Source organism: Nitrosomonas oligotropha (assembly GCF_009833085.1).
In the GTDB taxonomy this organism is placed as follows: Bacteria; Pseudomonadota; Gammaproteobacteria; order Burkholderiales; family Nitrosomonadaceae; genus Nitrosomonas; species Nitrosomonas oligotropha.
Genome location: NZ_QRBZ01000045.1, coordinates 1 through 44,232, shown reverse-complemented (window position 1 = coordinate 44,232; position 44,232 = coordinate 1). Strand labels below are relative to the sequence as shown.

Annotated in this window: 47 protein-coding genes and 1 pseudogene; 28 read left to right on the top strand and 20 right to left on the bottom strand. The window is 52.2% G+C overall.

The features are described 5' to 3' along the window. Nucleotides 1-70: 70 nt before the first annotated feature. From ABD07_RS13570 to ABD07_RS13555, 4 genes are all read right to left on the bottom strand, one after another. Nucleotides 71-943, bottom strand: coding sequence for a hypothetical protein (locus ABD07_RS13570; RefSeq protein ID WP_160818731.1), 873 nt, complete (start codon nucleotides 941-943; stop codon nucleotides 71-73). 297 nt (nucleotides 944-1,240) lie between these two features. Then, on the bottom strand, nucleotides 1,241-2,506 hold the full coding sequence (locus ABD07_RS13565; RefSeq protein ID WP_160818730.1) for a hypothetical protein: 1,266 nt from the start codon (nucleotides 2,504-2,506) through the stop codon (nucleotides 1,241-1,243). A gap of 31 nt (nucleotides 2,507-2,537) precedes the next feature. Beyond that, complete coding sequence (locus tag ABD07_RS13560) at nucleotides 2,538-2,813, bottom strand: RnfH family protein (protein WP_108698273.1); 276 nt, start codon at nucleotides 2,811-2,813, stop codon at nucleotides 2,538-2,540. 8 nt (nucleotides 2,814-2,821) lie between these two features. Then, nucleotides 2,822-3,259, bottom strand: a complete 438-nt coding sequence (locus tag ABD07_RS13555; RefSeq protein WP_108698190.1) for a type II toxin-antitoxin system RatA family toxin — start codon at nucleotides 3,257-3,259, stop codon at nucleotides 2,822-2,824. Between the two features lie 89 nt (nucleotides 3,260-3,348). Here ABD07_RS13555 and smpB point away from each other — a divergent pair, with 89 nt between their 5' ends. Further along, complete coding sequence (smpB, locus tag ABD07_RS13550; RefSeq protein ID WP_108698191.1) at nucleotides 3,349-3,792, top strand: SsrA-binding protein SmpB; 444 nt, start codon at nucleotides 3,349-3,351, stop codon at nucleotides 3,790-3,792. Nucleotides 3,793-3,849: 57 nt separating this feature from the next. Continuing rightward, nucleotides 3,850-4,863: a COX15/CtaA family protein gene (locus tag ABD07_RS13545; protein WP_160818729.1), complete on the top strand. Its 1,014-nt coding sequence runs from the start codon at nucleotides 3,850-3,852 to the stop codon at nucleotides 4,861-4,863. Here ABD07_RS13545 and ABD07_RS15090 read toward each other — a convergent pair. Then, entirely contained in the window at nucleotides 4,860-5,174 is a 315-nt protein-coding gene (locus tag ABD07_RS15090) for a hypothetical protein (protein WP_240142568.1), read from the bottom strand. The genes ABD07_RS13545 and ABD07_RS15090 overlap by 4 nt on opposite strands. Nucleotides 5,175-5,193: 19 nt before the next feature. On the opposite strand from ABD07_RS15090, the gene ABD07_RS13540 reads away from it, so the two are divergent. Beyond that, entirely contained in the window at nucleotides 5,194-6,090 is an 897-nt protein-coding gene (locus ABD07_RS13540; RefSeq protein WP_240142567.1) for a lytic transglycosylase domain-containing protein, read from the top strand. 7 nt (nucleotides 6,091-6,097) lie between these two features. On the opposite strand, the gene ABD07_RS13535 is transcribed toward ABD07_RS13540, so the two are convergent. Both ABD07_RS13535 and ABD07_RS13530 read right to left on the bottom strand, forming a co-directional pair. Continuing rightward, nucleotides 6,098-7,525, bottom strand: a complete 1,428-nt coding sequence (locus ABD07_RS13535) for an NAD-dependent succinate-semialdehyde dehydrogenase (RefSeq protein WP_240142566.1) — start codon at nucleotides 7,523-7,525, stop codon at nucleotides 6,098-6,100. After that, entirely contained in the window at nucleotides 7,510-8,790 is a 1,281-nt protein-coding gene (locus tag ABD07_RS13530; RefSeq protein WP_160818727.1) for a Y-family DNA polymerase, read from the bottom strand. Before ABD07_RS13530 ends, ABD07_RS13535 begins: the two co-directional genes overlap by 16 nt. A gap of 297 nt (nucleotides 8,791-9,087) precedes the next feature. On the opposite strand from ABD07_RS13530, the gene ABD07_RS13525 reads away from it, so the two are divergent. Next, complete coding sequence (locus ABD07_RS13525; RefSeq protein WP_160818726.1) at nucleotides 9,088-9,756, top strand: DUF1614 domain-containing protein; 669 nt, start codon at nucleotides 9,088-9,090, stop codon at nucleotides 9,754-9,756. 79 nt (nucleotides 9,757-9,835) lie between these two features. On the opposite strand, the gene ABD07_RS15085 is transcribed toward ABD07_RS13525, so the two are convergent. Beyond that, the gene (locus ABD07_RS15085) at nucleotides 9,836-10,516 is read right to left on the bottom strand and encodes an FxDxF family PEP-CTERM protein (RefSeq protein ID WP_240142565.1); all 681 of its coding nucleotides are present in this window, start codon (nucleotides 10,514-10,516) and stop codon (nucleotides 9,836-9,838) included. Nucleotides 10,517-10,754: 238 nt separating this feature from the next. Here ABD07_RS15085 and ABD07_RS13515 point away from each other — a divergent pair, with 238 nt between their 5' ends. The 4 genes from ABD07_RS13515 to ABD07_RS13500 all read left to right on the top strand — a co-directional run bounded on the left by ABD07_RS13515 (nucleotide 10,755) and on the right by ABD07_RS13500 (nucleotide 15,444). Continuing rightward, nucleotides 10,755-12,521 (top strand): NAD(P)H-dependent oxidoreductase subunit E, encoded by a 1,767-nt coding sequence (locus tag ABD07_RS13515; protein WP_160818725.1) that lies wholly within the window; start codon nucleotides 10,755-10,757, stop codon nucleotides 12,519-12,521. Further along, nucleotides 12,521-13,252 carry a 2Fe-2S iron-sulfur cluster-binding protein gene (locus ABD07_RS13510; RefSeq protein ID WP_160818724.1) on the top strand — a complete coding sequence of 244 codons (732 nt, stop codon included), beginning with the start codon at nucleotides 12,521-12,523 and terminating at the stop codon, nucleotides 13,250-13,252. The genes ABD07_RS13515 and ABD07_RS13510 overlap by 1 nt, the downstream gene beginning before the upstream one ends. A 108-nt stretch (nucleotides 13,253-13,360) precedes the next feature. Next, nucleotides 13,361-14,638: an O-acetylhomoserine aminocarboxypropyltransferase/cysteine synthase family protein gene (locus ABD07_RS13505; protein WP_160818723.1), complete on the top strand. Its 1,278-nt coding sequence runs from the start codon at nucleotides 13,361-13,363 to the stop codon at nucleotides 14,636-14,638. 50 nt (nucleotides 14,639-14,688) lie between these two features. Further along, nucleotides 14,689-15,444, top strand: coding sequence for a fused MFS/spermidine synthase (locus ABD07_RS13500; RefSeq protein ID WP_160818722.1), 756 nt, complete (start codon nucleotides 14,689-14,691; stop codon nucleotides 15,442-15,444). 76 nt (nucleotides 15,445-15,520) lie between these two features. On the opposite strand, the gene ABD07_RS13495 is transcribed toward ABD07_RS13500, so the two are convergent. After that, nucleotides 15,521-16,426 (bottom strand): hypothetical protein, encoded by a 906-nt coding sequence (locus ABD07_RS13495; RefSeq protein ID WP_160818721.1) that lies wholly within the window; start codon nucleotides 16,424-16,426, stop codon nucleotides 15,521-15,523. A gap of 213 nt (nucleotides 16,427-16,639) precedes the next feature. On the opposite strand from ABD07_RS13495, the gene ABD07_RS13490 reads away from it, so the two are divergent. Further along, nucleotides 16,640-17,227 carry a PEP-CTERM sorting domain-containing protein gene (locus tag ABD07_RS13490; RefSeq protein WP_108698202.1) on the top strand — a complete coding sequence of 196 codons (588 nt, stop codon included), beginning with the start codon at nucleotides 16,640-16,642 and terminating at the stop codon, nucleotides 17,225-17,227. Nucleotides 17,228-17,272: 45 nt separating this feature from the next. Here the strand turns inward: ABD07_RS13490 and ABD07_RS13485 are convergent, their stop codons facing one another. The 4 genes from ABD07_RS13485 to ABD07_RS13470 are packed head-to-tail and all read right to left on the bottom strand — an operon-like array spanning nucleotide 17,273 to nucleotide 19,599. Continuing rightward, nucleotides 17,273-17,773 carry a phage tail protein gene (locus tag ABD07_RS13485; protein ID WP_108698203.1) on the bottom strand — a complete coding sequence of 167 codons (501 nt, stop codon included), beginning with the start codon at nucleotides 17,771-17,773 and terminating at the stop codon, nucleotides 17,273-17,275. A gap of 48 nt (nucleotides 17,774-17,821) precedes the next feature. Further along, nucleotides 17,822-18,340 (bottom strand): phage tail protein, encoded by a 519-nt coding sequence (locus tag ABD07_RS13480; protein ID WP_160818720.1) that lies wholly within the window; start codon nucleotides 18,338-18,340, stop codon nucleotides 17,822-17,824. 47 nt (nucleotides 18,341-18,387) lie between these two features. Next, a complete protein-coding gene (locus ABD07_RS13475; RefSeq protein WP_160818719.1) occupies nucleotides 18,388-18,909 on the bottom strand; it encodes a phage tail protein in 522 nt (173 codons plus the stop codon). A 48-nt stretch (nucleotides 18,910-18,957) separates the two neighbouring features. Then, the gene (locus ABD07_RS13470; protein ID WP_160818718.1) at nucleotides 18,958-19,599 is read right to left on the bottom strand and encodes a hypothetical protein; all 642 of its coding nucleotides are present in this window, start codon (nucleotides 19,597-19,599) and stop codon (nucleotides 18,958-18,960) included. Between the two features lie 278 nt (nucleotides 19,600-19,877). On the opposite strand from ABD07_RS13470, the gene ABD07_RS13465 reads away from it, so the two are divergent. From ABD07_RS13465 to ABD07_RS13455, 4 genes and pseudogenes are all read left to right on the top strand, one after another. Next, the gene (locus ABD07_RS13465; protein WP_164502851.1) at nucleotides 19,878-20,435 is read left to right on the top strand and encodes an NADH-quinone oxidoreductase subunit B family protein; all 558 of its coding nucleotides are present in this window, start codon (nucleotides 19,878-19,880) and stop codon (nucleotides 20,433-20,435) included. Nucleotides 20,436-20,440: 5 nt separating this feature from the next. Beyond that, on the top strand, nucleotides 20,441-21,913 hold the full coding sequence (locus tag ABD07_RS13460; protein WP_160818717.1) for a Ni/Fe hydrogenase subunit alpha: 1,473 nt from the start codon (nucleotides 20,441-20,443) through the stop codon (nucleotides 21,911-21,913). 163 nt (nucleotides 21,914-22,076) lie between these two features. Continuing rightward, nucleotides 22,077-22,247: pseudogene (locus ABD07_RS15365) on the top strand (HNH endonuclease); the annotation flags it as partial. A 42-nt stretch (nucleotides 22,248-22,289) separates the two neighbouring features. Next, nucleotides 22,290-22,997 (top strand): hypothetical protein, encoded by a 708-nt coding sequence (locus ABD07_RS13455; RefSeq protein ID WP_240142564.1) that lies wholly within the window; start codon nucleotides 22,290-22,292, stop codon nucleotides 22,995-22,997. Nucleotides 22,998-23,031: 34 nt separating this feature from the next. Here the strand turns inward: ABD07_RS13455 and ABD07_RS13450 are convergent, their stop codons facing one another. From ABD07_RS13450 to ABD07_RS13440, 3 genes are read right to left on the bottom strand one after another with little or no spacing between them, the layout of a single operon-like run. Then, a complete protein-coding gene (locus ABD07_RS13450) occupies nucleotides 23,032-23,232 on the bottom strand; it encodes a DUF2905 domain-containing protein (RefSeq protein ID WP_160818716.1) in 201 nt (66 codons plus the stop codon). A gap of 10 nt (nucleotides 23,233-23,242) precedes the next feature. Continuing rightward, on the bottom strand, nucleotides 23,243-23,758 hold the full coding sequence (locus tag ABD07_RS13445; RefSeq protein ID WP_160818715.1) for a lipocalin family protein: 516 nt from the start codon (nucleotides 23,756-23,758) through the stop codon (nucleotides 23,243-23,245). 9 nt (nucleotides 23,759-23,767) lie between these two features. Beyond that, the gene (locus tag ABD07_RS13440) at nucleotides 23,768-24,838 is read right to left on the bottom strand and encodes an alkene reductase (protein ID WP_160818714.1); all 1,071 of its coding nucleotides are present in this window, start codon (nucleotides 24,836-24,838) and stop codon (nucleotides 23,768-23,770) included. Between the two features lie 235 nt (nucleotides 24,839-25,073). Here ABD07_RS13440 and ABD07_RS13435 point away from each other — a divergent pair, with 235 nt between their 5' ends. Beyond that, complete coding sequence (locus ABD07_RS13435; RefSeq protein WP_160818713.1) at nucleotides 25,074-25,292, top strand: C4-dicarboxylate ABC transporter; 219 nt, start codon at nucleotides 25,074-25,076, stop codon at nucleotides 25,290-25,292. An 80-nt stretch (nucleotides 25,293-25,372) separates the two neighbouring features. Here ABD07_RS13435 and ABD07_RS13430 read toward each other — a convergent pair whose 3' ends face one another. Together ABD07_RS13430 and acs are read right to left on the bottom strand one after the other, a co-directional pair. Continuing rightward, the gene (locus tag ABD07_RS13430; protein ID WP_160818712.1) at nucleotides 25,373-26,338 is read right to left on the bottom strand and encodes an MBL fold metallo-hydrolase; all 966 of its coding nucleotides are present in this window, start codon (nucleotides 26,336-26,338) and stop codon (nucleotides 25,373-25,375) included. 44 nt (nucleotides 26,339-26,382) lie between these two features. After that, complete coding sequence (gene acs, locus ABD07_RS13425; RefSeq protein ID WP_160818711.1) at nucleotides 26,383-28,353, bottom strand: acetate--CoA ligase; 1,971 nt, start codon at nucleotides 28,351-28,353, stop codon at nucleotides 26,383-26,385. A 275-nt stretch (nucleotides 28,354-28,628) separates the two neighbouring features. Between acs and rimP the strand changes: the two genes are divergently transcribed. The 6 genes from rimP (at nucleotide 28,629) to ABD07_RS13395 (ending at nucleotide 35,624) form a co-directional block, all read left to right on the top strand. Then, entirely contained in the window at nucleotides 28,629-29,057 is a 429-nt protein-coding gene (gene rimP / locus ABD07_RS13420) for a ribosome maturation factor RimP (RefSeq protein WP_108698215.1), read from the top strand. A 24-nt stretch (nucleotides 29,058-29,081) separates the two neighbouring features. After that, nucleotides 29,082-30,554, top strand: coding sequence for a transcription termination factor NusA (gene nusA / locus ABD07_RS13415; protein ID WP_160818710.1), 1,473 nt, complete (start codon nucleotides 29,082-29,084; stop codon nucleotides 30,552-30,554). Nucleotides 30,555-30,641: 87 nt separating this feature from the next. Beyond that, on the top strand, nucleotides 30,642-33,305 hold the full coding sequence (gene infB / locus ABD07_RS13410; protein ID WP_160818709.1) for a translation initiation factor IF-2: 2,664 nt from the start codon (nucleotides 30,642-30,644) through the stop codon (nucleotides 33,303-33,305). 27 nt (nucleotides 33,306-33,332) lie between these two features. Then, nucleotides 33,333-33,728 carry a 30S ribosome-binding factor RbfA gene (rbfA, locus tag ABD07_RS13405; protein WP_108698218.1) on the top strand — a complete coding sequence of 132 codons (396 nt, stop codon included), beginning with the start codon at nucleotides 33,333-33,335 and terminating at the stop codon, nucleotides 33,726-33,728. Nucleotides 33,729-33,758: 30 nt separating this feature from the next. Next, a complete protein-coding gene (gene truB, locus ABD07_RS13400) occupies nucleotides 33,759-34,697 on the top strand; it encodes a tRNA pseudouridine(55) synthase TruB (protein ID WP_160818708.1) in 939 nt (312 codons plus the stop codon). A 342-nt stretch (nucleotides 34,698-35,039) separates the two neighbouring features. Next, nucleotides 35,040-35,624 (top strand): PEP-CTERM sorting domain-containing protein, encoded by a 585-nt coding sequence (locus ABD07_RS13395; protein ID WP_108698275.1) that lies wholly within the window; start codon nucleotides 35,040-35,042, stop codon nucleotides 35,622-35,624. Between the two features lie 69 nt (nucleotides 35,625-35,693). Here ABD07_RS13395 and ABD07_RS13390 read toward each other — a convergent pair whose 3' ends face one another. Next, nucleotides 35,694-36,146 carry a hypothetical protein gene (locus tag ABD07_RS13390; protein ID WP_108698220.1) on the bottom strand — a complete coding sequence of 151 codons (453 nt, stop codon included), beginning with the start codon at nucleotides 36,144-36,146 and terminating at the stop codon, nucleotides 35,694-35,696. Between the two features lie 212 nt (nucleotides 36,147-36,358). Continuing rightward, a complete protein-coding gene (locus ABD07_RS13385) occupies nucleotides 36,359-37,003 on the bottom strand; it encodes a phosphoribosyltransferase (RefSeq protein WP_160818707.1) in 645 nt (214 codons plus the stop codon). Between the two features lie 127 nt (nucleotides 37,004-37,130). Between ABD07_RS13385 and ABD07_RS13380 the strand changes: the two genes are divergently transcribed. The 8 genes from ABD07_RS13380 to ABD07_RS14815 all read left to right on the top strand — a co-directional run bounded on the left by ABD07_RS13380 (nucleotide 37,131) and on the right by ABD07_RS14815 (nucleotide 44,153). Then, a complete protein-coding gene (locus ABD07_RS13380; RefSeq protein ID WP_160818706.1) occupies nucleotides 37,131-37,538 on the top strand; it encodes an archease in 408 nt (135 codons plus the stop codon). Continuing rightward, on the top strand, nucleotides 37,535-38,962 hold the full coding sequence (locus tag ABD07_RS13375) for an RtcB family protein (protein ID WP_160818705.1): 1,428 nt from the start codon (nucleotides 37,535-37,537) through the stop codon (nucleotides 38,960-38,962). Before ABD07_RS13380 ends, ABD07_RS13375 begins: the two co-directional genes overlap by 4 nt. A 45-nt stretch (nucleotides 38,963-39,007) precedes the next feature. After that, nucleotides 39,008-39,310 (top strand): ribosome hibernation-promoting factor, HPF/YfiA family, encoded by a 303-nt coding sequence (gene hpf / locus ABD07_RS13370; RefSeq protein WP_108698224.1) that lies wholly within the window; start codon nucleotides 39,008-39,010, stop codon nucleotides 39,308-39,310. 238 nt (nucleotides 39,311-39,548) lie between these two features. Then, entirely contained in the window at nucleotides 39,549-40,052 is a 504-nt protein-coding gene (locus ABD07_RS13365; RefSeq protein ID WP_108698225.1) for a BCAM0308 family protein, read from the top strand. 48 nt (nucleotides 40,053-40,100) lie between these two features. Further along, complete coding sequence (locus ABD07_RS13360; protein WP_108698226.1) at nucleotides 40,101-40,550, top strand: CBS domain-containing protein; 450 nt, start codon at nucleotides 40,101-40,103, stop codon at nucleotides 40,548-40,550. Between the two features lie 142 nt (nucleotides 40,551-40,692). Then, entirely contained in the window at nucleotides 40,693-43,068 is a 2,376-nt protein-coding gene (gene lon / locus ABD07_RS13355; RefSeq protein ID WP_160818704.1) for an endopeptidase La, read from the top strand. Between the two features lie 306 nt (nucleotides 43,069-43,374). Next, nucleotides 43,375-43,731 (top strand): hypothetical protein, encoded by a 357-nt coding sequence (locus ABD07_RS13350; RefSeq protein WP_160818703.1) that lies wholly within the window; start codon nucleotides 43,375-43,377, stop codon nucleotides 43,729-43,731. A gap of 68 nt (nucleotides 43,732-43,799) precedes the next feature. Then, nucleotides 43,800-44,153: a DUF2934 domain-containing protein gene (locus ABD07_RS14815; RefSeq protein ID WP_205010698.1), complete on the top strand. Its 354-nt coding sequence runs from the start codon at nucleotides 43,800-43,802 to the stop codon at nucleotides 44,151-44,153. The last annotated feature ends 79 nt before the right edge of the window (nucleotides 44,154-44,232 follow it).

Sequence of the window (44,232 nt, the reverse complement as noted above, 5' to 3'; positions counted from 1 at the left end):
AAGCTAATCTACTACAGCCCCTAAATTAATATTGCAGTGATCGCTACTGCGATCAGTTTCTTGTAAACAGCTACCGCTTTGAACCTGAGTTTACAAAACGGCCACCAACATTTTTCCAGGACTCATTGGTAACTGCGTTGTAGATCGAATTAGCATCGGTGGCAAAGCAATTCGGTACGACTTGGTTGGTGGTCGTGCTATTTAGCGCCAATGTTACCGGAGGCGTGATGGTTACTCCGGGCACATCCGTAATTCCGATCAGTGCCGATGTGATGTCGAAACATACATTGGTATTGATTATCAAATTGACATCATCGGCCGGAACATGGATTGTACAATGTTTGCTATTTGCAAACCCCTCGGCAGCTGATTGAAATGGATTGGGAATGCCCGGGATATCGATGGTAATCCCGTTAATCGGCGCTGAAACAACTGCCGTACTGGTTATTACCGAAATACCAGTTGCTGTCGACTGTCTCCGTGTTGAGCAGAAATTATTGTTGGCAGGGAGCGGTATACAAGCTCCACCCGTAGTGACATTGACAACATTACCGCTTTGCGAAAATGACATCCCAGCAGGTGCATTGGCTGTATTGCAAGCAGGAATGCTACTATTCCCACCGGTATCAACGATTCCCGTTATCAATTCCGGCAATCCTGCAATCCTTGTTGGTACAGTCCCATACGGTCCACCCAGCACATAAACACTATTATCATTCTTGTTCACCCCAGCATAAATGCCAGTGTCTGGGTAATAACGGTATAGCCAAGGCTCAATGCTTTGTGTTACCTGATGATTAGGAAAAAAATCCGGATAAGTATTTTCAGCCCAATTCAGTAGCTTTTCAGTATCGGTGGTGATATCGGCCGGCAAAAAATTTGCATTGCTCATCAAGATAACCGTGCAGGCCGACAGAATGAATTGTTTTATCGATTTTTTCATAAAAAACTCCTGATTTATCATTATAGTGGTGCTCTTTTATCGGAAAGGATATCACAAATCATAGAACATCAGCCGCCGCGAAACTTTGCATTTGAAACCACGCTTTCGGGCCGCAGCTATCTGCGCCTGATCAATTGGCTGCAGCGGTGATGATTGGCGGGTGGGGATGTCGAAAATACGTGTGACGGAGCGGGTAGTACACGGTAGCCACAGTATTCCGCTATGCGATAGTCAGCTGGAACCGCAGAAATAACCGGATAACAAAAACTCCATTACTGCCTGATAACAGCTGGTAACCTATCGTTCTTCCCTGAGCTTCAATTTAAACTTGGGCGCTCGTTTCTTCTCCGAAGACGATAAGCGGTTGAGTCCCAGCACTGTGATGCGGTGTGCACTGTTGAAGCTGGGGGCGCCGTCCTGGTCGCGCAGGATGGAGGATACTTTGTATTCCAGGTAACCTGCTCTTGGATCGAAGCGGATGTCGTGAATCCAGATGCCTGCGCGCTGTACCCGTTGATGTTCGCATTCGTTGGCAAGTTCCCAGCCGGTCAGCATCGGGATGGCATAGTCGTAAGGTAGCTCATTGATACGAACCGTTTGCGTGCGCACTACGCCATCGATACTTTTGCGGCAGGTATCCGCTTTTCCGGTACGTGGATTCAGCGCCAGGAAATCTCCGTGCAGTTTGACGCTGCGGCCGCGGATCTGGGCAGCGCGGGTTTTGATGCGGTGCGCGTGCGTGTTGTTATCCTTGAAAATGGTCTGCGTCACCCAGTGCGGGGTACCACCGAGACTGGGCGCTGCACTGGCTTGCGACAAATTGTAAGCCACTTGCAACAGGCGGTAATCCACGCGATCCGACCATTGGCACGGCCAAAGACGCCATTCGCATTCAAAGGTATCGGCGTATTGGAAATCAAATCCGCGCGGGATAATGGCAACCGCATCGTATTTTCTTAACATGCCTTTTTGGCCGGTATGTTCCAATGTAGCTACCGCACCTTGGCTTTCAGTCTGCACTACCGAAGATTCGACACCGTTGTGATCTTCTTCTATCGTGGCGTCAATTGCCGAAGAATGGTAGCCGAATGCGGTATAAAACACGCAAAACTCAAAAGCATCCTTGCGGCTCTGATCTTCCAGCTTGCCTTTTGCCTCGAATACCAGCACCGTGGAACCGGTGTTTTTAACCAGCTTGCTGTGCGTGATATCGGCCCGCATCGAATTGACTTCGCGATCCTGGTTCAGATAGCGCAAATCCCAGCCATTTAACACCACCGTACCGCTATCGACGTAATCCGGCATTTCAATCCATTGCAGCAGGGTTACCGGTTCAGCCCCATTATCACGCTGCATGCATTTTTTTCCCTCCAGCAGAATGAATTTGCCTTGATCTTCAAATACTGTTTTTGCGTCGGATTTGAGCGACAGTTGCTCAAAGGGTGTGAGGATTTTTGTGCGATCTTCCGCATCGGGCGTTTTCTTTTCCGTTTTTTTAGTTGCGCAAGCGGAAAGGGAAAGCAGCAGGCACGTTGCAAGCAATATTAATACAGCGCGGATCATGTTTACTCCCTTGAAATTGAGCTAGGGAAAGTCAGCGGTTATTTTTCTTGGCGCGTAATCTTCTCGCTTCTTTCGGATCGATGATCAAAGGCCGGTAAATTTCAATCCTGTCATGCGGCTCCAGCACGGCCTGCAGTTGGGTCAATTTACCGAAAATACCCAGTTTGTTTTGAGTCAGATCAATCTCCGGAAACTCATCCAAAACGCCGGAGCACCGTATCGCGTGTTCAACCGTACACCCCGGAGATACATCGAGTTTTTTCAGAAACTGAACCTGCGGCAGCGCGTAGGCGATTTCAATTTGCATCGGCGCTGTCACCGCTTGCCGTAAATCACTTCCGCCCGTTCGATGAAGTGTTCCACGAAACTGTTTGCAATCATGTGAAACACAGGTCCGACCAGTTTCTCGAGAATCCGGTGCGAGAACGTGTAATGCAAACGGAATTTGATCTTGCAGGCGCTATCCGATAGCGGAACAAATTGCCAGTAACCGTCCAGGTGCTCAAACGGCCCGTCGAGCAGACTCATCTCGATCAAATCCGGTGGAAAGCGTTTATTCTTGGTGGTAAAGCTATGCTGAATATGGTGATAGTCGATCTTGACGGTGGCATGCGTCGTCACTTCGTCTTGCGGATCGACGGAAGTACCGCCGCACCACGGAAGAAACTCAGGATATCTCGCCACATCATCGACCAAGGCAAACATTTGACTTGCCGAGTATTCAACTAAAACTGATTTTTCTATTTCTGCCATAAAAGTAAATCACCCCGCATCCATGAGGTAATACTGAAAAACTGATAAAATATACGAAATCCCGTAATTCCCACCGATTTCATGCCCCTATGAGTATAGTACAAAATAAAAAAGCCTTTCACGATTATTTTATCGAAGAAAAGTACGAAACGGGCATGGTGCTGGAGGGATGGGAAGTCAAAGCCATCCGCGATGGCCGGGTTCAGTTGAAAGAAGCTTATGTTATTATCCGCAATGGTGAGTTGTACCTGATCGGCTGTCATATCAGTCCGCTCAAGACGGCTTCAACGCACATCAATCCTGATCCGGTCAGAACCCGCAAACTGTTGTTGCACGCGGAAGAGATCAAACGGCTCATCGGCAAAGTGGAACGCGCCGGGTACACGCTGGTTCCCATCGATATGCATTACAAAGCGGGCAGGATTAAACTGGAAATCGGCTTGGCCAAAGGCAAGAAGCAGCATGACAAGCGCGAATCCGAGAAACAGAAGGAATGGGAGCGTACCAAGCAACGCTTGATGCGCGCCAAATAAAGCAAGGGATACCGAGTTATCCATTCAATTTCAAAAATAATTTAAATTTTTACGATTATGCAGAAACCTATTGCGATCTGGTTATTCATTTGTTGTGCCCTGGTATTTGCCATGATAGTGGTCGGCGGTGTTACGCGCTTGACCGATTCCGGGCTTTCCATCGTCGAGTGGCAGCCGATTGTCGGCACCATGCCGCCCATTACGCAGCAAGATTGGGACGTGTTATTGGAAAAATACCGTGCCACACCGCAGTACCAGCAAGTCAATAAAGGCATGAGTGTCGATGAATTCAAAAGTATTTTCTGGTGGGAATACTTTCACCGCGTGCTCGGCCGGTTGATCGGTCTGGTATTTTTTGTGCCGTTCGTTTACTTTCTAGTGAAAAAGCAAATCGACCGGCCGCTGGGTATCAAGCTGGCGGGGATATTCGTATTGGGCGGATTGCAGGGATTCATGGGCTGGTACATGGTCATGAGCGGCCTGGTCAACGATCCGCATGTCAGCCAGTACCGCCTGACTGCGCATTTGGGGCTGGCCTTTGTCATTTTCGCCGCGATGTTCTGGGTCGCATTGGGATTGCTGTCGCCCAAGAGCACGCCTGCCAAACCGGACGAAAAATTGCTAAACCTGCGGCGGTTTTCCTTTAGCCTGTCTTCATTAATTTTTTTCATGGTGCTATCCGGCGGCTTTGTGGCGGGTATCCGCGCTGGCTTGGCCTACAACACTTTCCCGCTGATGAACGGGCATGTCATTCCACCCGATCTCTTTGTACTGGAACCGTGGTATCGCAATTTCTTCGATAACATCACCTTGGTGCAATTCGATCACCGGCTGATTGCCTGGATTCTGGCTTTTTCCGTGCCGTTTTTCTGGTTTAAATCGCGCCAAGTCGAGTTGCCGGGAACCACGCGTTTAGCTTGCAACGTTTTTCTGCTGATGCTCGGGGTACAAATCAGCTTAGGCATTGCAACGCTGCTCAATGCGGTGCCGATTACATTAGGCGCATCGCATCAAGGCGGCGCGGTGCTGCTGTTTGCCGCATCCTTATGGGTGAGCCACCGGTTACGTTAGTCATGCGCGGAAGCCGCATCGCTCCGTTTTAATGACGGAGCGATGTCATCAGCAACTCCATTCATCCAGCCATTGCCCCTATGCGGTGCATCTTGTTCGATCCCCATTTCAATGGATAAAGCACCCCGTTCCGGCAACCCCCAACCCGCTACCGTAAAACCGAAACCGAGGCGCAGACGCACCGCAGCTGCACGTAATGGCAATGACCCTGGCAAACCGCCCAGGAAGCAACCCAGAAGAAACCGGCCCGGCGGATTCCAGCGGACAGTATTACTGACCGGCATCGAAATACTCGGCTTAAGCATTGCCATAGTTTGCGCCATTATCCTGTTGCTCGGTTACTCCGCGGGCCAGTTCTCGGGCACCAGTTTTTTCGGTCATTTGCTACCGTTCACCGCCGGTGTGTTGGCGTTGATATTGGCTGTGAGCGTTTTTTTGGTCGGCTGGTGGAAACTGAGAAAATGGCTGCGGCTTCATTCGGAATGGCTGACACCGGCACTGTCCATTGCACTCGCTGTGCTGATATCCTGGCTCGTCACGCACGATCAATTTTCGCTGGCTTACGGCAATTTCCGCACTTTGGTCGGCGGTAAGGAAGAAGCGGGACGAGTGACGATTGCGCATCAGGTTTACGCGGCTTACCGCCGTCACGATTCGGCGCAATTGCAAAAAATGGTTAACCGCTCGCAAGAATACCGGCAAGCGATCGAAGACGCAGCGCGGTCTTTCGATATCGACGCGCATCTGCTGCACGGCATCGCCGCAACCGAATCGTCTTTTATCCCGCGCGACAGCAGCGACGGCGGGCGCGGGCTGTTTCAGATCACCCGGGTTCCGGAAACCGTCATCGCGCAAGCGCGCAGGCGGCTCAATGTGGAAAAAATTATGCTGGATAATCCCCGCCACAACGCCTTTGTCGCCGCCGCGACATTCAAACATTACTTGGCGGAAATGAAAGACGATCTATTCCTGGGATTGCTGGCTTACAACATCGGCCCCGCGAATGGCGGTCTGCGCTTTATCATGCAGCAATACGGCGCCACCGACTTCACCACGATCCAACCCTATCTGCAAACGCTGCCGCGCGACTATCCGATACGGGTGCTCGCCTACTCGCTGGCGTTCCGCCTATGGCACAGAGAAGGCCGCTTGCTCGCGTATGAAGAAGGCAACAACGCCATCCGCATCCAGCGCATCGGCATACCGGGGCTGCATGCCGGTTTATAAGTGGCGGCTATTTAATCCACACCGTTTTGATATTCACAAACTCCCGGATGCCGTGGTACGACAGTTCCCGGCCATAACCGGATTCTTTCACGCCGCCAAACGGCAGGCGCGGGTCGCTTTTGACGATGCCGTTGACGAAGGTGCAACCGGCATGAATCTGCCGGGCCAGCGCCTCGCCGCGCACTGCATCGCACGTCCATACGCTGCCGCCCAGGCCGAAATGCGTGCGGTTGGCTAATTGGATCGCTTCTCCGGCATTTTTCACCCGCACGATCGCCGCCACCGGACCGAACAATTCTTCGTCAAACGCCGCCATCCCCGGTTGCACATGATCCAGAATCGTCGGCGCGTAGTACGCGCCTTGCGTGCCGATGAAAGCGCCGCTGGTCACCCGTTGCGCACCCGCTGCCAGACTCCGCTCGACCTGCGCATGCAGCTCGGTGCGTAAATCTTCGCGCGCCATCGGCGCAATGCCGGTGGCGCCATCTTTCGGATCGCCGCTTTGCAATTGATTCATCAGCGTTTTCAATTGCGCAACAAAGGCATCGGCAATAGTTTCCACAAGAATAAAGCGCTTCGCGGCAATACAGCTCTGCCCCATGTTCTGCAACCGTGCCGTCAGCGCTTGTTTTGCCGTCGCTTCGATGTCGGCATCGTCGAGTACGATGAACGGATCCGATCCGCCCAGTTCGAGTACACATTTTTTCAGATGCTGCCCGGCAATCGCCGCGACTTTGCGTCCCGCCGCGCTGCTGCCCGTCAGCGTCACGGCAGCGATACGCGGATCGGCAATCACCGTCTCCGCCTGTGCGGCACTGATCATCAACGTGCGGAAGATATGCTCGGGGAATCCGGCTTGCCGGAACGCTTCCTCCAGCGCCAGCGCGCAACGCGGCACATTCGACGCGTGCTTCAATACCACCGCGTTACCCGCCATCATCGCCGGCGCCGCCGCGCGGATCAATTGCCAGAATGGAAAATTCCACGGCATGATGCACAGCACCGTGCCCAAAGGCTGATAAACCACCAGACTGCGGCTCGCATCGGAAGCGATCACTTCGTCGCTCAAATACGCTTGCGCATGGTCTGCGTAGTAGTCGCAACCCATCGCGCACTTCCCCACCTCCGCCCTGGCTTCTTTGAGCAGTTTCCCCATTTCTTCGGTGATCAGATGGGCATACTCTTCGCTGCGCTGACGGAAAATTTGCGCGAGATTACGCATAAAACCGGCGCGCTGTTCAAAACCGAGCGCCGCCCATCCGGCTTGCGCGGATTCCACCTGACTCAGCACCGTATCGATTTCGCTGGCTGGCCAGGTTGGAAAAGAATGCAGGGTTTGGCCTGTGGCCGGGTTGATCGATAGCATCGGCATAGCGGTCACTCTCCTGTTAGTCATTACTGCCAGCGCATCCGCGCTATTTACTTCGTCACGCAAATCAGCTCGTTCCAGTTTGTTGTGTATCTGGGGCTGCGGTTTCCTTGTTTCATTTTCCACGGTTGCCGGAAGCCTTCGGACGCCAGCTTCAACGTGCTGCTGCTCATTTTGGCATTGATTTGATCCATAACCGCCATTAATTTGCCGGATTTATTTTCTGCCGCTGCCAAACCAAACAAGTCGGATTGCCGGTTACCGGCGGAAACCAATTCGGACAGCATCACCCGCGCTTTCTGATAGCGATAGCCGCTGCGATAAATCTTACGCAACCCCCATAACGCGGCTTTGGTCAATCGCACGGTATCGTCGGTGGGCACAGGAAGCGGAATAGCCAGACCATTGGCATAATACCGTTCTTTTTCGTTGAACGGACTGGTACGGATCGCAACGTAAATCGCCCCGGCACACAATTGCTGGCGGCGCAATTTTTCCGTTGCGCGGCGCACATACAACGAAACCGCTTCTTCCAGACTGGCCAGATCCGCCACGAGAACGCCGAACGAACGCGAGCTGACAATTTGCTTTCTCGGCGGTGCGATTTCTTCCAGCTCGATACAAGGCACGCCATTGAGTTCGCGGATAACTTTCTCCATCACGACGGAAAAACGCGAGCGCATCGCGGCCGGGGAAGCCCGCTTCAGATCGAGCACGGTTTTGATGCCACCATCATACAGCTTGGGCACAAGCCGCCGGCCGATACCCCAGACTTCACCTGCGGCAATCCGGCTGAACCAATCATCTTGCTGGTGGAGCGGCATGCTGTTCAGGTCGCACAAACCGTCCAATTCCGGGTATTTTTTGGCGATGTGGTTGGCCAATTTGGCCAGCGTCTTGGTCGATCCGATACCGGCGCAAACCGGCAGACCGGTCCACTGTTTCACGCACCGGCGGATACGCTGGCCATAACATGCCAGATCTGGTGTTCCGAGTCCGGTTAAATCGAGAAAGCATTCGTCAATCGAATAAATTTCCTGCTGCGGGCTGAACATGGCCAGAATGCTCATCACGCGGTTGCTCATATCGGCGTACAACGCATAATTGGAAGATTGCGCAATGATTCCGTGTTTTTTCGCCAAGTCCTCGAACTCAAACCACGGCTGCCCCATTTTCACACCCAGCGCTTTCACTTCGTTGCTTCTGGCCACCGCGCAGCCGTCGTTATTGGACAGCACCACAACCGGCCTGCTCTCCAGGCGCGGATTGAACACCCGCTCGCAACTCACATAGAAGTTGTTGCAATCGACCAAAGCGATCGCGCGCGTCATTTGAGCTCACGCATAGAACCGGTTACCACGCTCGATGTCTCGAATGACTGTGTGAAGATTGTGACGGTGAATTCTCCTGCCCGCATTTTCCATCGTGATGAGTTGTTCTTTTATGATATCGGAACGATATTCAAACATGCATGGAAAAGCATGTCAAATTGGCATTTCTAACCCCGGACAGTGCTTATCCGCAGGATTATCAGCCGGAATCTGAATGCCTCGAATCCATTTCCCGTTACAATGAAAAATTCTTGAATAAAATAGATTACTCAACGATATTTCCCGTACGATACCCCGATGAAAAATTATTTCTCCCCGCTGCATCTGCTGCTTTTCATTTTCCTGCTTAGCATCATGATGGTGCTGTTTCAGGTGGAGTTGCTGTCGTTTGCTTTTGTGAAGCTGGGGTTGCCGCCGGAATCCGGTTTGATGGTGCTATTGTTCTCCTTGCTCGGCAGCGCCGTCAATTTGCCGGTGGCGCGGATCAAAAGCGATGTGCCGGTACAGGAATTCACCCCGTCTGCTTACTGGGGATTGCTCAGGATGCCGCCACAACCATTTCATAATGAAACACAAATTTTAATCAATCTCGGCGGCTGCCTGATACCGGCAACGCTGTCGCTGTATTTGTTTTCCCATAGCACACTCAGTTTGTCCTCCACCCTGTTGGGAATCGCGATCATCAGCGCGATCAGCTACTACTTCAGCCGCCCGATTCAGGGGCTTGGCATCGGCATGCCCATATTGGTGGCACCCATCAGCGCCGCGTTGACCGGTTTGGTCATCAGCCCGGAACAGAGCGCCGCGCTCGCGTACATCAGCGGAACACTGGGTGTGTTGATCGGCGCCGATCTGCTGCACATGAAAGACATTTCCCGGCTCGGCACGCCGTATGCATCGATTGGCGGCGCAGGTACGTTTGACGGAATTTTTATCACCGGCATTGTGGCCGCACTGTTAGCTTAAAGACTCAATATCCATAAAAAAACCCCGCCGAAGCGGGGTTTGTCTTTTTGCCGGAAAACCGGACTATTCGTTACTGTTATTACTGTTTTCTGCGGCGTGCAGCAAATCCCAACAAACCTAAACCGGCCAGCAACATCGCATAGGTTTCGGGTTCAGGAATAGCTGCGATGGCATCGATTTCACCTTCGCCTGGAGACCATGGTCCACCAACCAGACGATCGCCCGATACAACTGCAAAGTAGTTATAGGAGCCGGTAAATGACCATTGTGACGACCAGTCGTCGGCATTCTTCAAAGCGCTGGAATCATCCACGCCTCTTGCCCACACGCTGGTGATGTGCCCTTCTTCGAGCAACGCGCCAGTAGCGTCGGAACCGTAAATACGGAATTCAAAAGGCTCCCAAAATTCACCGGTGTTATCGGCAGTCCAGCCATGATCGATAGCCGGAATCGCAAGCACGAAACTCAATGCAGCAGGACTATACACCAGGATCGCCGGATCGTACTGCAACCAATGATGATCGGCCGTACTCATCGCAGCGGCAGGCGTGAAGCCATCGCCACCGTAAGTCGATCCATCCGCCCAGCCGGTTGCACCATTACCGCCGCTGACATAGCTCAGGTAGCTGGTTGGTGATACCGTACCGCTGTTCACCGTCGCGGTATCGGTCAGTGTTGCACCGCCGATCGTGGTTGTAGCAAATGCCGTGGACATTGATACTGACAGCACTGCCGCGGTCAAAATAATCTGTTTAAACATAAAGCCTCCTATTTATAAATTAAGCCCATCTCGTTCTCACGCCAACCAACCTTAAAGTTGCATGTTTTAGTTAGCGCTTCTCACTTATTTTTATCATTAATAACCTTTTCCTATTAAGAATAAGGTTATTAATTGTAATACGAATTTCGTTCCGGTTTTTATAAAAATGAGCAAGATTTCATAGAACTAACCCTAACCATTCCTGCACTCCGGTGTTAACCTCGGTATACTTTTGCTCATGGATATTTCACGCCCGCACCATCCCGCCTCACCGCACCGGCATATACTGCATCGGCTGCATGCGTTGCAACAGCAATTCCGGCATATTTCACCGCACGCCATGCAACAAGCCGCTGCCGAATTCAATATACCGCTCAGCCAGGTGGCTGCGGTAGTCGCGTTCTATTCGTTTTTCTCCACGCAACCGCGCGGCCGTTTCGATATCTTATTCAGCAATTGCACCAGTTGCGGTTATCTGTCCGGAGAACAAGATCTGATGCGGATGCTGTGCCAGCTGTTACAAGTCACCCCGGGCAAAACACGCGCGGACGGATTGATCAGTATTGATGAGACCTCGTGCATCGGCATGTGCGATCAGGGCGCATCGTTGCTGGTCAATGGGCTGCCGGTGATCGGCTTGAATGCGGAAAAACTGGCACAGATCGCACAGCGGATCACAACGGAATCACCGCTCGCCGATTGGCCAGCGGAATGGTTTGCCGTGCATGACAGGGTATATCAGCGCGATCTGCTGCTAATGGAACAACACGCTCCCGGCAGCGCGCTGCAAACCGCATTGGCGCAAGGTGCTGATCGAACACTGGCAGTCATCCAGCAATCCGGCTTACGCGGCCGCGGCGGCGCAGGGTTCGATACCGGCAAAAAATGGCAATTGTGCCGCGCAGCACCCGGCAGTGCGCATTATGTCGTCTGCAATGCCGACGAAGGCGAGCCCGGTACATTCAAAGACCGGTTGCTGTTACGCGACCATGCCGATGCGATGATTGAAGGCATGACACTCTGCGCGTTAGTTATTGGCGCAAAACAAGGATTCGTCTATTTGCGCGGCGAATACCGCTATTTATTACCGCATCTGCACGCCGCGCTCGATCAGCGCCGCAGCCAAGGATTATTGGGTCAACATATTCTCGGATATGAAAATTTTGAATTTGACATCGACATTGTCGTTGGTGCTGGCGCCTATATTTGCGGCGAGGAATCGGCGTTGATCGAATCGCTCGAAGGCAAGCCCGGCATTCCGCGCATCCGCCCGCCGTTTCCCGTCACGCACGGCTACCTGGGGCAGCCCACCATCGTCAACAATGTCGAGACTTTCATCGCGGCAGCGCATATCGCCGCACACGGCAGCGCTTGGTTTAATTCCATCGGCACGGAGCAATCGCGCGGCGCCAAAATCCTCAGCATCAGCGGCGATTGCGAGAAGCCCGGCATTTACGAATATCCGTTTGGCGTGCGCATTCAACAGATTCTCGACGATTGCGGCGCGCGCGATGTGCAAGCGGTGCAAATCGGCGGCCCCGCCGGAAAGTTACTCGGCGCGGCGGAATTTAACCGCACCATCAGCTTTGAGGATGTCTCCACCGGCGGATCGTTTTTGGTATTCGTTCAGCAACGCGATTTACTCGCGATCCACCGCAATTTCGCACATTTCTTTGCGCACGAAAGCTGCGGTTTTTGCACGCCCTGCCGCATCGGCACGCAGTTATTGAAAAACAATCTGGATAAAATCGCCGCAGGCCGCGGCACAACGCACGATATCGAAGCACTCAAACAGCTCAGCCATCTGATTCAACACCAATCGCATTGCGGCCTGGGGCATACCGCCGCTCATCATGTGCTGGATGGCTTGCAGCAGTTTCCGCAAACTTTTTCTGCTCCTCTGCAACCCCATTTCACCGCGCAATTCGATCTCGATCAAGCGCTGGAAAGCGCCCGGCAGGCGGCACATCGTGACGACGCGGCCGCACATTTGGATAACGGATAATGTCAGACCATCCCAGCACAATCCGCATCGACGATCAGGAAATCCCGTTCACAGCGGGACAGACCATCATGGACGCCGCATTGGCTGCCGGCATTTACATTCCGCATCTGTGCCACTACCCCGGCCTGCCGCCGAGCGGCAACTGCCGCTTGTGCGTGGTGGAAACCGGCAACCGCAGCGCCGCCGCGTGCATCACACCGGCCATAGCGGGACAGGAAATCCGCAACAACACGCCGGAATTGAACGAAGCACGCAAGGCCATTACGCAAATGCTGTTCGTCGAAGGCAATCACATTTGCCCGTCATGCGAGAAAACCGGTAACTGCAAGCTACAAGCAATGGCGTATCACCTCGGCATGCTGGACGATCACTTCCCGCAGTTTTATCAGCGCCGCGAACTCGATGCCTCGCACCCGAAAATTCTACTCGACCGCAGCCGCTGCATTCTGTGCGACTTGTGCGTGCGCGCCAGCCGTGATGTGGATCAGAAAAATGTCTTTGCCATCGCCGGACGCGGCACGGATGCGCATTTGATCGTCAATTCCCCAAGCGGAAAGCTGGCGGATAGCACGATGGCAGTTACCGATCTGGCGGCAAATATCTGTCCGGTCGGTGCGATCTTGATCAAAGAACAAGGTTACCAAGTGCCGATCGGTCAACGTATTTACGACCGGCAAACGATTCGAGAGACCAGTTTACAAGAGCATGTTGAACCCAAAAATGACGATTGAGTATACGATCCAGTCATTGTTAACCGCTCTCTGGCAGGCGCAATGGCATAACCTCACAAACCTGCTACACTTCCCGGCAACTCTTGATTTTTCTCACGGGAGAATGGCATGAAAGACGAAACAATCGCTATCCACGCCGGTTATCAAACCGACCCCACCACCAAATCGGTGGCGGTTCCTATTTATCAGACCGTCGCCTATGAATTCGACAATGCGCAGCATGGCGCGGATTTGTTCAATCTCGCCGTGCCGGGCAATATTTATACGCGCATCATGAATCCGACCAACGATGTGCTGGAACAACGGGTTGCCGCATTGGAAGGCGGTGTGGCGGCGCTGGCGCTCAGTTCAGGCCAGGCGGCAATTCACTATGCGGTGATCAATATCGCCGAGATGGGCAATAACATTGTCAGCGTGCCGCTGCTGTACGGCGGAACTTATACGCTGTTCGCGCACATGCTGCCGAAATTGGGAATCGAAGTGCGTTTCGCCAAGGACGACCATCCGGCGAGTCTCGAGCCGTTGATCGACAAAAAAACTTCGGCGGTATTCTGCGAGTCGCTGGGCAACCCGGCGGGAAACATTCCGGACATGGAAGCCATTTGCGCGATGGCGCATCGGCACGGTGTTCCGGTTATCGTCGATAACACCGTACCCACGCCGGTCTTGATGAAACCTTTCCAATCCGGCGCGGATATCGTGGTGCATTCATTGACCAAATATATGGGTGGACATGGCACATCGGTCGGCGGCATCATCGTCGACTCCGGCCGGTTTCCCTGGCCGGATCACGCAGAGCGGTTTCCGATGCTCAACAACCCCGAACCGGCTTATCACGGCGTCGTCTATACGCAGGAATTCGGTCCCGCCGCCTATATCGGACGCGTGCGCACGGTGGCGCTGCGCAATACCGGCTCGGCCATGTCACCGATGAATGCTTTCTTCTTTTTACAAGGCATTGAAACCTTGTCGTTGCGCATGGAGCGGCATACCGAGAACGCGTTGAAAGCCGCGCAATACCTTGAGCAACATCCCGCCGTGGCGTGGGTGAAATATGCAGGTCTGCCGTCATCGGAATACTATCAACTGGCGCAAAAATACATGCAAGGCCGCCCATCCGCCTTGATGACCTTCGGCATCAAGGGTGGATTTGAAGCGGGTGTGAAATTTTACGATGCGCTCAAACTGTTCAAACGGCTGGTCAACATCGGCGATGCGAAATCCTTGGCCGCGCACCCGGCATCGACAACCCACCGCCAACTGACCGGCCCCGAACTGGCTGCGGCGGGCGTCACGCAAGACATGATCCGCTTGTGCATCGGCATTGAAAATATTGACGATATTTTGGTGGATTTGGAACAAGCGCTCGCCGCCAGCCGGACTTAAGCAATCGTGACAAACAAAGTTACCGGATACCGGTCGAGCCAAAAAGCACGATGAGTTTCTCCATCGATATCCGCGAAGAAGCCGGGGTGCGCACTTTGCATTTCGGTTCCGACTGGATACAGGGCGCGATGCGCATCGCGCGCCCTTGGCGCTTGGAACTCGACTACACCCAGGAAATGATGGTCAGCTTGTTGCTAAGAAACGATGCGCGGTTTCCGCGCAAAGTGCTGCTGATCGGCCTGGGCGCGGCATCGCTGACCAAATTTCTTTATCGCTACTACCCGCTGGCAAAACTGACCGCGGTTGAGATCGAACCGCGCGTGGTAGCAGCCGCGCGGCAATTCTTCAAACTGCCGGACGACCCGCTACGCCTTAATATCGTCATCGCAGACGGCGCACAGTATATTGCCGGGAACGATAAGACTTACGACCTGATTCTGGTGGATGGCTACGACGCCGATGCGCGCCCCGGCGAGCTCGACATGCTGCCGTTTTACCAAATGTGCCGCGCGCGCTTGAGCCATAACGGCGTGCTCGCGGTGAATCTGCTAGGCCGCAGCCGCGGGCATCAGGCCAGTCTGGAACGCCTCAAAACAGCATTCGATACACGCGCACTGGCTCTCCCTCCTTGCGACAGCGGCAACGTCATCGCAATGGCCGCAAGCGGAGAAAAAATCGAGATTCCTGTCAATGAACTCAAGGAACAAGCGCTCGAATTGAAAGAAAGAACCCATCTCAATCTGCTACCGACGCTGATGCGCCTGGAGCAGGCAAAATCTTGTCCGGGTGGGATGCTTACGATTTAACAAAAGTGGAATTACAAGCTCACCTTAGCTCGATGCAGGGCTTTCTTTGGCAGCCCAGCCTACCGCGCTTTGCACATTACTGCACAAACTTTTCAGAAAGATCATAAATTTTATCTTTAACCGTTTTCCATATCTCCGCTGGCGGCGGAACTTGAGTTTGTGTTTTGATTTGATTAATTTTATTCATAGCATCCGTATACGTATCTACGAATTGATCTTCCAGATCATCTCCCATTCGAATGGCTTGTACTTTGGCATCCCCATACTTCTGATTGATCAGATCCTTGGCATTCATATGCGATAATTCTATTTGGTCTTTAGCATCACTATATGCTTGTTGCCAATTTTCTTTCACATCGGCCAGAACCTGCTCTTTTGTTGGTACCTCTATGCCACATACCTGGTCCTGATCTTCAAGAGCATGATCAAACTCACTATTTAACTTGTTAATGTCCTTCATGTTCTGGCAAAAATCATGGATATCCCACAGGGTTACTCCAATTATTATCGATGTACCCAGTACCGGAATTGTTTCACCTGGAAGAGATGCAATATTACGTGTTGCACTCGTAATCGATCGAGTGGCTATACGCTTTGATACTTTCTGAACAGCTTTTACTTTTCTAGCAGATTCAGTTTTAAGTTTGGCATGCTTCTCTTCCAATTCTGAGTTATTTCTGGCCAACCGGGTATTTTTATCAATCAATTCTTTTGTTTTAACAGCCGCATCATCATTTCTTTTTATTGTTGGGCTTTGACCAAGAACTCTCGTTAATGTCGTGTCAGTCAATGCATATCCCAAGAAAGATTTCAATGTATTAAAGGCGGCGGTATGCAAGCTATCGTTGACGAGCGTCGCAATGTTGGCCGATATAAGCCCCAAGAACGATGATAGTAAAAGCACATTTTTTATTCTTTTCCACAATGATACGCTTTCAAATTTTGGTTTCTGCTCGTGCACTTGTTCATCAATCGTATCCACGCTAGCTTTCCTTTTTGTGATTGTTATCGGTATACATGCTACCGCATGTCCATCGATCTATTCAAAGGGAGCTTCGTTCTCATTTGATGCTGGGCTTTCTTTGGCAGTCCAGCCTACCGTGCGTTGTGCCTTAGACAGCGCCCGGCTGTGCAAGCAACCATGTTTTCAGTATAGTTCGACTTTGCTTTTAAAATTTATAATAAGGAAAATAACATGCATGTTTTATATCGCAGTTTGATCATAGCCTCTTCGATAGCGCTAGCGCCGCTTGCCAATGCATCGCTTATCGATTTTCAGGGTGAACCGGTGGGCACTTATGCGGGAGGTACGACAACGTTGCTTGTTGATGGGACCAGTGTGCGCTTTTCAGGATTGGGTTTGCAAATTCGGGATCTCACCCCTGTATTTCCATCGGAATCCAGCCGAGTACTCTCCTCGTTACACGATGGGCAAGAGATTACGATGGAGTTATTAGGCGGAACCACGACCAACAGCCTTACTTTCCACAACTGGATCAGCGGTGTCTATACCTCCGAAGTGGATACTATTGTTGTGCAAGCATTTGATACGGCCAACAACTTGCTCGGCTCTGTCACTTCATCCGATGAATTTATCAGTCTCAACTTCACCGGCATGGCACGCATTACTTTCGACGATTTCAGTGCTGGAGATGGGTACCTGCTGGATGATATTCAGTACACGGTAACAGCAGTGCCTGAACCGGCCACATGGGCGCTAATGCTGGTTGGGCTTGGCGGGTTGGTTTCCATTCACCGCCGCAATCGCACGGTACACGCATAAAGGCGGTGCCGCAGTACCACCGGCTTTGCCGGTGGTAGTTGGAAACTAACTCCGGCTCGGAAAAACACCTTGCAGTGCAATGCAATAATTCACCACCAGGTAGGGCTGCATATTGGGATGCGGCCCTCCGCCGGTATTGCCAATCGCCGTGGCAGCCATGGTTGCGCCGGCTGCGCTACTGAACACGACATTGCCGTCGGAATCCTGCGCCCAGAATTTTCCCGCCGGACTGGTTTGAGTTCCAGCGACATTACTGCAGTTTGCCGTATGACTGTGCGGAGGAATTTGCGCGGTTGTAAGCGTCACGCTTTCTTGCCCTCCGCGTTCTCCCTGGGTATGAACTGAACTCAGGTGCATCCCGGCGCGGCCACGAAGATCCGGCAGCGCGAACGTGGTGCGGCCGTCTCCGCCGTACATCGTGCCCAATAAAGAAAACAGTGCAGCGTTTTGCGCAATCGGCAACAATTGGCCATCGCAACTCGCCCAGCCCTTGGGTGGAAAATCGAACCCAAAGGGCCGAATCTCTCCTAAAAATGGATCGTCCATACTATCCTCTCATTATCTTGTCGAATTCTTGCTGCGAAATGTCCGGCTTCAACTTCTGGGCGGAAATACGCCACGCAACGCAATGCAGAAGTTCAACGCCAGATACGGTTGCAGATTATTGTGCGCTTGCCCGCCGCCAGTAGCGGTGATTATTCCAGCCGCCATTTGCGCCGGTCCGCTATCGCCGTATTCCTTACTGCCGCCCAGATCCTGCGCCCAGAAATTTCCTGCGGGAGCGGGTTTATTGCCGTTTCCGGCTTGCGCGTTGGCCGGATGGCTATGCGGCGGAATTTGCTGAATTGTCAATGTTTCCGCCGACGTGCCGCCCGATTCGCCCAGCACGCGGTTAGAAAGACCGCTACCCTGCCCCGCGCCCATGACGACATTGCCTTGGAGGTTAGGCAGCGCAAAGGTCGATTTGCCATCGCCGCCATAAGTTGTACCAAGAATCGAAAATAATGCCGTATTGCTGGCAATGGGCAGCAGTTGCCCATTACACTGCGCCCAGCCCACCGGCGCGAAATTAAAACCAAACGAGCGGATTTCTCCAATATACGGATCACTCATGCCAGAATCTCCTTTTTTCAACTGCCGCCAGCCGTTCTCTTGTAATCCTAGTTTCTAGAAGGATAGATACCTTCGAGCGCGATGATGTAGTTGATGACTAAATAAGGTTGCACATTGTTATGCGGTTGCCCGCCGCCGGTATTGCCGATCGCCGCAGCAGCCATGGCGCTGCCGCTGGCCGTGCTATAAGCCCCGGTATTGCCGCCGGGATCGGTCGACCAATAGCTGTTGACGGGGCTCGCGCTATTGCCGGTCGTATTGGAACAGACCGCGGTATGGTTGTGCGCCGCCAATTGCCCGGCGGTCAAAGTGACTGTTTCGCTGCCGCCCAGCTCACCGATCACCCTGGGACTGAGACCAGGCCCGGCGCCTTGATGCAGCGGAATACGGCTGGCAAGATTCGGCAAAGCGAAAGTCGATGTGCCATCGCCCCCGTAGATTGTTCCAATGAGCGAAAACAACGCGTCATTCTGTTCGATTGGAAGCAACTGCCCCTGACACAAAGCCCAGCCGGCGGGGGCAAAATTACCTGCAAAAGTCTTGATTTCACCTAAATAGGGATCGGGCATTATTTTCTCCTCGCTCCTGAAAGCACTTCAGTAACAAAATTAACCGTATCAGACTATCTTACGCCGCGCCGCAGCCAATACCGCTGGAACTCCGATCAGCAGCAGCGTGCTCGTCAGCGGTTCCGGAACGGCGGTGGCGATATCCAGCGTGGAGAAATCCAGCCCGGCGCCGTTAAAGGCCGTCTCACCGAATAAGCCCAATCCCGGACCTGTCAGTGATAACGCAACATTAACGGTACCCGAGGCCAGCCCGGCGAAGGTCGACGACGGCAACGTCAGCGTATACACATTATCCTCACGGCTAGCGCCGCCGTGCGACTCGAACAGCGTATTGAGCGCGCTGGTCAGGTCCACCCCATTGACGGTAAAGGACGCCACTTGATTTCCGGTAGCAGCGGATTCGTGATCATAAATTCCGAGTATCAAGCTGCCACCGAGAATGGTATTCGCGATTGCGCCGTAGGAAAATGTCCAACTGGCTGAGAAGTTTGCACTGGTATCCCCGCCAATGAATAGACCAAATGGCGCAGGTTCTCCGGTTCCGGCAGTCGTAAAAGGAACGATGTTCATTGTCGCGCCGTCGGCAAAATCCTGATCGCCGAGGGTTACGGTCGTATTTGCAAGCGCAAACTGCGATCCGGCCATCAGCGCAAATGCTGCGATTGTTTTTGCAGGTAAATATTGTCTCATTGGAAAGTTCTCCTTGGGATATGCGAATGTTTTTTCTTTGTATTGATGAGATTACAATCATAGTGATCGGCTCTGCAACCGGAACGAGACTGATTCCCGTCAATCAGTTCAGTTACGTTATACTCTCATACCGTAACCCAGATCAAGGGATTTCTGCGTCGGCAATTCATTATATTATTCATGAAAATAACCGCATTCGACCGGCATTAATTGACTGTAAAACGAAACCGCCATGCATCTGCTGTATAAGAACTATCCGTCAAGGAATCCGATAAAAAATGACGCCTGAACACGCGATCAAACGCAAACTCAAAATCGCCACCACGTCGTTGGCCGGTTGCTTTGGTTGTCACATGTCTTTTTTGGATATGGACGAGCGTCTCGCCGTTTTACTTGAACAGGTTGAGTTGGATCGTTCGCCGTTCACCGATATCAAGCACTGCGGCCCGTGCGATATCGGCTTGATCGAAGGCGGCGTGTGCAATGCGGAAAATGTGCACGTGTTGCGCGAATTCCGCGCCAGCTGCAAAATTCTGGTGGCCGTTGGCGCGTGTGCGATCAACGGCGGCGTGCCCGCAATGCGCAATTATTTCGATTTGCAGGATTGCTTACAGGAAGCGTATCTCACCGGCACCGGCATCACCAACCCGCAGATTCCCGACGATATTGAACTGCCGTTGCTGCTCGACAAAGTCTATCCGGTCAGCGAAATTGTGCCCATCGACTACTTTTTGCCCGGCTGCCCGCCTTCTGCCGAGGCTTTTTTGCAATTGCTGCAACCGCTGCTGGCCGGGGAAAAACCGGTGATCGCAACATCCCAGCTACATTACGATTAAGCGCTATGGAACCGGACAAACCTGCATCATCAACGACCCGCCGCATCGCCATCGATCCGGTCACACGCGTCGAAGGGCACGGCAAAATCACCTTGCTGATCGACGATTACAACCACATCGTCGAAGCGCGCTTCCATATTGTCGAATTCCGCGGTTTTGAGAAATTCATCCAGGGCCGTCCGTACTGGGAAGTACCGTTCTTCGTGCAACGGCTGTGTGGCATTTGCCCGGTCAGCCACCAACTGGCGGCGGGGAAAGCGGTGGATCAAATCGCCGGAGTGCGGCAACTCACGCCGGCGGCAACCAAACTGCGCCGGTTATTGCATTTCGGTCAGATGCTGCAATCGCACGCGCTGCACTTTTTCCACCTTTCGTCACCCGATTTTCTGTTCGGCTTCGGCAGCGATCCGCGCCAGCGTAATATCGCCGGAGTGCTGGAACAATTTCCGGAAATCGCGCTGAAAGGCGTCAAACTGCGCAAATACGGCCAGCAAATCATCGAGGCGATCACCGGTAAGCGCATTCACGGCACCGGCACCGTGCCCGGTGGCATGAATAAAGCACTGACCCTACCCGAACGCGATGCGCTGCTCGCCGGCATCGATAACATCCTGCAATGGAGCCAGGAAGCGCTGGCGCTGAACGAACACATCCACACCGCGCACCCGGAACACCGCGATTTCGGCACGCTGCGCAGCCACTATCTCAGCATGACCGGCAGCAATGGCGAACTGGAGTTCTACCACGGCGGATTGCGCGCACGCGCCGCCGACGGTAGCTCGATTTTCGATCAATTCGATTACTGTAATTATCAGCAGATCCTCAAAGAGGAAGTACGTCCGTGGAGTTACCTGAAATTCCCGTACTTTTCCGCACTGGGAACCGGAGAAGGCTGGTACCGCGTCGGCCCGCTCGCGCGCATCAACAATTGCGACCGCATCGCCACGCCGCTGGCCGAAGCCGCACGACTGCGCTTCAGAGCCTACGGCAACGGCGGCGCGGTGCACGACACGCTGGCATACCACTGGGCGCGCATGATCGAACTGCTGCACTGCGCCGAATCGATTCACGCCTTGCTGCACGACACCGGCATCACCAGCACAGACCTGATGGCGGATAAAGGCAAGCGCCAACCGCAAGGCATCGGCGTCATCGAAGCCCCGCGCGGCACGTTGTTTCATCATTACCAAGTCAACGAAGAAGGCCTGGTCACCCAAGCCAACTTGATCGTCTCAACCACCAGCAACAATCAGGCGATGAACGAATCGGTGCGCGTCGTCGCCAGCCAGTATCTCGACGGCCAGGAAATCACCGAAGCGCTGCTGAACCACCTCGAAGTCGCCGTGCGCGCGTACGATCCGTGTCTTTCCTGCGCCACGCATGCGCTGGGAAAAATGCCGCTGCAAGTGACGTTACAAGACACGGCGGGGAAAGTGATCCATCAATTGACGAAAGGAGTGGACGGTGCTATTCGGTAATGAATGAAAGAGGCACGGATTTAAAAAGCTTGTTATATTAAAAGTAAAAGCCAAATGACAGCCTTTCATGTAATAAAGGAAGTAGCACGCGGGGTGTTTTGTTTTGGATTTCATTTCTGAATATTCAATTGCGTCATTTTGGATATCTAATTCTAGTTTATAAATTGCACTTATAAGGAGACTGGTCATTCGTATCCCTTGGACTGGCAGTAGATGCATCACCTGTCTTCGCGAGACGGCTCTCTCCAAGGAGCATCTTATCCCAAAGGCGCTCGGAGGCCATCTGACAGCTGTTTTTCTTTGTCAAGCTTGCAACTCTTCACTCGGGCATCGAACTGAAACAACTGCGCGATTAGATCCTACAATCCGGCTTCTCGTGAACGACCTTGCCGCCGAGATACCAGCGCTGGCCCAAGCCCTTTCGAAAAACTCACCCTATGTGGGATGCGGTCCAGGAGGAAAAACGACGGGCTACGTCAAGGATGGTGAGTTTTTAGTTCGCGCCAAGACAAATCCAGATGGCTCGCTTATACAATCTACACCTGAAGCACGAAAATCCATCGATGCCATCCTCCATCGCCAAGGATACGATGCACCATTCCGCGCCGAAGCTATTCGGGCGCTAGACGAAGCACCAGAGAATATTCGAGTCAGAATTGCTCCTGACTTAGAAGTTGTGAAATGGGGAATAACGAAACTTGAGCTGGCGCTCGATGGACCACTGCTTGATCCGGTCATTCCACTGAAAGTCGCCTTCGAATTCATCGCTTGCCATCTTGGAACTGACATATACGAGGAAATACAGCCCCTTGATGAGATCCGTCATGCTCTCACAACAGGTGAACTAGACCCAAGTCTGATTCATGTCGAGCGACTGATTGCCGAGAAGTCCCACCCATTTCACGGTATCATCTTTGAGGGAAACGATCCCTACGCGAAAGTTCAGATCCGCTTTTTTGGGAAACTCGGGTTTCGTATTCATTTCCTACGACTCGCTATCGGGGGTCCTAGAGGAGAATATACGCATGATCTAATTACTAATGAGGAGCATGTCCGTAAGATATCAGAGTGTAAGGTTGATTAACCTTAACCTCCGCTTACAATTACATCGAATGGTCTCACTTCCGCAACCACCACAGTATCAGTGTCAGCACGACAGAAATGACCAAGCCAGTCATCAGCGGAAAATGAAAGCTGAAATTCTCGCGTTCGATGTGGATATCGCCGGGCAAGCGGCCGAGCGGCAATTGCGATAACCACGGCCACAGCAGGCCGAGTACTAGCAATAAGACTCCGAGTGTAATCAGTAACTGTTGCATAGCATGCGCGCTAATTCTGTTTTGGGAATATCAGCTTGTCCGATTCAAAACCCAGTTCCGCAGCTCTGCGCACAAACCGCTCCAGCAAGGCATCGCTGACCGTTGGAGTTCTCGCCAGCAGCCATAAGTACGATTTGTCGTAGCTGGTGACGAAGGTGTATTGATAGTCTTCCTTGTCCAGTTCAAACACGATGTAAGCCCCATAAAACGGGCCGAAGAAGGAGACTTTCAGATAGCCTTGCTGCGGGTCTCTGACGAAATACGCTTTGCCTTCCGCTTCTTTCCACTTGTTTTCCGCCGTTGAGAAGCCCTTGTTGATGACTCTGACACCGCCATCGTCGCGCAGGAAGTATTCCGCCGTGACATTGTCGAGTCCGCGTTCAAACGAATGATCGAGCCGGGCGATTTCGTACCATTTTCCCAGATACTTATTGAGCTCAAAGCCGTCAACCGGCGCAACATTGTGCGGAACCGACAAGCACCCGCTGAGGACAGCGCAGAGAAAAATAAGGGATAACAGTCGCATTTTATGTACTCACGAAGTGGTTAATGCCGGGTAATCGGTATAGCCTTGTGCGTCCCACGTATAAAACGTGGCCGGATTGGGCGGATTGAGCGCTGCGCCGGTTTTGATCCGCGCCGGTAAGTCGGGGTTAGCCAGAAAGCTGGTGCCGAAAGCCACGGCATCGATTTTTCCTGCGGCGATATCTTTACCGGCTTCCTCGCCGCTGTACCCCATATTACCGATCAACACGCCTTTATAGTGTTGCCGGATCGGCGTCATCACGTCGCCGCTTTGCTGCTGATAAACATCGCCCCGTATCACATGCAAGTATGCCAGGTGATAATCGTTGAGGCGGTTGGCGAGCCAGGCGGATAATCCGGCCGGATCGCTGTCGATCATGCTGTTGTAACTGCTGAGCGGCGAAATGCGCAGCCCCACCCGGTCGTTGCCCCATACAGCGCTGACTGCTTCGAGTACTTCCAGCGTCAAGCGCGCGCGATTTTCAACCGGACCGCCGTAAGGACCGCTACGTTTGTTCGAGCCATCGCGCAAAAACTCATCCAATAGATAACCGTTTGCACCGTGAATCTCAATGCCGTCAAAACCTGCACTTTGGGCATTCTGCGCAGCTTGTTTGAATCCGGCGACAATGCCGGGCAATTCGTCATCGCGCAATTCGCGCGGCACGGCATACGGCTTTTTTCCTTCCGGCGTACGCACTTCGTCGGCGATGGCGATGGCACTCGGCGCGACCGGCTGCGCGCCGCGATTGAGCAGTGGATGGCAGGCCCTGCCGCCATGCCAGAGTTGCAGGAAGATTCTGCCACCGGCGGCATGCACCGCACCGGTCACCAGCCGCCAGCCGGTAATCTGCTGCGCGGAATGAATGCCCGGCTCCTTCCAGAAGGCCGAATGCCCTTCGATAGCCATGGTCGCTTCGGCAATGATCAAACCGGCGCTTGCTCGTTGCGCGTAATACTCCGCCATCAGCGCATTCGGAATATGTTCGTCACCCGCACGGCAGCGCGTCAGCGGCGCCATGAAAATGCGGTTCGGTACCGTCAGCGCGCCCAGCTTGAGCGGTGAAAACAACGTATTCATCCGGTAAATTTCCCTAAATATTTAATATGAATCATTTTAGCTTAATTTGATGAATTACATTTTTTACTGATTTTTTATTATTTTTTTAAAAATAATTTCTTTATCTTTCAGATAGAAAGCTAGCAGATGTGAAATAAATGTGAAATTAGTGTGAACTTTTTGTGAAGATCTCTATCCAATTGCCGTAAACGCTTTTTTCACACAACCTCAACACATTTCAAACAAGGAAATTCTCATGAAAACAGGTCATATTTTTATTATTTCAGCATTGGTCATTAGCGGCACATTTTTTGGTGTTTTGTCGGTGTTCAATTTACCGGAATCGGTAACCGAATGGGTTATCTCCGACATCATTCTTGGCACGATTTTGTACGTAAATTACTTGGTCATCGCCATGGCAGCAAGCTCATCCAAAACCAGAACCCATTACTCTGGCAAAAAAGTTACAGCGTAAGACTCTCCTAAATAATGGGGTTAAGGCTCTCCGCATTAACCCCATTTTCTATTCGGCTGCCAAGACTGGTCTTTTTCCAATCAAAGCTGTTTGAAACGCTCCGTCGGTTGATCGAGCCAATGAATCAGCCCTTGTGTATTCAACCGGATATCCGAGCGCAGAAGCTCATCAATCGCATCCAGCAGCAACCGGCAACCCTGCTGTGTCAGCCGTTGCAGCAGTATTTCCCGTAAAGCTTTTGAAATTACCGCTTGGCGGTCTTCAGCATTTTTTGCGCGTTGCGCAATTTCGACGTGCGCATCAAGCAATTCATGTAGGGATTGCGCATGGTGCGCGAGATTGCCGATCTGGCTATAGTGGGTCAGATAAGCGTAGCGTGGTTGATAGCGCATAATGCGGTCAATCGAAGCGTGCGCTGCGGCAGGATCGAATTGCACCGGCGAGGTGGTCGGGAAAACAAATTCCAAGCCATTAGCGTCGAATTCCCGGTACGAAACGCCGAATGTATCGCCGGTGAAAAAAGACTGGCTGCGCTCATCGAAAATGCAATTATGGTGGCGCGCATGCCCCGGCGTATCGAGAAACAGTAATGAGCGTCCGTTCAGATCGATACGGCTTTCATCCGGCGCTTCAATAATCCGCGCGGCATCGATCGGATAGATCTCACCGTACACGCGCTTGAATTCAGCCTCGCCATAAACTCCCATGGCACCGGCGACCAGCCGCGCCGGATTCGCCATATGGCTCGCGCCGCGTGGATGCACAACCAGTTCGGCATTGGGAAAAAGCCGCATACACTCGCTCGCGCCACCGGCATGATCGAGATGGATATGCGTCAAGATGACATAAGCAACATCCTCAACAGCAATGTGCTTGTGTTCGAGCGACGCGATGACACCGGGAATGGAAAACGAAGTGCCGGTATCCACCAGCGCGGCCGCGCCTTTTTCGACAATCAGGTGAATCGCCGCGCGTTTGGGGCGGTGAAACTGCGCATCAATGGCACTGATGCCATGTTCATAATCTATAACTAACGGTAATGACATATTGTTCCGGTTTTTTCTTGAACCTTAAAGGGTAATGTTGAATGTTATTTGGACGGATATTTCAATTGCTCAAGAATCGCCGGGTTTTCCAGCGTGGAAATATCCTGTGTGATTTCCTCGCCTTTGGCAAGCGTGCGCAATAACCGGCGCATGATTTTTCCCGATCGTGTCTTGGGCAGATTTTCTCCGAAACGGATTTCGTCGGGCTTGGCAATCGGGCCGATCTCCTTCGCCACCCAGTCACGCAAAGTATCCGTGATCTGCGCCACTTCTTCGCCATGCGGATATTTGCCTTTCAATACAACAAACGCAATCACCGCTTCACCTTTGATCTCATGCGGCTTGCCAACCACCGCCGCTTCCGCCACCAAAGGATGGGCAACCAAAGCCGATTCAATTTCCATCGTGCCCAAGCGATGCCCGGAAACGTTCAACACGTCATCGATACGCCCCATGATCCAGAAGTAGCCATCCTTATCGCGGTAAGCGGAGTCGCCCGCCAGATAATATTTTCCATGACCGGTATCTTCCGGAAAATACGCTTTCTTGAAACGCTCCGGATCACCCCACAGAGTGCGTATTTGTGAAGGGAAAGGCTTTTTAATCACCAGGAAGCCGCCCTTGCCGTTTTCGACCTCGTGACCGGCTTCATCGACAATCGCCGCGAAAATTCCCGGTAACGGAAACGTGCAGGAACCGGGCTTGAGCGCAACTGCGCCCGGTGTGGGCGCGATCATATGGCAGCCGGTTTCCGTCTGCCACCAGGTATCGACAATGGGGCAACGCGACCGCCCTACTTTTTCATAAAACCACATCCAGGCTTCGGGATTGATCGGCTCCCCGACCGAACCCAATAAGCGCAACGACGACAGATCGTACTGCGCGGGCAGATCTCCGCCCAGTTTAATCAACGAGCGGATGGCCGTGGGCGCGGTATAAAAGGTAGCCACTTTATGCTTCTGGATGATTTCCCAGAAACGTCCGGCGTGCGGATAGGTGGGAATTCCCTCGAAAATCACTTGAGTCGCGCCCATGGCCAGCGGTCCGTATGTGACATAGCTATGACCGGTGATCCAGCCGACATCGGCCGTACACCAAAAAATATCCGTCGGTTTATAGTCAAAAATCCATTGCATGCTAACGATAGTGCCCAGCAAATAACCCGCGCTGGAATGCTGAACACCCTTGGGCTTACCGGTCGATCCGGAGGTATACAGCGTAAACAAAGGATGCTCGGCGTCGACCCATTCCGGTTCGCATTCGCTACCGGCGTTCCGGGTAATCTCATGCCACCAGACATCGCGCGGCGGATTAAACGGAATATCCCCGCCGGTGCGTTGATACACCACGATCAATTGCACCGATGTTATGTCATTCATGCGCATGGCTTCGTCAACGGTCGCCTTGAGCGGATGATGCTTGCCGCCGCGCACCTGCTCATCGGCAGTGATAATCGCTACGGCACCGGCGTCGTGAATGCGCTCGTGCAGGCTTTTGGCGGAAAAACCGCCGAATACCACGGAGTGAATCGCGCCGATACGGGCGCAGGCTTGCATGGCAACCACCGCCTCAATACGCATCGGCATATAAATAACGACCCGATCACCTTTCTTGATATTGCGTGCTTTCAATGCATTGGCGAGCTGGCAAACCCGTTGATGGAGATCACGGTAGGTCGACCGTATCACCTCGCCGTCGTCGGACTCAAAAATAATGGCGGTTTTATCCGCCTGGGTTGCCAGATGCCGGTCCAGGCAGTTATAGGAAACGTTTAACTCACCATCGGCGAACCATTTGTAAAACGGTGCATTGCGATCATCCAGTATTTGCGTAAAAGGCTTGTGCCAAAGAATCCGCTCTTTCGCCCGCTTAGCCCAGAAATGCTGATAGTCCTGCTCCGCTTCCGCACACAAAGCTTGATAGGCCTGAAAGCTGGATACATTGGCCTGACTGGAAAATTCATCAGAGGGCGGAAAAATACGGGTTTCATTTAAAACTGATTCAATCGTCGACATGCACTATCTCCGGTATTCATTCATTCAATACACTGAGACCGAATTGTATCATTGGCTCCAGGCGCCTTATACCTCTTAATTTCGAGCCGGTTAAAAACTGCGCTGCCAAAATATCATCAAACAAGCCATCCGGAGAATGCCGGTAAAGCACTGAAAATCGCCGGAAATATTACCTCTGGCGAAAGTTTATGTTTCCTATTTCACAAATATTTGTTAAAATACAATCAATAAATTCGATGGGCTTTTTCAGCCCATTTTTTATTTGTGGTGGGGCTATGGTATTAGAGGAATTATTGGAATCGACTCTGCAAGGAATGGGCTACGAGTTGGTTGAAGTGGAACGGCTAGCACACAACAAATTATTAAGAATATTTGTCGACAAAGAGGGCGGTATTAACATTGATGATTGTGTAGCAATCAGCAATCATCTCAGCCGGTTGTTTGCAGTTGAAAACATCGATTACGGCCGGCTGGAAGTGTCATCGCCCGGATTAGACAGGCCGTTGCGGAAAGAAGCGGATTTTATCCGTTTCAAAGGAGAAACGGTCAAACTAAAACTGCGCATCCCGATTCAAGGGCAACGGAATTTTGTGGGAGTTTTGCGGGAAATAAATAATGGCATAATAAAACTGGAAAGCGAAGGAAAATTGCTTGATCTTGAATTGAGTAACCTTGGAAAAGCGCGTTTGGTTCCAAAATTGTAGGTATATAGATTTGGCTGGAGGACTATGAGCCGCGAAATTTTACTGTTGGTTGATGCATTGGCACGCGAGAAAGCGGTGGAAAAAGAAATTGTTTTCACTGCGCTGGAGCTCGCATTGGCATCCGCTACGAAAAAACGATTTCAAGAGGATATCGAGACTCGGGTTTCTATTGACAGAGCCACAGGAGATCACCAATCCTTCCGCCGCTGGCTGGTCGTTGAAGATGGCGCCGTGGAAGATCCTGAGCGCCAGATTGCCTTAAGTGATGCGGCAGAAACCGATGCGGATATTCAGGTTGGCAATTTTCTGGAAAAACCGCTGGAACCCATCGAGTTCGGACGTATCGGCGCGCAAGCCGCAAAACAAGTCATTTTCCAGAAAATACGCGACGCCGAACGTGAGCAAACATTGAATGATTTCCTGGAACGCGGAGATTATTTAGTTACCGGCGCGATTAAGCGCATGGAACGTGGCAATGCCATTATCGAATCCGGCAAGATCGAAGCGGAACTCCCTCGCGACCAGATGATACCGAAAGAAAACCTACGTGTCGGTGACCGGGTCCGGGCTTATTTGCATAAAGTGGATCGCGCTGCCAGAGGGCCGCAATTAAAGCTCTCGCGCAACTCCCCTGAATTTCTGATGAAATTGTTTGAACTGGAAGTGCCGGAGATTGAGGAAGGTCTGCTGGAAATCAAAGCGGCAGCCCGTGATCCCGGATCGCGCGCGAAGATTGCCGTCAAATCGAACGATCAGCGTGTCGACCCAATTGGCACCTGTGTCGGCATGCGTGGCTCCAGAGTTCAGGCGGTCATCAGTGAACTGGCCGGTGAACGCGTTGATATCGTGCTGTGGTCGGACGATCCCGCAACTTTTATCATCAATGCGCTGGCGCCCGCAGAAATCAGCAGTATCATGGTCGACGAAGAAAAGCACAGCATGGACATCGTGGTCGATGATGATAATCTGGCGCAAGCCATCGGCCGCGGCGGACAAAATGTGCGCTTGGCTTCCGAGTTGACCGGCTGGGAACTTAACATCATGACGGTGGAAGAATCCAAAACCAAGCATGAGCAAGAATCATCGCAAATCTGCCAGCTCTTTATGCAGAAACTCGATGTCGACGAAGAGATCGCGGAAATTCTTGTGCAAGAAGGCTTCGTTACGCTGGAAGAAGTGGCTTACGTGCCACTGAACGAGATGCTGGAAATCGAATCCTTGGATGAAGAAACAGTCACCGAGATCCGCAATCGTGCGCGTAACGTGTTGCTCACGGATGCCATTGCGAGTGAAGAAAAAGTTGAACATGTCGCGGAAGATTTGCTTGCCATAGAAGGTATGGATATTAATATCGTGCGCGAGCTGGCGGCAAAAGGTATTAATACACAAGCCGATTTGGCCGATCTGGCCGCCGATGATCTGGTTGAGATAACCGGTATTGATATTGAACGTGCAAATCAATTAATTATCAAAGCACGTGAACCATGGTTTACTTGATTTAAACACCCGGTTAGTAATAAATTAACCGGGTTGTTGTTTATTTCCGGAAGCCTGCTTGTCGTTTTGTTTGTTGAAGGGTTATAAATGGCTCAAATGAGTGTGGAACAATTTGCTAATGAACTGGGTTTGTTACCGGCAGTTTTGCTGGAACAACTTAAAGCTGCCGGCGTAAAAAAAACGCTGGCGGAAGACAGTTTAACCGAGCAAGATAAAGCGCAGTTACTGGATTATCTAAGAAAAACTCATGGCACCACTGAGACCCGCAGCAAAGTCACGTTAACACGCCGCCAAACTTCCGAAATAAGAAAATCCGATAGCACGGGCCGGGCACGGACGATTCAAGTGGAAGTCAGAAAAAGACGCGTGCTGACAAAACCTGACATGCCGGCTGAAGCTGAAACTGCCCAAGAAACCGCCAAGCCGCTGGAGGACGTCAGTCCGCCGAGCAAGGAACCGGTCTCCATCATTGATGCGGAACAGCTGGCTCTGCGCAGCGAAGAGGCGCGCAAGCAAGCGGAATTGATGGCGCGCCAGGCTGAAGAGATTAAACAGAAAAGAGCGCGCAAGAAACCCGAATCTACCGACGCTATCAACAAAGCCGCGGCGGAACCGGAAAAAGCCACTGAAGCTGAAGCAGCACCGGGAGCAATCAAACAGGGACTGGCGACGCCTGCGGAAGCAGAAATCAACAATCCGTCAACCACTGCCAAGAAAGCCGGAACCGAACAACGCGCGGATGATACCCAAGCCGCTTCGACCGATGGAACACTGCACAAACCGGCGGTGAAACCGGAAGAAAAAGTCGAGAAAAAGAAAAAACAGGCCAAGCAGCAAGTCGTCTGGAAAGATGAAGCCACAAAAAAACGCGGCGTCAAAACCCGTGGCGATCTTACCAACGGTCAACAAGGCTGGCGTACGCGCAGGGAAAAACATAGTAAACCGGCGCATGCCGAAGAACAGAATATGCACGCCTTTTCCGCACCGACGGAACCGATCGTGCGCGATATCATGGTGCCCGAAACCATTTCCGTAGGCGCTCTTGCACAAAAAATGTCCGTAAAAGCCGCCGACGTCATCAAAGTATTGATGAAAATGGGCAGCATGGTGACCATCAATCAAATGCTGGATCAGGATACGGCCATGATTGTCGTCGAAGAAATGGGCCATATCGCCAAGTATGCCGAGATCGACAATCCCGAGAATTTTCTTGCCGATCACGAATCCTCGACCGGTGAAGCTGAATTGTTTCCACGGGCACCCGTAGTCACGGTCATGGGGCACGTCGATCACGGTAAAACTTCTTTGTTGGACTATATTCGCCGCACCCGTGTCGCCGGTGGTGAAGCGGGCGGAATAACCCAGCACATCGGCGCTTACCATGTGGAAACCGATCACGGCATGATCACCTTTCTCGATACCCCGGGGCATGAAGCCTTTACGGCCATGCGCGCGCGCGGCACCAAGATCACGGATATCGTTATTCTTGTCGTAGCTGCGGATGATGGCGTCATGCCGCAAACCATCGAAGCCGTTCACCATGCCAAAGCAGCCAAGATTCCCATCATTGTAGCCGTCAATAAGATCGATAAACCCGAAGCCAATCCCGAACGGATCCGGCACGAACTGGTTGCGCATGAAGTAGTTCCGGAAGATTGGGGCGGCGATACGATGTTCGTCGAAGTATCGGCTAAAACAGGCCAAGGCATCGACAGCCTGCTGGAAAGCATATTACTGCAAGCCGAAGTGCTGGAGCTGAAAGCACCGACCAAAACCGCTGCAAAAGGCGTTGTGATCGAATCACGGCTCGATAAAGGCCGCGGCCCGGTTGCAACTATTTTGGTGCAATCCGGAACGCTGAATCGCGGCGATGTGATATTGGCGGGTGCAGTGTTTGGCAAAGTGCGCGGCATGAACGACGAAAATGGTAAAGCGATCAAACAGGCGGGAACGTCCATTCCGGTTGAAATTCAAGGATTATCCGAAGTGCCCGAAGCCGGTGAAACCGTGCTGGTGCTCGATGACGAGCGGAAAGCACGGGAAATCGCATTATTCCGGCAAGGTAAATACCGTGATGTGAAACTCGCCAAGCAACAGGCTGCAAAACTTGAGAATGTTTTTGATCAGCAAGAAGATGTCAAAATCCTATCCTTGATCATCAAAGCCGATGTGCAGGGCTCATGTGAAGCCTTGGCTTACGCGCTGCAGAAAATTTCCACGGACGAAGTGAAGGTCAATATCATCCACAGTGGCGTGGGCGCGATTATCGAATCCGATGTCAATCTGTCACTGGCATCCAAAGCCGTTATCATTGGCTTTAATGTCCGCGCGGATGCAAGCGCGCGCAAATTGATCGCTTCCAGCGGCGTCGATGTGCGCTACTACAATATTATTTACGAAGCGGTTGATGAAATCAAAGCAGCACTGTCCGGCATGATGTCACCCGATCGCAAGGAAAGCATCATCGGTCTTGTCGATATCCGTGAAATTTATCGCATTCCTAAAGTGGGTGTGGTTGCCGGATGTTATGTGCTCGATGGCATCGTTAAAAGAAACTCACTCGTCAGAGTGTTACGAGATGGTCTGGTGATCCACAGCTGCGAGCTCGATTCGCTGAAACGCTTCAAAGATGATGCCAGGGAAGTCCGGGAAGGGTTTGAATGCGGTTTATCGCTAAAAAATTTCAATGATATTCAGGTCGGTGATCAACTGGAAATTTATGAAATTGTCGAGACCGCACGGTCTCTGTAATCAGTATCCTGGTTCGCGATAGCCGATATGCCCAGAGATTTTTCCCGTACCCTGCGCGTTGCCGACCAAATACAGCGGGAATTGGCGGACTTGGTACAAAATGAAATCAAAGATCCCCGTGTACGGCTAATCACGATCACAGCCGTCGAAGTAACCCGCGATTACAGTTATGCCAAAGTCTTTTACACCACGTTATGCAGTAAAGAAGAGAATGTGCTGGTGGAAAAAGGGTTGGAACATGCCAGAGGTTTTTTGCGTACCCATCTCGCTCACCGGATGAAATTACGAATCACGCCGCAATTGCACTTTGTTTTTGATGCATCGGTCGAGCGCGGCGTCCGTCTGTCCAAATTAATCGACGACGCCATCGCGCAAGACAAGGCGACGCACCATCTCGATCCGGATCCGGAACAAACCGGCTGACCACCGCACTGATAAAACCTCCGCATTCATTTGACTAAGCCAGCAAAACGCAATATCAGCGGTGTTCTGTTATTGGATAAACCGCTCAATATTTCATCCAACAAAGCCATCCAAGTCGCCAAGCACCTTTTCTCCGCAGCCAAATGCGGACATACCGGCACACTGGATCCCCTGGCAACCGGATTGCTTCCGGTCTGTTTTGGCGAAGCCACCAAGTTCTCATCGGTGCTACTGGGCGCCAATAAAACCTACGAAACAACCCTGAAACTGGGTTTTATGAGCACCACGGGCGATGCGGAAGGCGAAATCAGTCAAGTGGCTGCAACCGTGCCCAATCCGGCTTTCTCCAAATGCGAACACGCCATACAGGATTTTATAGGTCCCATCATGCAGACCCCGCCCATGTACAGCGCGCTTAAACATCAAGGCAAACCGCTGTATGCTTATGCCAGAAACGGCGAAGACATTGAACGGCAAGCGCGTGAAGTCATCATTCACGGAATACAGATCCAGTCATTGCTGCACAATGAATTGCAATTGACTATTCAATGCGGCACCGGTACTTACATCCGGACGCTGGCGGAAGATATCGGCAAGGCACTGGGATACGGTGGCGCGTACCTGCTGAGTTTGCGCCGCACCGCTATCGATCGTTTCCCGGTATCTCAAGCGCACACGCTATCGGCGCTGGAGGAAATAAACGCTATCGAGAGAGATGCGTGTTTACTGCCGGTCGATTGTTTATTGCAGGCATACCCGGCAGTCACGCTGGACGATCAGCCGGCATTACTGCTGCAACAAGGGCGTACCGTGGAATATCGACCGGATAGCAACACTATGCCGGCCGGAGAAGTAATACGGTTATATAACCGCCAGCACTTCATTGGACTCGGCGAAATCACAGCAAAACAGGAAATAATGGCCAAGCGTTTACTGTCGAATAGTTATTGGTCTGAAATGGCTCTTTAATTACGATCGAAGCACATTTCCCGGAAATTACCGCGCGCTGCATCACTTCACAGCGCACTCACGCGCAAACTTCTTGAGCGCGCTCCATTCAACCTTGTAAGACATCACGTAATCGGCCTCAAGCATGCTTCCAAATGCCATACCGGCGGTAGAACTCCAATTATCCTACAAATACAACTCATTAATTTTAGCTAAAAATAAGCATATCCTATATCAATAAGATTTTTCTAGGCACATAATCAAAAGCGCCTAGATTCGGAATGACTCATGCTTTTATTTTGTGAGCATTCTGAATTCAGGAATGGTAATACCACAAATCTGCAATATAAAAAGGAGCAGAACATGATACTAAAAAAACTAGCAATAGCGATTATTGCAACGGGTACTCTCGTCTTTGGAAGCGGTGTTCAAGCAAATACCTATTCATTTGGCCAACTGCTATCCGGTGGCGGCCCTGCGAATGTTCACTTTGCCGATCTGAGTGCTACCGATGATGGTGGAGGAAACTGGACATTTACACTGACTACATTAGATTTAAATGCAATCTTCGGCACGGATTCATTTATAGGCACAATGGCAGTGGTAGGCACAGAACCCGCATCCAGCTCAACCGATTTAGGCGGGGGCGTGACTGTGGTCGATCCGGCTAATGGCGGCGGCCCAGGTGGAAGTTTTAATTTCCGCTACGATTTTGGTAGTGGCGGGTCATCGGACAGACTGACGGCCAATGAATCAGTAACATGGCATGTAAGTGGTTTGGGATCGGATCCTTTACCGATTGATGGCCAGTTAGCGTTGCACGTTCAAGCAACAAAATTTTCACCGGATTCCGCATGGTACGTTTCACCGGTTCCGGAACCTGAAACCTATGCGATGTTACTGATCGGATTGGGATTACTCGGTGCGACCATTCGCCGCAAAAAATAAATCGGATATCGAATCCGGCATTGCTTAAAACAGCGTGGTCTTTTAACTGTTTCTTGTCATACTACTTACTCAAGCCGAGCCGAGATTAAAATCAAGAATGGCACTACCGCTATATTGCTGCAAGTTACGTTCGGCAACCCGCAGTTTGTGCAGCAGCATGGTCAGTTGCGAATAAAACTCGTCGCTGGCAATCAATTGTTGCCATTCATCGCCATCCGGATCATCTTCGTCGAGATTACGCCAGAAGAGATTGCAGAAAGTATTGAATGGAACCGGCTGACCGGCGATCAGGTCCGCTTTGGTTTTATGATTAATCCAACGCTGCCGCCTCTTGATCAAATCCTCCGCGCCAGCGCAAACGACAACCGACAGATAAGCGTATAAATCCGTCGTACTGCGAATGCTCTGAAGCTCGGGAAATTTTCTTGTGTTAATAGCTTTGGCAATCAATTCCTGCAACGCCAGGGTAGAAACTTTAAGACTTACACCCGTTTGTAATACGTAAATTTTATCGAGGTACATAGGTCATCAAAAATAAAGTAGGAAGCCGTAACCAATGAACCATTCGATTAAAAATCGGGATTAAGGTTCACTCTTATGTCAATTCTCAGGCAACAAAGCTTTCAATCCGCACCGGATGAATATTTCCGTCATTCCGTCCGTCAATCAGAAGTAATGGCGATTCATACAATTTCAAGTGCTGGCGAGTGTATTCCTGCCAACAGCATGCGCGATTACCCCGCAATCTGCCGTGGCGCGGCGGCAAGACACGCGATCACTTCGTCATCGCTCACTTGCGGAAAATCCGCATAAAACTGCCCGACGGCATAAAAATCATCGGGTGCTGACAAACAGACGATGCGATCCGCTTTTCCCTGCAATTTCTTCAGTGTTTCCGGCGGCGCCACCGGTACGGCACAGATCAATTCCGCCGTTTTTTGATTGCGCAAGGCATGCAGTGCCGCAATCATGGTCGAACCGGTAGCCAGTCCGTCATCGACGACAATCACAATGCGTCCTGCGGGATCTATCGGTGCGCGCCCGGGCGTATAGTGCGCGCGCCGCTGCCGGATAGTTTCCAATTGCACCGACACTTCCTGATCGATGTATGCCTGATCCGCGCCGGCCTGCGCGGCATATTCCGTCAAATACACCCAGCCGCTTTCGTCGACGGAACCGATGGCATATTCCGGGTTACCGGGAGCACGGAGCTTACGCACCAGCACCACATCCAGTTCACCGTTCAGCCGCTGCGCAATCGCCTTGCCCATCGGCACCGCGCCACGCGGGATAGCGAGTATCAGCGGATTTTTATCGCGGTATCCGGACAATGCATGCGCCAATTTACCTGCTGCTGCCATGCAGTCGGCGAAAATCATGCTGCGCTCCTTATCGCTATTGTGCAGTGTGTTCCGATTTGATCAATCGCAACGATCGTTCAGATTGATACATTTCTTCCAGCAAAAATACTACAATAAAACTACATTTTTATAAAGTGATTAAAAAGTGAGCTCATCGTATTTTGAACACGATGCCGACATCAGGATTATCGGCCGCGGCCTGACGATGGAACAATCGTTTGAAGCAGCGGCGCATGCGGTTTTTGCGATTATCACCAACATTGAAACAGTACAACCCGTGATCGTAGTGGCGCTCGAATTTGAGGAGCCCGACCTTGAGCTGGCGCTGGTGGTCTGGCTTAATCTCATTTTGGGAAAGGCACGGGAACTCGGCATGGTGTTCAGCCATTTTTATATCCAGCGCCAGAATGATCATTGGCACGCCAAAGCCGCCGGGGAAAAATGGCGCGACGGCTTGGATCGCGGTGTAGAAGTCAAAGGCGCAACCCTGACCATGCTCGCGGTAAAACAAACCGGCCCGGTCTGGGAATCCCGTTGCGTGGTGGACGTATGAATCTACAACGATTACAACAGCTGCACACTTATCTCTGGACACTGCCCCAGGCATCCGGCGATAAGCGTGCGGAAGTTCTGCTGTACGGCAGCGCGCCTTTGCTCGAAAGCATGGACGGCAAGGTGCTGGAACAAATCGCCCATGTCGCCGCACTGCCCGGTCTGGTTGGCGCGGCGATGACCATGCCGGACGCGCATTGGGGTTACGGCTTTCCCATCGGCGGCGTAGCGGCATTCGACGCCGATCAAGGCGGCATCATTTCAGCCGGTGGGGTCGGTTTTGATATTTCCTGCGGCATCCGCTGCCTGCGCAGCAATCTTGATATCCGCGATGCAGCGCCCTACTTCAATCAGCTGGCCGACCGGTTGTTCGCCACGATCCCGGCGGGCGTCGGCGAAGAAGGCCATATCAATCTCAACCCGAAACAACTCGATCAAGTGCTGCTCGGCGGCGCGCAATGGGCGGTGAAACAGGGTTTCGGCGATGCCGCCGATCTGGATTATGTGGAAGAAAACGGCTGTGTTGGCGGCGCGGTGCCGGGCAACGTATCCGAGCTGGCGAAAAAACGCCAGCGCGGCGAAATGGGCACGCTCGGTTCCGGCAATCATTATCTGGAAGTGCAAGTCGTGGAACGCATCTACGACAATGTGACGGCGCAGGCTTTCGGCCTGCGTGAAGGCCAACTGGTAATTTCCATTCACTGCGGCTCGCGCGGACTCGGCCATCAAATCGGCACCGATTACCTGGTGATGCTAGCCAAGGCCGCCGGGCGTCTCGGCATTCACCTGCCCGACCGCGAACTGGCCTGCGCTCCGGTCAAATCGCCGGAAGGCCGACAATACCTCGGCGCGATGAATGCCGCAATCAATTGCGCTTTAGCCAACCGGCAAATCCTGACGCATTTGACACGCGAAACATTCGCCGAAATCTATCCCCAAGCATCACTGGAAACGCTGTTCGATATCTCGCATAACACCTGCAAGGAAGAACAGCACGAAGTGGACGGCAAAACCCGCTCGCTGCACGTGCATCGTAAAGGCGCCACGCGCGCTTTCGCGCCCGGGCATCCCAAACTGCCGGCGCACTACCGTGACGTGGGGCAACCGGTCATCATCGGCGGCAGCATGGGCACCGGTTCTTATATCCTCGCCGGTGTCAGCACCAATCGGGCGTTTGCTTCGTGCAGCCACGGTGCGGGCCGCGCCATGAGCCGTAATCAAGCGTTGAAACAATGGGATGGCCGGACCCTGATCAATGATCTCGAGCGGCAAGGCATCCTGATCCGTACCCGTTCGATGCGCGGTGCGGCGGAAGAAGCGCCGGGCGCTTACAAGGATGTCGACCAGGTGGCCGAGGTCACGGAACAAGCGGGATTGGCGCGCAGAGTCGCTTTTCTGCGCCCCAAAGTATGTATCAAAGGATAGTTGTTACCGGAAACGTTTAGCTCAATTCAATAGGAGGAAAATTTCATGGAAGTCACACTGCAAATCACCACGCGCGATATCCCCCACTCCGAAGCGCTCGAAAGTCACATCCGCGAAAAAGCGGAAAAGCTGGAGAAGTTTTATCCGCACATCACGAGCTGCCGGATCGTCGTCGAACTTCCGCACAAACACCACCATCAGGGCCGGATGTTTGACGTGCACATCGACATGACGGTCCCCGGCAGCGAAATCGTGGTCAATCGGGTCGCCAATGAAGATGTCTACGTCGCGGTGCGCGATGCCTTCGATGCCGCCAAGCGTCAACTGGAAGATCACGCCCGCAAATGACGCGGCGATACTCAGCCGCATGCGCCGGATCGTAGCTCCTCTAAGCTGCATTGGCTTGTGCGCATGCGCGGCGAAAATACGCCCTCGAATCACAGACGGAAACGCTTGACAAAATTATCAGAGCGCGCAACATGGAACCGATGTTCAATCTTTCACGAACGCATAGCTGACCGTGAACGGATAAAAAAATGACTTCTCATTCAAACTGAAATCGTTGCAGCAGAAGGAGGGATTTATCATGAGCACAAAAAACCCGCATCCTGGTTTTCATCAAATTACACGGCATGACGGTGTTTTCCAGGAACAGATTCACGACGCCTATCAAATCAAAAGCAAGCTCCCCGAACCCACCGTTTGTCCGCTTTGCAGCGCGGTATTTCACAAAGGCCGGTGGCAATGGCTTGCCGCGCCAATCAATGCGCATCAGCACAACTGTCCGGCCTGCCAACGCATTCAGGATCAATACCCGGCTGGATTCCTGACCTTGCACGGTGAATTCTTCCACGCGCACCGGGATGAAATCATGCATCTGATACAGCACGTAGAGAAACAGGAAAAAACCGAGCACCCGCTGAAACGGATCATGGCCATGGAGATAAAAGATCACGAAGTGCTGATCACCACCACCGACATTCATCTCGCGCGCGGTATCGGTGAAGCAATCCATCATGCGTACCAGGGTGAGTTGGAGTTTCACTACAATCCGGCGGAAAACCTGTTGCGCGTGCATTGGTCACGTTGAACTGTGAATTTTCCCGTCTTTCCATAACAACCAGAAAGGAGAAATCAAATGTCTGTCGGCGAAATTTGCAATCGTGAAGTCATTGTTATCCAACGGGATGCAACCATTGTGGAAGCTGCCAAACTGATGCGCCAGTTTCATGTCGGCGCGGTCATCGTGGTCGAGAAGCGCGACGGCCGCCAGATTCCGGTCGGCGTTGTCACGGATCGCGATCTGGTGGTGGAAGTTGTGGCGACGGAATTGGACGCAGCCGTCATCACCGTTGGCGACATCATGGCGGCGGAAGTATTTACCATTAAGGAAAACACCGCATCGCATGAAGCCATCGAATTCATGCGCCGCAAAACCATCCGGCGTTTACCGGTCGTGGATGAAACGGGGGAATTGACCGGCATCCTGACCCTGGACGATACACTGCAATTATTATCGGAAGAGTTGCTCGATCTCGCCAAACTGGTGCGCTACGAGCAAAAGAAAGAAACGCGGCATCGCCCGTGATGTTCCAGCTTTACCGGTAACCGGCGCGGCCAAGCCGGTTACCTCAAACAAGGCCAGCGGATCTCTCTTGAATTCCTGGTTAAGCGCTCAAATATTCCAAGAGAATATTAAAACCGCCTTACATTCTGAAGGATGAGCCGCCATGGAACAATCTGTCACAAACCCATTCGAGTTGCCTGCCGATGTCATTGCATTGGTGCCGATGCGCAACGTGGTGTTATTTCCGCACGTACTGATGCCGATCACAGTCGGCCGGGTGCGATCCATCGCCACCATTGAGCACGCGCTGCAATCCAAAGCGCCGATCGGCATCGTGCTGCAAAAAGATGCCGCGGTCGACAATCCGGGGTTGGAAGCGCTGTGCGGCACCGGCACCATCGCCAATATCGTGCGGCATATGACATCCGACGACAAAACACATCATGTCGTATGCCAGGGTGTGGAGCGTTTCCAGATCGAAGCACTGGTCGAAGGATACCCGTTCATCGCCGCGCGCATAAAACGCATTGAGGAATCGTCGCCTATCACCACGCAGACCGAAGCGCTGGCGCTGCAATTGCGCGAACGCGCCATTGAAATTTTATCGCTATTGCCCGGCGTACCGGCGGAACTTGCGCACGCTTTGCAAGCCACGCGCGCACCTTCCGATCTGGCCGACATTACCGCAAGTCTGCTCGATGCCGAAGTGAGCGAAAAACAAATGCTGCTCGAAACCATCGATACCGAGGAGCGGCTGCAAAAAGTGCTGCACATCCTGTCGCGCCGCATTGAAGTTTTGCGTTTGTCGCAGGAAATCGGCGAGCGCACCAAAGAGCAAATGGAAGACCGCGAGCGCAAATACCTGCTGCGTGAACAGTTGAAAGCGATTCAGAAAGAGCTCGGCGAAGACGGCGACAACGATCAGGAAATCACGCAGCTCGACGAAGCCATCACCAAAGCCGGCATGCCGGGCGATATCGAAACACAAACGCGCAAGGAATTGCACCGCTTGCAGCGCATGCTGGGCGCGTCGAGTGAATTCTCGATGCTGCATACTTACCTGGAATGGATGACCGAATTGCCGTGGCGGCTGCCCGAGGAAGCACCGATCGACCTGAATAACGCGCGGCAGATTCTGGAAGCGGATCATTTCGGGCTGGAGCGGATCAAACAACGCATCATCGAATTCCTCGCGGTGCAGAAACTGAAACCGCACGGCCGGGCGCCGATTCTGTGTTTTGTCGGACCGCCCGGTGTCGGCAAAACATCGCTAGGCCAAAGCATCGCGCGCGCGTTGCAGCGTTCGTTTGTGCGCGTCTCATTGGGCGGTGTGCATGACGAAGCCGAAATGCGCGGCCACCGCCGCACCTACGTCGGCGCGATGCCGGGCAACATCGTGCAAGGATTACGCAAGGCGGGTGCGCGTAATTGCGTCATGATGCTCGACGAGATCGATAAAATGTCCGCCAGCATGCAAGGCGACCCCTCCGCCGCCCTGCTGGAAATCCTCGATCCGGAGCAGAACTCAACGTTTCGCGATAATTATCTCGGTGTGCCGTTCGACTTAAGCCGGGTGATTTTCATCGCCACTGCGAATGTGATCGACAACGTGCCGCCACCGGTGCGCGATCGTATGGAAATCATCGATCTCCCCGGTTACACGCAGGAGGAAAAACTGCAAATCGCCTTGCGGTATTTAGTGCAGCGTCAAAGTGAAGCGAACGGCCTGCGCGAGGATCAATGCACGCTGACGCCCGAGGCGCTGCAAAGCATTGTGGCCAACTATACCCGTGAAGCCGGTGTGCGCCAGTTCGAGCGGGAAATCGGCCGGGTCATGCGGAACGTGGCGCTGCGCATTGCGGAAGGCAAACAACAGCAAGTACGGATCGATGTGGGCGATTTGGATGCAATCCTGGGTGCGGAAAAATTTGAACACGAACTCGCGCTGCATACCGACTTACCCGGTGTCGCCACCGGCCTCGCCTGGACACCGGTGGGCGGCGACATTCTGTTCATCGAAGCCACGCGCATCAATGGTAGCGGAAGATTGATTCTGACCGGACAGCTCGGCGATGTCATGAAGGAAAGCGCGCAAGCCGCCCTCACGCTGGTCAAAGCGCGCGCCAGCGATCTCAACATTCCGTTAGCGCTGTTCGACGGCATCGATGTGCATATGCACGTTCCGGCGGGTGCGATTCCAAAGGATGGACCGAGCGCGGGTGTAGCGATGTTCATCGCGCTCGCTTCGCTTTTCACCAACCGGCCGGTGCGCCACGATGTCGCCATGACCGGTGAAATCAGTTTGCGCGGTTTAGTACTGCCGGTCGGCGGCATCAAGGAAAAAATACTGGCGGCCCAGCGCGCCGGTATTCAAACCGTATTGCTGCCTGCGCGTAACCAGAAAGATCTGCGGGATGTTCCGGAAGCAACGCGCAAGGCGATGCAGTTTGTTTTACTGGAAACCGCGGATGACGCCATGCAAGCGGCATTGCATCAAACCGCCAACCCGATGCAAGTGTCAGGATTCAAGCTTGTTTGAACAGGAGTTATCTAAAGATGGGAATGCAAACGCGCATCGAATCACCATCCATGAATTTCTAGGCATTTTGCTTAGATAAAGATAAGCGATGCGCTTATATATTTATGCCGCCAACCGTTCCAGAATACCGAGGAGGCAGTTAAATACAAAAAATAAGGCTGAATAAAGCGGCAATTTGCCGCATTGTAGTTTCCTTCCTGTCCAGTTACAGTGAATCACCGGAAGCCAGTTCAATGTGTTTGTTATATGGTTGTCACATTGCTTTGCTATCCTGGAAATATCGCCTAATGTGAGGAGTAAATTCAAATGATGCACGCTGAAACTCTCGATAACTTTAACGCCATTAGTCATCTTTACAAACAAAAAAACAATTATTCCTTCTACGAGTCGGGTCAATTGCGGCGCGCGAAAATGCATGCCGCGCAACTCATCGGTGCAATCGATACCGAGCAAATGCTGCCCCCGGTTCTGTATCAACTGCTCGAAGCCAGCCTTGTCCTGGAAACGACCGATTGCAGACGGCTTGCTGCTCACCTGAAAAGAACGCCCGCTACCATCCGCAGCGAATTTAAAAGCATCTGCGAAATTCTTGGCTCGGCTGAAAACACGCGGAATAACGACGGTTTTAACAGCCGCAACAATAAAAACGCTGTCAATATCTAAGCATTTACTTAGTTAAAAATAAGTATTTTCTGACTTATTTTTTTGCAAAGTTTCACTACGATAATCAATTGATAAAGATTTTTATCAATCTCATCTTTCAAGTACGAATCAATATCCTGCTCAAGGAGGATTATCAAATGCCAAGTAAAGTCAGCGAAGGAGAAACCAAGAAATCCGGAACCAGGTTATCAAAAAGTGAAGAGCGGATACTCGCCAATCAAGTCTTAAATTCAGCAGAACCGGTTGACCGCCAGGAAATGATCGCCACCGCGGCTTATTTCCGTGCCGAGAAGCGCGGCTTCACGGGCAATGAGATAGATGCCCTGCGCGATTGGCTAGAAGCAGAAAGGGAAGTCGACAGTGGGCTGGACATGTTTGATAGCGGCAGCATAGATTTTCAATTTCTCACCGTCAAAGAATAAGCTGTAAGAATTTCTAGCGTTGTTTACAGTATTCAGGAGAATACTGTAGATGAACATACACAAACGTACCCGATTGACC

Coding starts and splice junctions, on each gene's coding strand:
- ABD07_RS13510 (WP_160818724.1), top strand. CDS start 12,521: ATGTCAGACCATCCCAGCACAATCCGCATCGACGATCAGGAAATCCCG.
- acs (WP_160818711.1), bottom strand. CDS start 28,353: ATGTCGACGATTGAATCAGTTTTAAATGAAACCCGTATTTTTCCGCCC.
- ABD07_RS13515 (WP_160818725.1), top strand. CDS start 10,755: ATGGATATTTCACGCCCGCACCATCCCGCCTCACCGCACCGGCATATA.
- ABD07_RS13490 (WP_108698202.1), top strand. CDS start 16,640: ATGCATGTTTTATATCGCAGTTTGATCATAGCCTCTTCGATAGCGCTA.
- ABD07_RS13360 (WP_108698226.1), top strand. CDS start 40,101: ATGTCTGTCGGCGAAATTTGCAATCGTGAAGTCATTGTTATCCAACGG.
- ABD07_RS13475 (WP_160818719.1), bottom strand. CDS start 18,909: ATGCCCGATCCCTATTTAGGTGAAATCAAGACTTTTGCAGGTAATTTT.
- ABD07_RS13460 (WP_160818717.1), top strand. CDS start 20,441: ATGGAACCGGACAAACCTGCATCATCAACGACCCGCCGCATCGCCATC.
- ABD07_RS13485 (WP_108698203.1), bottom strand. CDS start 17,773: ATGGACGATCCATTTTTAGGAGAGATTCGGCCCTTTGGGTTCGATTTT.
- ABD07_RS13350 (WP_160818703.1), top strand. CDS start 43,375: ATGATGCACGCTGAAACTCTCGATAACTTTAACGCCATTAGTCATCTT.
- ABD07_RS15085 (WP_240142565.1), bottom strand. CDS start 10,516: ATGTTTAAACAGATTATTTTGACCGCGGCAGTGCTGTCAGTATCAATG.
- ABD07_RS13385 (WP_160818707.1), bottom strand. CDS start 37,003: ATGATTTTCGCCGACTGCATGGCAGCAGCAGGTAAATTGGCGCATGCA.
- ABD07_RS13450 (WP_160818716.1), bottom strand. CDS start 23,232: ATGCAACAGTTACTGATTACACTCGGAGTCTTATTGCTAGTACTCGGC.
- nusA (WP_160818710.1), top strand. CDS start 29,082: ATGAGCCGCGAAATTTTACTGTTGGTTGATGCATTGGCACGCGAGAAA.
- ABD07_RS13530 (WP_160818727.1), bottom strand. CDS start 8,790: ATGACGCGCGCGATCGCTTTGGTCGATTGCAACAACTTCTATGTGAGT.
- ABD07_RS13555 (WP_108698190.1), bottom strand. CDS start 3,259: ATGGCAGAAATAGAAAAATCAGTTTTAGTTGAATACTCGGCAAGTCAA.
- ABD07_RS13395 (WP_108698275.1), top strand. CDS start 35,040: ATGATACTAAAAAAACTAGCAATAGCGATTATTGCAACGGGTACTCTC.
- ABD07_RS13435 (WP_160818713.1), top strand. CDS start 25,074: ATGAAAACAGGTCATATTTTTATTATTTCAGCATTGGTCATTAGCGGC.
- ABD07_RS13430 (WP_160818712.1), bottom strand. CDS start 26,338: ATGTCATTACCGTTAGTTATAGATTATGAACATGGCATCAGTGCCATT.
- hpf (WP_108698224.1), top strand. CDS start 39,008: ATGGAAGTCACACTGCAAATCACCACGCGCGATATCCCCCACTCCGAA.
- ABD07_RS15090 (WP_240142568.1), bottom strand. CDS start 5,174: ATGGCAATGCTTAAGCCGAGTATTTCGATGCCGGTCAGTAATACTGTC.
- ABD07_RS13545 (WP_160818729.1), top strand. CDS start 3,850: ATGCAGAAACCTATTGCGATCTGGTTATTCATTTGTTGTGCCCTGGTA.
- ABD07_RS13480 (WP_160818720.1), bottom strand. CDS start 18,340: ATGAGTGATCCGTATATTGGAGAAATCCGCTCGTTTGGTTTTAATTTC.
- ABD07_RS13565 (WP_160818730.1), bottom strand. CDS start 2,506: ATGATCCGCGCTGTATTAATATTGCTTGCAACGTGCCTGCTGCTTTCC.
- ABD07_RS13560 (WP_108698273.1), bottom strand. CDS start 2,813: ATGCAAATTGAAATCGCCTACGCGCTGCCGCAGGTTCAGTTTCTGAAA.
- ABD07_RS13440 (WP_160818714.1), bottom strand. CDS start 24,838: ATGAATACGTTGTTTTCACCGCTCAAGCTGGGCGCGCTGACGGTACCG.
- rimP (WP_108698215.1), top strand. CDS start 28,629: ATGGTATTAGAGGAATTATTGGAATCGACTCTGCAAGGAATGGGCTAC.
- ABD07_RS13365 (WP_108698225.1), top strand. CDS start 39,549: ATGAGCACAAAAAACCCGCATCCTGGTTTTCATCAAATTACACGGCAT.
- lon (WP_160818704.1), top strand. CDS start 40,693: ATGGAACAATCTGTCACAAACCCATTCGAGTTGCCTGCCGATGTCATT.
- ABD07_RS13505 (WP_160818723.1), top strand. CDS start 13,361: ATGAAAGACGAAACAATCGCTATCCACGCCGGTTATCAAACCGACCCC.
- rbfA (WP_108698218.1), top strand. CDS start 33,333: ATGCCCAGAGATTTTTCCCGTACCCTGCGCGTTGCCGACCAAATACAG.
- ABD07_RS13570 (WP_160818731.1), bottom strand. CDS start 943: ATGAAAAAATCGATAAAACAATTCATTCTGTCGGCCTGCACGGTTATC.
- ABD07_RS13465 (WP_164502851.1), top strand. CDS start 19,878: ATGACGCCTGAACACGCGATCAAACGCAAACTCAAAATCGCCACCACG.
- ABD07_RS13375 (WP_160818705.1), top strand. CDS start 37,535: ATGAATCTACAACGATTACAACAGCTGCACACTTATCTCTGGACACTG.
- infB (WP_160818709.1), top strand. CDS start 30,642: ATGGCTCAAATGAGTGTGGAACAATTTGCTAATGAACTGGGTTTGTTA.
- ABD07_RS13525 (WP_160818726.1), top strand. CDS start 9,088: ATGAAAAATTATTTCTCCCCGCTGCATCTGCTGCTTTTCATTTTCCTG.
- ABD07_RS13390 (WP_108698220.1), bottom strand. CDS start 36,146: ATGTACCTCGATAAAATTTACGTATTACAAACGGGTGTAAGTCTTAAA.
- ABD07_RS13470 (WP_160818718.1), bottom strand. CDS start 19,599: ATGAGACAATATTTACCTGCAAAAACAATCGCAGCATTTGCGCTGATG.
- ABD07_RS13445 (WP_160818715.1), bottom strand. CDS start 23,758: ATGCGACTGTTATCCCTTATTTTTCTCTGCGCTGTCCTCAGCGGGTGC.
- smpB (WP_108698191.1), top strand. CDS start 3,349: ATGAGTATAGTACAAAATAAAAAAGCCTTTCACGATTATTTTATCGAA.
- ABD07_RS13500 (WP_160818722.1), top strand. CDS start 14,689: ATGAGTTTCTCCATCGATATCCGCGAAGAAGCCGGGGTGCGCACTTTG.